We start from the raw sequence: 55910 nt of genomic DNA, 5'->3' as shown, positions 1-55910 counted from the left end.
GCGCGAGGCGCGAGACAGCGACCATCGCGCGGTGTTCATCGAGAGGGCTGCGTCCGTCGACCAGCGCGACGTCGCCGCCGGGCAGCGGGATCGGCACGAACTCGGCGAACCCGCCCGTCTCGGCCTGGATCTCGCGCAAGCGGCGCAGGTGCGCGATGCGCTCCTCGGCGGTCTCGACGTGCCCGTAGAAGAGCACCGACGTCGAACGGAACCCCGCGCGGTGAGCGACGGTGATGCCCTCGACCCACCGGTCGATCTCGAGGTCGCCGGGGGCGACGAGGGCGCGTACGCGCTCGCTGAGGATCTTCACGCCCGTTCCCGGGACGGTGTCGACGCCGGCGTCGCGCATCGCGGCGAGGGCGCCCTCGAGACCGAGGCCCCCGCGATCGGCGAGGTCGCGGACGTCGGCCGGCCGGTACGCGTGCACGTGGATGCCGGGAGCCCCCCGCTTCACCGCTCGCACGAGGTCGAGATAGGCCGAGGGGTCTTCCGTCGGCAGGAGAGAGCCCTGGATGCAGATCTCGGTCGCGCCCAGGTCGGCGGCGTCGGCGGCGATCGTGACCGCGTCGTCGAGGTCGAATTCGCCCGCGCCCGTGCGACCGCCGCGACGGAACCCCGTCGAGGTGAGGTTGCGGTTCCGCACCAGCGTGACGGGTTCGCCGACGGTGTACCGGCGGGCGTCGTCGGCGGCCGCGGCGAGGTCGTCGAGCTCGCCGCCGGTCGCCCGCAGGAGCCGGACCCAGTCGTCGTCGTCGAGGTCGAGGGGCGTGGATGCCGCCCGCTCGGCGAGCCGCTTCACGCCGGGGTCGCCCCCGCCAGGGGAGGAGAGAACGTGAACGGAGGACGCTTCTGCGTCGGCGGATCCTCCCTCCGCAGATTCTCCTCCCGGCTCCGGCGTCGGGGCGACCCGGCCCCGCGGGATCACGTCGGCCGCGAGCCCCGTGGCATCCGCCAACGCCCGAACCGGGGCGTGCAGCGCCGGGTCGATCCAGCGGTCGGCGGCGGCGACGTATTCGGGGTGCGCGGTCAGGCGCTCGCGCAACACGTAGCCCGAGGCCGCGGTCTGCGCGGCGAGGTCGTCGATCTGCGGCCAGGGACGTTCGGGGTTGACGTGGTCGGCGGTGAGGGGAGAGACCCCGCCCCAGTCGTCGATGCCCGCCTCGATCAGCAGGCCGAGCTCGCGCGGGTCGGAGAGGTTCGGCGGGACCTGGATGCGCATGTCGCTGCCGAACACGAGACGCGCGACGGCGACCGTCGCCAGATACTCGTGCATATCGGCATCCGGAGCGCCCTGCATGGCCGTGCGGGGCTTCGCGCGGAAGTTCTGCACGATCACCTCTTGCACGTGACCGTGCCGGTCGTCGCTGTCGCGCAGGGCGACGAGCGATTCGGCGCGGTCGCGCACGGTCTCGCCGATGCCGACGAGGATGCCGGTCGTGAACGGGATGCCGGCGGCCCCGGCGTCATCGATGACGCTCAGGCGCAGCGCGGGGTCTTTGTCGGGCGAGCCGAAGTGCACCTGCCCGGGCTCCTCGTACAGGCGTCGCGAAGTGGTCTCGAGCATCATGCCCATCGACGGCGACACCGGCCGTAGCGCGGCGAGCTCGTCGGGGTGCATCACGCCGGGGTTGGCGTGCACGAGCATGCCGGTCTCGGCGGTGATGAGCCGGGCGACGTGGGCGACGTAGTCGATGGTGGAGGCGAAGCCGTGCTCGTCGAGCCAGGCGCGCGCCTCGGGCCAGCGCTCTTCGGGGCGGTCGCCGAGGGTGAGCAGGGCCTCTTTGCACCCCAGCGCCTGCCCCTGTCGCACGACGGCGAGCACCTGCTCGGGGCTCATGTACGCCGGCTTGCGCAGCAGGGCGAGCTGACCGGGGGTGTCGACGAAGATGCAGTAGTGGCATCGGTCGCGGCAGAGCGTCGTGAGCGGAACGAACACCTTGCGCGAGTACGTGATGACCCGGGGGCGCCCGGCCCGGTCGAGGCCCTCGTCACGGAGCGCGGAGGCGACGCGGAACAGCGCCGGCAACGGGGCCGCCAGCAGCGCTTCGGTCTCGTCGACGTCGGGGCGATACCCCACCGAGATCGCCGCCAGCAGATCGTCGATCGACACGCCTCGGGCCGGTGCGACTCGCGGCGCAACGCTGCCCGTGCTCATCCATCCAGGCTATCCCCCGGCTCCGACATCCGGGCCGCGGGCGCGTGCGCCGATCGTTGCGTTCCTGTGAGGTGAGGGGCCGCTGCGAGACGGCGGACGCTGGCAGGATGGAGGACATGGTGACCCTGCTGCTCGATTCGACGCAGCTCGAGGTCGTGCTCTCGCCGACCGAGCGTGCGCTGTCCTTCCGCAAGAGCAACATCGTCGTCCCGCGCGAGCACATCGAACGCGTACAGCTCACCGACGACGCGTGGACGTGGATCCGCGGCGTGCCCAACCCCGGCGTCAACCTGCCGGTCGCAGTGGGTGCCGGCACATGGAAGTCGGCCGGTGGCAACGACTTCGTCGTCATCCGCGGGCGCAAGCCGAGCGTCGTCATCGATCTCACGGGGCACCAGGAGTTCGAGCGCCTCGTGCTGACGACGAAGCACGGTGTGGCGCTGCTGAAGGCGTTGCGGTTGGACGTGGCATCCGAGCCGGAGAACGTCGCCGACATCGTCGCCTGAGCGGCAGGGACGGCTCAGCCCGTGAACTGCACCACCGTGTCCCACGCGAGTTTCACGATGAGCAGCGACAGCGTCACGAGGAACACGACGCGCACGAACCCGCTGCCGCGGCGCGTGGCCATGTGCGCGCCGATGAACCCGCCCGTGATGTTGAGCGCGGCCATCGCCAAGCCGAGCACCAGGATGATCTCGCCGTGCACGCCGTAGACGGCGAGGGCGGCGAGGTTGGTCGTGAGGTTGGCGATCTTGGCGTTGACGCTCGCCTGCAGGAAGCCGTAGCCCAGCACGCCCACGATGAGGATGACGAAGAACGAGCCGGTGCCCGGACCCAGGATGCCGTCGTAGAAGCCGACCAGCAGACCGATCGCGCCCGCACGCCAGGCGATGGCCGCGGGGCGGTCGTGGCGGGGTTCGTGGTGGAGACCCATCTTGGGCTTGAGCAGGGTGTACAGGCCCACGGCGACCACCGCGACGAGCACGACGGGGGTCAGCACCTCGCGGGGGACGAAGCGGGAGAGCGCGGCGCCGACCGCCGAGCCGGCGAACGCGCCGACGACGAGCGGGGCGAGCAGGATGAGCTGCACCTTGATCTTGCGCAGGTACACCCAGCTCGCGGAGAGCGTGCCGAAGAACGACGACAGCTTGTTGGTGCCGAGGATGAACGGCGTCGCCACGTCTTTCGGAACGGCGATGACGAGGGCGGGCAGCTGGATGAGGCCGCCGCCGCCGACCACCGCGTCGACCCAGCCGGCGACGCCCGCGGCCACGAGGAGCAGGACCAGGGCTCCGACGGATACGGGGAGCCAGTCGGCGATCACCGGTCCATCGAGCACGGTTGATTCTCGCCGGTCGCCGCGGCGGCACCAAATGCGGTGCGCGTCACGGCCCGCCCGTGCGGGTCAGTCGACGTCGCGGCGCCAGGTGGTGAACAGGCCGATGACCAGGAAGACCACGGCGTAACCGAGCAGGACCAGGCCGCCCGCCCACCACTCGAGCTCTGCGCCCGCGCCGGTACCCATCGCGCCGAAGATGGTCTGGCCGACGAGCGCGTCGCTCGCGGCGCTCGGGAACCACTTCACGACATGGCCGAAGCCCTCGACGATGCCCCCGATCGTGCGCACGATCGGTTCGACGAAGAGGGTGACGGCCAGCACCATGACGATCGCGGCGACCTGATTGCGCACCACCGTCCCGACGCCGATCCCGACCAGCGCCCACAGCGCGAAGGCGACGAGCATGCGACCGACGAGCGTCCACGTGTCGGCGGAGCCGAGGGCGGGGTCGATGTCGAAGATCGAGAGCACCCCGGCGCCGGCGGCCACCGCGGCGGCGGAGCCGAGGATGCCGTACAGCACGCCGACCAGGATGCCGACGGCGAACTTGCCGACAAGCACCACGCCGCGGCGCGGGGTGGCGAGCAGGGTCGGGGTGAGTGTCTTGTGGCGGAACTCGGTCGTGACCATGAGCGTGCCGATGAGCAGCGGGAAGACGTAGCCCACCGCCGTCGCCGAGCTGTAGACGAGGGCGGGTACGCCGTCGGTGGACACGGCGGGTCCGTTCGCTCCGGTGAGGCGTCCGGATGCCACGCCGCCGAACACGAACGCGAGGGCACCGGCGGTGAAGGCGACATAGACCACGAGCACGATGCCGAGCACCCACCAGCCGGCGGTGCTGAACTGCTTCGTGTACTCCGAGCGCGTGGCGGCCAGAAGGGTCATCGCTGCGTCCCTTCTTCGGTCGTGTCGCCCTCGGAGCGCCCGTCCGAGGCGGTCGGGACGATGTCGATGACGCCCGTCGACGCGACGGCGTACGACGGGCGAGGGGCGGTGTCGTCGCGGGGTGTCGCCGCGGGGCGCGCGGCGCGCGCCGGCGCCACGACGGCGACGAGGGCGGTGGACGGACGCGGCTCGTCGGCGATGGCGGGCTCGGCGGGCTCGACGGGCGTCGGGGCGGGCGGGTCGGCGGGCGGGACCTCCGGCGCCGGGGGCTCGGCATCCGGTACCGGGGCGCCGCCCGCGCTGGCGTGCACGCGCACCCCGCTGACCAGCTCGAGGAAGATGTCCTCGAGGGTCGCGCCCTTGCTCTGCAGGTTCGAGAGGGCCACGCCGGCTCCCGCGGCGAGCGCGCCGATCTCGATCGGCTCGTGGTGGCGGATCGTGAACCCGTTGCGCAGCAGTTGATGGGCGATTCCGTTCGCATCGAGCAGCTGTGCGAGCGCGGCGCGGTCGGGGGAGTCGACGACGGTGGCGAACTCGTCGGGATCGGCGAGGTCCTCGATGCCGCCCTGGAAGACGAGGCGCCCGCGAGAGATGATCAGCAGCGCGTCGACCGTCTGCTGCACCTCGGCGAGCAGGTGCGAGGAGATGAGCACGGTGCGCCCCTCTTCGGCGAGGTGGCGCAGGAGCGAACGCATCCAGCGGATGCCCTCGGGGTCGAGGCCGTTGGAGGGCTCGTCGAGCACCAGCACGCCCGGGTCGCCCAGTAGGGCCGTCGCGAGGCCCAGGCGCTGGCGCATGCCGAGCGAGAAGCCGCCGACGCGGCGTCCGGCGACGTCGGCGAGGCCCACGAGTCCGAGCACGTGGTCGATGCGAGAGATGGGCAGGTTCGCGGCGCGCGCGTAGACCTTGAGATGGTTGGCCGCGGAGCGGCCGGGGTGGAAGCTCGAGGCCTCGAGCGCGGCGCCCACGGTCTGCAGCGGGGAGGAGAGGTCGTGGTAGCGCTTGCCGCCGATCGTCGCCGCACCCGAGGTGGGCCGCACAAGTCCCAGAAGCATGCGCAGCGACGTCGTCTTGCCGGCGCCGTTGGGTCCGAGGAAGCCCGTGACCTGTCCGGGCTCGATGCGCGCGGTCAGATCGTCGACCGCCGAGACCGCCCCGAAGCGTTTGGTGAGCCCGACGAGTTCGAGCACCTGTCCGTCGGGCATGCGGCACCTCTCGTTCGGCGGGCGTTCTCCCCATCTTCCCCGATCCGCGGCCGAAAACACATCTCGGGGCGTGTGTAACGTGGCACCGTGCACGCACAGCGAATCGATGACGACAGCGTCCTCGTCGGGGGTCGGCGCGGCCTCGGACATCTCACGCTGAACCGGCCGCGGGCGATCAACGCGCTCGACCTCGGCATGATCCGTGCCCTGCATCTCACCCTCGACCGGTGGGAGCACGACACCGACGTCGACGTGGTGCTGCTGGACGGCGCGGGGGAGCGGGGCTTCTGCGCCGGGGGCGACGTGCGGGCGCTGCACGACATGGTGCGCGACGGCCGCGTCGACGACGTGCACGCGTTCTTCCGCGAGGAGTATGCGCTCGATCACCGCATCGCGACGTTCCGCAAGCCCGTCATCGCTATCGCCGACGGCGTGTGCATGGGCGGGGGGATCGGCTTGGCCGGTCACGCCGCGATCCGCATCGTGACCGAGACCTCGCGTCTGGCTATGCCCGAGACGCGCATCGGCTTCACGCCCGACGTCGGCGGGTCGTGGTTGCTGGCGCGCGCCCCGGGCCGCATCGGCGAATACCTCGCCCTGACGGGCGGGACCATGGATGCCGCCGACGCGCTGTACGCGGGATTCGCCGACCACATGGTGCCGAGCGCCCACCTCGAGGCGCTGTACGAGGCGCTGGAGAATCGGGCCGATCCGTCGAGCCCGACCGAGCTCGTCCTGCTGTTCGACGAGACGCCCGAGCCGTCGCGGTTGGAGACGGCTCGGGTGTGGATCGACGACGCCTTCGCCGCCGACGACGTGGACGGCATCATCGCCCGCCTGCGCGAGCGCGAGGAGCCCGAGGCGCGCGAGACGGCCGACCTGCTGGACTCCTCGGCGCCGACCGCCCTGGCCGTGACGCTCGAGGCGGTGCGTCGCGCGCGCGGGCTGCCGTCGCTGCGGGCCGCGCTCGCGCAGGAGTACGGACTCGTGCTCTGGTTCGCGTCCACGCAACCCGACCTCGTCGAGGGCATCCGCGCGCAGGTGGTCGACAAGGACCGATCGCCGTCGTGGTCGCCCGTGCGGCGCGCGGACCTGCCGCCCGAGCGCGTCGCCGAGGCGTTCGCGTACGAGCCTGAGCCGGCGCTGTGGTGACCGCGCCATGACCGCACCGCGGCGCCGCTGGTCGATCGGTCGGGCCCTCGACGGGTTCTTCTTCGTGTTCGCCGGTCTCGCCGCGATCTGGCTCGCCTACCTGAGCTTCACCGAGTCGTTCTCGCTCGGGTGGGGCGGGGTGATCATGGCGGTGCTGTTCTGGGTGCTGCTCGCGTATCTCGTCCTGCCGCGGCTGCACCGCATCCTCACCGCGATCTACGTCCCCGACTACTTCATGGGTCGCACCCGCACGTCCGACGGGCTTCTGGGCGACCCGGTCAATCTCGCTCTCGACGGCGAGCGCGCTGAGGTGGAGGCGGCGATGGCCGCGGCGGGGTGGATTGCGGCCGACCCGGTGAGCCTGCGCTCGTCGTGGCGGATCGTCTCGTCCACGGTGCGACGGCGTAGCTACCCTCGGGCGCCGGTCAGCCCTCTGTTCTTGTTCGGCCGGATGCAGGATCTCGCGTACCAGCAGGAGGTCGCCGGGTCGCCCGCGCAGCGGCACCACGTGCGGCTCTGGAAGTGTCCCGATGGCTGGCTGCTGCCGGGAGGGCGCCGCGTCGACTGGCTCGCCGCGGGGACGTTCGACCGGGCGGTGGGGCTGTCGTTGTTCACCCTGCAGGTGACGCACCGCATCGACGCCGACACCGACATCGAGCGCGACCACATCGTCGAGAGCCTTCGCGCGGTCCCCGGGGTCGGCGTCGATGTGATCCGCGACTTCGCGACCGGGTACCACTCGCGCAACGGGGGCGGCGACAGCATCAGCACCGACGGCGACCTCCCCATCGTCGACGTGCGCGGCGTGCGCGTGGGGGCGGCGTGAGCACGACTCGGCATCCGCGCAAGCGCCCGGCCTTCGAGCCGCCGCGCGACCCGGCCGTCGACGCACCGCGGCGTCGACCGGGCGCGATCGTCGCGGGCGCCGTGCTGGTGCTGCTGCGCGCGCTCGCGGGCGCGCTGTGGGCGGTGAGCGTGGCGTTCTCGCTGCCGCCGTGGCTGCGGCAGCTCGCCGGTGCCGCGAGCGGCGACGCGAGCGAGCCCGTCGACCTGTCGGTGTCGGACCTCGGCGTGGGGACGGCGGTGTTCCTCGGCGTGCTCGGCCTCGTGTTCGCGGTGCAGGTGGTGCTCGGCATCCGGATCCTGTTCGGCGGCAACCTCGCGCGCGTGATGGTCATGCTGATCTCGGTGGTGTCGATCTCGGCGAGCTTCGTCGGTTGGTGGCAGTTCGGGCAGGAGATCACGGTGCGCACGACGCTGGTGACGCTGAGCCTGGACATCCTCGTGCTGCTGGCGCTGTCGAGTCGGGATGCCGCGAGCTGGGCGCGCACGGCTCGTTCCCAGCGGCGTGCGGGTCCGCGTCCGGGTGCGGCGGGTTAGCCTGAGAGGCGCCGCGCCCCGCGGCAGAACGGAAGACGCACGTGTTCGACAGTCCCATGTCGTCCTCGGCATACGAGGTGCTCCGTGTCGCGGCCGACGTCGACGACGAGGGGCTGCGCCGCGCCTACCGGGTGCGGTTGCGCGAGACGCACCCCGACACCGGCGGCGACGCGGCGCTGTTCGTGCAGGTGCAACGCGCGTGGGAGCTCATCGGAACCCCCGAGGCGCGCAGCGCCTACGATCGCGGCCGCGGAACGTCCGGCGGCGAATGGGGCGGCGGGCCGGCGGCATCCCCTCCTCCCCGTCCGACCGACACGCGTCCGCGCGCACGCTCGCACGGCCAACCGGGCGGGTGGCGTCGTGAGCGCTACCTCGGGCTCATCCGCGAATGGGTGGGTCGCGGGGTCGACATCCCCGACCCCTACGCTCCGGCGCTCGTGCGCTCCGCTCCGCCGGAGATTCGCCATATCCTCGCCGACGCGCTCGCCGAGGAGGAGACGGCGCGGCTCGTGTCCGAGCTGGGGATGGGCTACACGGTGTGGCATGACGTGTTCGCCGATCGCGACGGCGTCGACCCGGAGCAGAAGATCGACCACCTGGTGCTGGGGCCGAGCGGGCTGTACGCGCTGCTGAGCGAGGACTTCGGCGGTCCCGTCGGGGTGCGTCGCGGCGAGATCACGGGACCGAACGTCATCGGGTCGCCGGTGACGCAGCTCGTGTCGCGCGCGCGGGTGATCGCGCGGTCCGCGGGGGTGCGCTTCAGCGGTGCGATGGTGGTGCTGCCCGACGACGACGTGCTCGACGCGATCAGCGAACTCGGCAAGGTGCGCGGGACGCCCGTGGCGCTCGTGACGCGCAGCGCGCTCACGACGCTGCTGCGTCGCGGCATCACGGGGGCGCGCGAGGTCGGCGGCACCGAGTTGTTCGACATCCGCACTCGCCTGCAGCAGCGCGTGCGCCACGTCTAGGTCGCGTCGAGGGTGCGTGTCTAGGGTGGGGGCATGAGTACCGACGAGACCTCGGGTGCCTCGGCATCCGACGACATGAAGCGCAAGTTCAAGGAAGCGCTCGAGAAGAAGAACGGTCGGCAGCGTTCCGGTGAGGCGCACCTCGACGGCCACTCGGCCGTGCAGGGCACGCACTCCGCCGTGACCAAGCGGGAGTTCCGTCGCAAGAGCGGCTGAGCCGAGCCCCCGGCGCCTCAGGCACGGTGCAGAGGCGCCTCGAAGAACGCCAGCTCGAGCGCCATCGATCGCTCGTACGCCGCCGCCATCTCGTGTCGGAGGGTCGCGGATGCCGATCGTGCCGCGGCATCCGTGATGCCCGCCGCTTCGGCGGACGACGCCGCGAACGTCTCGTCGCCGTACGCGGTGAGCCAATCGGCGTAGGGATGGGTCGGGGCGAAGGTGCCCCGCCAGCGGGCGCCGATGTCGGTGTACAGGACGAAGCACGGCAGGATCGCGGCGACCAGCACGGCGTACGACCCGGTCGCGGACGTCGCGTGCAGATGGTCGGTGTACGCCCTCGTCGAGGTGGCGGGTTCGAGACCCGCGGGGTCGACGTGCGACCGGTGCAGCGCCGCCTCCTCCGCCAGGCACGACACCGAGGCGGCGGCCCAGAACCGCTGCTCGTCGACGGTCGGGGCGAGGGCTGCGGCGCGGGCGAGGACGCGCGCGTATTCGCGCAGGTAGAGCAGATCCTGACCGAGGTACCAGGCGAAGGCGTCGCGGTCCAGGTCTCCGGATGCCAGTCCCCGCACGAATGCGCACGCGTCGACGTCGGCGCGGGTCACGGCGACGGCGTCCCATTGCTCGGTGCTCCACGACCCGCCGAGGTCGATGTGGGGTCGGAGTTCGTGCTGATGGTCGATCGGGCCGTTGCCCCGGCCGACGTTCAGCGCCGCGGCGTGCTCGAGGGCGCCGGTGAGCCAGCGCTTGGCGCGGGCGAGGGCGTCGGTCCACGACAGGCCGTGGGCGGCGAGGGTCGCCATCGCCGACGACAGCGAGCAGCCGGTGCCGTGGGTGTGCGGGGTGTCGACGCGTCGGCCGGGGACCGGGTGGACACCGGTGAGGTCGACGATGGCGTCCGGGCATTCCCGGCCGTCGAGGTGTCCGCCCTTCAGCAGGACGACCGTCTCTGCGGATGCGGCGAGGCGTCGCGCCTGCGTCACCGCCGCTTCCCATGTCGTCGCGCGCGGTTCGCGCACGAGCACCGCGAGCTCGGGAAGGTTCGGGGTCACGAGATTCGCACGTCGGCAGAGGGCGCGCACCGCGTCTTCGGCGTCGGTGTCGAGCAGTCGGTCACCGCTGGTGGCGACCATGACCGGGTCGAGGACGACGATCGGCGGTTCCGCGGCGTGCAGCCAGCGCTCGACGGTGGCGATGACGTCGGTCGAGCCGAGCATGCCGATCTTCACCGCATCAATGGTCACGTCGTCGCTCACGGCGCGCAGCTGCGCGTCGAGGAAGGTCGTGGGCGGAACGTGGACGGAGCGGACGCCGAGGGTGTTCTGTGCGACGAGCGCGGTGACCGCCGCCATGCCGTATCCGCCGAACGCGGCGATCGACTTCAGGTCGGCCTGGATGCCCGCTCCACCGGTGGGGTCGGTACCGGCGATGCTGAGGACGCGAGGGATCACTCGTCGGCCCTCCACGCTGAGAGCAAGTCCTGCACGACCGCTCCCGGGTCGTCGGCCTCGCTCAGCAGCGAGACGACCGCGATGCCTGCGGCGCCGGCCCGGCGGAGGGCGGCGACGTCGTCGACGCCGATCCCGCCGATCGCCACGCAGGGGAGGGGAGTGGATGCCGCGAGCTCGCCGAACCCCCCGATGCCGAGCGGCCGTGGGTGGTCGGGCTTCGTCGTCGTGGCGCGGATGACGCCGACGCCGAGGTAGTCGACGGTTCCGTCGGGAAGGGCGGCGGCCGCCGCGAGGTGCGCCGGAGTGTTCGCCGTCCAGCCGATGAGGGCGTCGGGGCCGAGCAGAGCGCGAGCCGCGTCGACGGGCACGTCGCTCTGGCCGAGGTGGATGCCGTCGACGCGCGCGCCCTCTCGCCCAGAACGGTCTTCTCCGCGCAGGCGGTCGCGGGCGGCGAGGACGACGTCGAGCCGGTCGTCGACGACGAACGTGCAGCGTCCCGCGATGACGTCGGCGAGGTCGAGGGTTCGGGCGAAGAGCTCGCCGCCGGTCGCGACCTTATCGCGGAGCTGCACCACGCTCGCCCCCGCGGCGACGACCTCGTCGACGAGGTCGCGCAGGCGCGCGAACGGGACGCGGTGGTCGGTGACGACGTGCAGGGACAGGTCGCCGGTCATCGGGCGGCCTCGGGATTGAACCGGTCCTCGAGGTCAGCGGGCTGTACGGCGGAGAGTTCGTCGAGGAACGCCACGGCGAACGACCCCGGACCGTTCGTCCGGGATGCCGCCCGTTCCGACGCGACGGCCCAGGTCGCGCTCGCGGCGACCGCCGCGTCGAAGGGCGAGGTGACGGCGAGAAAGCTCGCCATCGCGGCGCCGAGGGCGCAGCCACCGCCGGTGACCTTGGTCAGCAGGACGCTTCCCCCGCTCACGCGCGCCGTGCGTGCGGCATCCACGATCAGGTCTGTCTCGCCCGAGACGGCGACGGTGCCGCCGATGCGGATCGCGAGGGAGCGTGCGGCGTTGAGGGCGTCTTCGGCGGAGTCGGTGGCGTCGACGCCCCGTCCGCCGGCGCCGGCGCCCGCGAGGGCGAGGATCTCCGAGGCGTTGCCGCGGATGATTGCCGGTCGCGCGTCGAGCAGCTCGTGCGCGAGGGCGGTGCGGACGGGCAGGGCGCCGACGGCGACGGGGTCGAGGACCCAGGGCGTTCCCGCGGCGACGGCCTGGCGGGCGGCATCCCGCTGCTCGCTCGTGGGGGTGCCCAGGTTGACGAGGACTCCGCCCGAGATGCCGGCGAACACGCCGGCTTCGCCCGGGATGTCGCACATCGCCGGTGCGGCGCCGAGGGCCAGGAGGGCGTTGGCGGTGAAATTGGTCACCACCGCGTTCGTGATGCACTGCGTGAGCGGTGCGGCCTCGCGGAGAGCTTCGAGGGCCGCCGCGGCGGCACGGTGGGTGGGGGTGGACGGAGACGACGACGTGCGAACGACCATTCGCGACATCCCTTCGCTAGTACGAACTAGATCAGGTTCGACGGGTGTGTTCTCAGCCCTGGCGGGCACCCCGTGTCACTGCCTGGCACGCTAGCAGGTCGTCGGCCCGGTCAGCCGTCGCGCGAGCCCGCGGCGGCGTTCTCGGAGCGCGGTGCGGCTTCTTCGTCGTCGTCGACGCGCGGTGCGATGGGACCGCCGAGGCCGCGTCGTTCGGTGCGGCGGTCGGAGCGGGAAGCACCGCCCATCCCTCCGGCGCCGTGCGCGCCCGCCGCACCGGAGGTGCCGCCGGCGCCGGCGTGCGCGGTAGCTGCGCGGCTTCCGGCGGCGGCAGCGTTCGGGCCGGGCGCGCTCGTTCCGGCCGGGGCTGTCGCCGTGCGACTCCCGGCGGCGGCGCTCGTCCCGTTGCCCGATGTCCCGGTTGCGCCCGCGGTGCCGCCAGCGCCCGGGAAGCCGATGGCCGGGCGTGCGCTCAGTCCTACGCGCGTGGCTGCGGATCCGCTCCTACCGAGGAGTCCGCCGGTGCCGCGGATGGTGCGTCCCGTAGCTGCGGTGGGCGGGCCCATTCCCGAGCTCAAGCGGCGCAGGGCGGCTGCGCCGCCGCCACCCGCGATCAGCCCTGCGGACAGGCCTGAGCCGAGGCCCGTGCCGGCACCGGAGATCCCGCTGGGAACGGAACCTCCGATCGTGCCGGGGACGTGCCCGGGGGAGATGCCGGAGACGGAGCCGTCCGGCGTGGGCGGGGCGTGGTGCGGCGGGACGAGGGCGAGGTCGATGCCGGGGCCACTTGGATCGTCGGGAGAGGGAAGAAGGTGGGGCGGCGGCGAGGCGGGGACCGGAACCCCTTCGACGAGCGCCGGGGTTCGAGGGGTGGGCGAGCTCTGATTTGCATTTTGATCGTCAGCGAGATCGTCGATCAGCGCAGCCGCGGTTCGAGCCTCACCGGCGCTGTGTCGATCCCGCTCGCGGATCGTTCCGACCATGTCCGAGTTCCTCTCGCGTGGCGCGAACGGGGACCACGGCGACGCTAAAGCCTCGTCCCACGGTTTCGCTTTGGAACTCGATGATGGTGCATGTGCCGAGAGGGACGTTTCGGTTATCCACAGCCGTCGTTGATCGCGCGCGAAGCGACGGCTCCGTCGTGAGAGCCGCATCCGGGTGGCGGGGGTTCGACGCGATCAGAACCGGGCGGAGAAGCCGCCGTCGGTGTGCAGCAGTTGCCCGCTGACCCAGCGACCCTCCGCGGAGAGCAGGAACGCCGTGATCGCGGCGATGTCGCGGGGAGTGCCTGCCCGGCCGAGCGGATGGGCGGCGGTGAGGGATTCGCGGGTGTCGTCGTCCATCCATCCCGTGTCGATCGGGCCGGGGTTGACGACGTTGGCGGAGATGTTGAGCGGGCCGAGTTCGCGCGCGGCCGAGATGACGATTCTGTCGAGCGCGCCCTTCGAGGCGCCATAGGGGAGGTTGCCGGTCGTGTGGTCGCTCGTGAAGGCAACGATGGCACCGCCCGTGGCATCGACCTGACGGGCGAAAGCGGCGATGAGGAGCAAAGACGCGCGCGCGTTGACGGCGATGTGAGCGTCGAAACTCTCAGCGGTGGTGTCGAGGATGCCGGATTCGACGCCGTGCGCGTGGCTGAGCACGAGCGCACCGATCGGCCCCCGCTCGCGCGCGACGCGCTCGATCAGATCGGTCGGGGCGGTTGCGTTCGCGAGGTCGCACGGATAATCGCCGGTTTCGAGATCGCTCGTCACGACGTCCCACCCGTCGGACGCGAGCCGCGGGACGATGCCGGCAGCGATGCTGTTCGCGCGCGCGGCACCGGTGATGAGGACAAGGGTCATGAACTCGAGACTAAGCGGCCGTGCGGAGTCACGGCCACGTGCGTGGGACGGTGCGGACGGCGCCGTGCAAAGCCGTGAGTATGCGCAGTGTGGAACGGCGGATCCGCACGGGGTACGACGGTGAATCTGCGCGGCGCGTAATCGCGGATCTGTGGGGGCGCGGCAGTGGATCTGCGCAGCGGGTGACCATGGACCGGCGAGGGGAGCGAAGTGGATTCGCGCAGCGCGTAGCCGTGAATCTGGCGGGAGGGGGCGTCTATCTGCGCAGCGCGGACCATGGGTCTGTGGAGGATGCGACTGTGAATCTGTGCAGCGCGTGACCATCGGTTTGCGGAGGATGCGACTGTGAATCTGTGCAGCGCGTGACCATGGACCTGCGGGGGACGCGACGTGAATCTGGGCAGCGTGCAACCGCGGGATCGGTGTAGCGCGAAGGTGGGGATCCGCGCGGGCGCGCCCGAGCTCTGCGCGGCCCGCAACGATCAATCGGCGCGGTGTGAGGCGGCACGTACGCTCGTAACCGGTAAGGGGCCATCGATGCCTTCCGCAGGTCTGAACCGAGCGGTGCCCCTCTCGGGGCAGCTAGAACGGTGCCTGTTCTCGTGCGAAATCCTGGGGCGGTGGCGGTGCATCGGGACTGAACCGCACGGCCGGTGAGTAGGCGAGCGGCTCATCGGTATAGATGCGTCCGGTGGGTGAGGTGAACTCGATGACCCCGCCGGGGAGTTGTCTGACCTGCCATCGGGTGAATTGCTTCTGGGTGTGGTGTCTCTGGCAGAAGTGGCAGAGGTTGCAGACGTGGGTTTTGCCGCCGAGGGCGTAGTCGGGGTTGTGGTCGACCTCGCAGCGGATGGCGGGGGCGGTGCAGCCGGGCCACCGGCAGTGTCGGTCGCGGGCGCGGAGGTACCGGTCGATCGCTGCGGTCCGCTGGTACGTGTCGGTGCACAAGACCGCGCCGGTGACGGGGTTCGTGATCAACCGATCCCACGGCACCCTCGTCGCTTCCGCCAGCTGTCGGGCGGTGTCGATGTCGATGGGGCCATGTCCGACGAGTTCGGCCGGGTCGATGTTCTCCCGTCCCGGATCGAACACCGACAGCGCGGGAACGACGACCTGCACGCGGGCTCGGATGGCGCCCAGGCTGCCGGGTCCGTCGTCGATGCGGGTGGGATCGGCATCGGGTGCCGCGGTGAGGAGCAGGTCAGCGAGGATGTCAGCGCGCACCTGGTCGGTGCTGCGAGTATCCCGTTCGGCGTCGCCGCTCTCACGCCCGCTTGGGGTCGGGTTGCCCGCATACGCCTCGTCCCTGCTCGACTCAGAGGCAGAGGCAGAGGCAGAGGCAGAGGCAGAGGCAGAGGCAGAGGCAGAGGCAGAGGCAGAGGCAGAGGCAGAGGCAGAGGCAGAGGCAGAGGCAGAGGCAGAGGCAGAGGCAGAGGCAGAGGCTGAGGCTGAGTCGCCGGATCGGAAAGGCGGCGCCGCAGCGTTCTCGATCGCCGGCGCCAGGCCGAATGCCGAGCCCGTCTCGTCTCGCGTCACCGCTGTCGACGATGGCGCGACGATGTCCCGCCGCGCGTCGATCAGCGCTCGCGACTGCTGCGTCAACCGGTCATAGATCCCCACCGCCAACACCGTCGGAAGCGTCGCGATCAGATCGGACATCCCGTTCTCGCCCCGCACCACCCGCACGCACCGTTGCTCACGGCCGCGCTGATGCCGTTCCGTGATCGTCGTCGGTTGCAACCGCTCCGCCAGAGTTGCCAGCCTTGCCCGCAGGCGCCCGGGACTCAACCCCTCCGCGGTCGCGACCGCGAGCACGTCGAACTCTCCACGCTTGTCCACCGGCACCGGGGTACCGGCATCCACGATCGCCTGGACATGCGCGCGGGACAGGGCTCCCGCCTTCCACGCGTCGACCGTCGCCGGGAAGTGATCGACGAGCGTCATTGCTCGCCCGATCTGCGCCTGCACCGACCGATCAGACAAGCACCCGGCAGCCGCGATCTCCGACGCCACCTCCCGCAGCGCCATCTCCGCCGCGCGGGACGACGCCCGCTGCCCCGCCATGACATCGAGCGCAAGGCGCCCCGCCCGGGCCAGCGCCCGGGTCCTGCGGGCCTCGGCGGCCGAGAGCGCGGCATCCGCGTCGAGGACCTCGCGCAGCACGACCGCGAGCTGGTCGGCCCCGCCGGGTGGTGGGGGTGAAGGTGTCGGAAAGCTCATGCAGGCATGCTAGCTCGAACCTCCGACATTAATCTCCTGATCAGGACTTTCTGTGAATGGATTGGCCTGTCTCATCCCTGGGGAGGAGGGGTGCGACGTCGGCGCGCGATGGTGTCCGATTGCGCCCGGATGCGGCACGTCTCGGTCCGCTGCGCCCGGATGGAAGCGCCGTACGCGCGCGGCGCGGGGCGCACACGTGCGCGAGGAAGGCTGGGCAGGAAGGTGCGTCCCGGTCCGCCGTGTTTGGGGGTGAGGGCGATGGCCGGGCAGGAGAGTGCGTCCCGGTCCGCCGGGCACGGGTGTGCGCGCGTCGTCCACGCTCCGGCGCCCAAGCGCGGCGGCTGGGTAGGAGAACAGATTGCGGTCCGCCACGCCGAGCGCGCGCCGAGTGTCCCGGGCAGGCCTCGCACGCCGCATGCCGCGGCGTCACCCGTGCAGGAAGCGCCCCCGGCGGCACCCGCGCCGATCGCCCCCGCCGCACGTGCGCAGGCCGAGCGCCCCGGCGTCGTTCGCGCCGACCGCCCCTGCGTCCCTTGCACGCCGAGCGCCCCTGCCGCAGCGCGCGCCGAGCGCCCCGCCGGGCGTGCGCGGGCCGAGCGCCCCGCGTCGCCCGCCGCGCCGAGCGCCCCCAACACCCGCGCGCCACTCACCCCGGCATCACCCGCGCGCCGACCGCCCGTCCTCGAGCGCGGCGCGCACCAGCGCCACCGCGTCCTCCGGCGCGACGCCGAGCTGCCGCACGGTGCGGGCGTAGGCGCGTGCGGCCTCGACGGCCCGGGATGCGGCGGCGTCGCCTCCGCGCACGAAGGAGCCGGCGCGGCCGCGGGTCTCGAGGTAGCCCGCTTCCTCCAGTTCCTTGTAGGCCCGGGCGACGGTGTTGGCGGCGAGACTCAGCTCTGCGGCGAGAGCCCGCACGGGGGGCAGTCGGGTGCCGGCGACGAGCTCGCCGGCCTCGATCTGCGCGATGACCTGCGCCCGCACCTGCTCGTAGGGCGGGGTGGGGGAGGCGGCATCCACGGACAGGCGCATGATCAGTCGTTCAGGCCGAACAGGTCGAGCGGATGGGTCAGCCGCCACCAGGGGCTCGGCGGTTCGATCTCTTGGGCGAGGTCGACGTCGACGGTGGCGGCGTCGACCGGACCGGTCGCGGTAAGTGTTCCGACCGTCTCGCCCGCGTCGGTGCGCTCACCCAGGGTGAAATCGACGGAGGTCCGCGCGGTGCCGCCGTTCCACAGCACGACCGTGGCGTCGGACGCGGTGACGAGGTCGATGTCGTCTCCCCAGAGGGTCTCGACCTTGCCGACGACGGTGCCCGCGGTGACCGACGGGCTCGGCTGCAGCTCCTGCTCGATGCGGGTGAACAGATCGCGCGTGGCCTGGTTGCGGGTGTCGGGGCCGGGCTGTCCCAGCACCGCGGCGTACGCGCGGATCGTGGTGCCGCCGACGGCGATGTCCTTCGCGGTCAGAAGGTTCCACGCGTCGAGCGTGCCCGTCTTCACCCCGATGACGCCGGGGTCGGACAGCAGGGCGTTGCCGTTCTTGAACGTCCCGGCACCGGGGAGGGTGAGCTCGGGAGTGCGGACGATCTCGGCGATGACCGGGTTCGCCAGAGCGCGCTCCGCGAGCCCGATGAGTGCGGCGGGAGTGGCGGTGTTCCCCGCCTCGATCCCGGTCGGGTTGACGATCGTGATGCCGTCGATGCCCCGTTCGGCGAGGTACGCGTTCGCGGCGGCGGAGAAGGCGGCATCCGAACCGAAGAGATCGGATGCCAAGCGCTGGGCGTAGTTGTTCGCGGAGGCGATCAGCATGCCCTGCAACATCTGCAGCTCGGTGAGACTGCCGTCGACCGGCACGTCGAGCGACGACTCTCCCCGGGCGCGGTACTGCCAGTAGTCGGCGCTGTCGGCCTGTGTGAAGGAGTACGAGGGGCCCTGCTCGCCGGGGGCGAGCGGCAGACGGTCGAGCACCACGAGAGCGGTGACGACCTTCGTGATGCTGGCGATCGACTCGGGGGCGCTCGCCGACGACGACAGCGTCTCGGCGATGCCGTCGACGGCGATCGCGGCCTCGCCCTGTGCGGGCCACGCGGGATCGGCGGCCGGAGCGGCCGCGGGCTGCAATGACACCGCGCGAGCCGTCGGCTCGACGGCGTTCAAGGGCCACAGCAGAGTCGTGGCCGCGTATGCGGCGAGCAGGAGCACCAGCAGAACGGGCGGGACCACCGTCGCCGGACGGAAGAAACGCTTGCGCGCCCCGGACAACAGGTCGGCGGAACGCGTGGTCGCCCCCGAGACGACGAACTCCGGTGCCGGGCGCGGAGCGACCGCGTCGGCCGGGTCGACCCAGGCGAGAGCGCCGATGACCACCGCCGCTTCGGGCCCCGCACCCGCGGAGGCGTCTCGCGTGACGGCGGGGGCGGATGCCGCTGCCTCGCCGCTCGCGGCGGCGGCTGCCGCGGTGCTGGGCGCGGCGCCCACGGCGGATGCCGCTGCCTCGCCGCTCGCGCCGGCGGCTGCCGCGCCGCCCGACGCCCCGCTCGCCGCGTTGGTTCCTGCCGCGCCGCCCGACGCCCCGCTCGCCGCGGCGGTTCCGTCCGCGCCGTTGGACGCGGCACCCGCAGAAGACGCGCGCACCGCGGCACCCGCAGAGGAACCACCCACCGCATCGCCACCGTCGCGGTCGCCGGACGGGTCGCTCACCGCGGGCCACGTGGCATCCGGCTGCCGGAGGGCGGGACCGAGGTCGCCCGTCGTCGACAGTGCGGGGCCGAGGCCGTCGGGGGTCGGAGCGTCCCGGTGACGTCGGGCGCGACGCGTGGCCGGGGTCTGCTCGTGCACCCGCCCACGCTACCCCGCCCCGCCTCCTATACTCATGAGCACGACCACGGGAGTCCGGTGAACCGGGCTGAGAGGAAGCGATCCACGCTTCGACCGTCGAACCTGATCCGGATCATGCCGGCGCAGGGAGGAGAGAAATGCACACGACTACGTCTGCCCCCGCGAACCGCACGTTCGCCCCCACAGCCGACCGCTTCCGCTGGCGCGTCGTCGACATCGTCGTCGCCGCTGTCCTGGGCGTCGCGATCGGTCTCGTCTTCTGGGGCTGGAACACCGTCGGCGGCCTCTGGTTCGCGGCGATGGACGGTCTGACGCCCGGCCTGGGCGGCATCGCCGTGGGCATCTGGCTGCTCGGCGGCGTCGTCGGCGGCCTCATCATCCGCAAGCCCGGTGCAGCCCTGCTGGTCGAGCTGATCGCCGCGATCGTCTCGGCGCTGATCGGCAACGTATGGGGCATCACGACGATCTTCTCGGGCCTGGCCCAGGGCCTCGGCGCCGAGCTGATCTTCCTCGCCTTCCTCTACCTGCGCTTCACCCTGCCCGTCGCGATGCTCGCGGGCGTGGGCGCCGGCGTCGGTGCGTGGGTGCTCGAGCTCTTCCTCACGCCCAACCTCGCCAAGACGCTCGAGTTCAACCTGCTGTACCTCGGCACCCTCGCGATCTCCGGCGCTCTGCTGGCGGGACTCGTGGGCTGGCTCCTCGTGCGCGCGCTGGCCGCGACGGGTGCGCTGAGCCGCTTCGCCGCCGGGCGGGAAGCACGCCGCGACGTCTGATGCCGGGCCCCGCGCGCGTCGACGTCGAGGGGTGGGGCTGGCGGTACGCCGGCCGCAAGCTCCCCGCCACGCGTGACGTCGACCTGATCATCGAGCCCGGCGAGCGGGTGCTCCTGCTCGGCGCCTCCGGGGCCGGAAAATCCACCCTGCTGGCCGGGCTGGCGGGGCTGCTCGGCGGCAGTGACGAGGGCGAGGCCACCGGCCGCATCCGTGTCGACGGACAGGCGCCCGAAGCGCAGCGCGGCCGGATCGGCCTCGTCCTGCAGGACCCCGAGTCCGGGGTCGTCCTGTCGAAGGTGGGCGACGACGTGGCGTTCGGGTGCGAGAACCTCGGGGTTCCCGCGGCCGAGATCCCCGGGCGGGTCGCCGAGGCCGTGGCATCCGTGGGTCTGGACGTTCCGCTCTCGCGACCGACGAAGGAGCTGTCGGGCGGGCAGAAGCAACGCTTGGCGCTCGCCGGGGTGCTCGCGATGCGGCCGGGACTGCTGCTGCTCGACGAGCCGACCGCCAACCTCGACCCGGAGGGCGTCGTCGAGGTGCGCGCGGCGGTCGAGTCGGTGACCGCGCGCGAGGGCACCACCCTCGTGCTCATCGAGCATCGGACGTCCACCTGGGTCGACCTCATGACCCGCGTCGTCGTTCTCGCGCCGGGCGGCGGCCTCCTCGCCGACGGCCCGCCCGACCGCGTCTTCGCGGAGCACGGGGCGGCGCTGGCAGCGGCGGGCGTGTGGGTTCCCGGGCACCCCGTCGACCTCCCCGTCCCGGCCGAGGCGCGGGGGCGGGATGCCGTGCTCTCGACCCGTCGACTCGCGATCGGACGCGAGCGGCGCGAGGTGGTGGCATCCGGGCTCGACCTCTCGGTGCCGCAGGGTGCGGGCACCGTCATCACCGGTCCGAACGGTGCGGGGAAGTCCACGCTCGCACTCACCCTCGCGGGCCTGCTCCCCGAGCTGTCGGGAGAGGTCTCCGCGGCGGCGTCCCTCGCCGCGCGCGGGGGGACGCGGCCGTCACGCTGGCGCTCGACCGAGCTGCTGACGCGCATCGGCACCGTCTTCCAGGAGCCGGAGCACCAGTTCCTCGCGCCGACGCTGCGAGACGAGCTCGCCGTCGGACCCCGTGCCCTGCGGATGCCGTCCGCCGAGGTCGACGCGATCGTCGACGAGCTGCTGGACCGGCTCGACCTGGCACCCCTGGCCCTCGCCAACCCATTCACCCTGTCGGGCGGGCAGAAGAGGAGGCTGTCGGTGGCGACCGTGCTGGCGTCCTCTCCCGCGGTCATCGTGCTCGACGAGCCGACCTTCGGTCAGGACCGTCGCGGATGGAGCGAGCTCGTCGCGATGCTGCAGCGCGAGATCGCGCGGGGACGCACCGTGGTCGCCGTGACGCACGACGCCGACGTGATCCGCCATCTCGGGCAGCACCGGATCCGTCTGGGCGGTACGACGTGAGCGCGGGGGCTTGGCTCGACCGCGTGAACCCCGTGACCAAGGTGGCGATCGTGCTCGTGCTCGCGGTTCCCCTGCTGCTCACGATCGACGCGGTGAGCGCCGCGACCGCTCTCGTGCTGGAGCTGCTGTGCGTGCCGTTGACGGGGTTGACCTACGCCACCGTCGCGAAGCGGATGCTGCCTGTCGTCGTGTTCGCCCCGATCGCGGCGGTGAGCATGCTGCTGTACGCGCGCCCGGGCGGAACCGTATACGGGTCGTTCCTGTTCGCGACCGTCAGCGACAACTCCCTCGGCCTCGCGGGTGCGGTGCTGCTGCGCGTGCTGGCGCTGGCGCTTCCGATGATCCTGCTCTTCGGCCGCACCGATCCGACGGAGCTCGCCGACGCCCTCGCTCAGGTGGCGAAGCTGCCGAGCCGTTTCGTGCTGGGTGTGCTGGCCGGCGCGCGCACCGTGGGGCTATTCGTCGACGACTGGCGCACCATGACGCTCGCCCGCCGCGCGCGCGGCCTCGGCGATCGCGGCGCCGTCCGCCGCTTCTTCTCGATGGCGTTCGTCCTCCTCGTCTTCGCGGTGCGCCGCGGCACGAAGCTCGCCACCGCGATGGAGGCGCGCGGCTTCGGGTCCGACATCGAACGCACGTGGGCGCGACCGTCGACGCTGTCGGGCCGGGATGCCGTCGCCGTCGGCGGAGCGATCCTGCTCGTGGCCGCAGCGCTCACCGCGGCGGTGGTGACGGGGGCGTTCCGCGTGGTGGGGTCGTAGCGCTCGCGGGCCGCCCTCTCGGCTGCTCAGAACACGTACTCGAAGCACAGCGAGCGCGGCATCGTCTCGACGTACGGCTCGTACACGGGGATCGGCGTGAAGCCGGAGGCGGCGTACATCCGCAGCGACTCGGGCTGCATCCGACCGCTCTGCAGGATCACGCGGCGAGCGCCCGCCCGCCGGGCGAGGTCGACCACTTCGGCGGTGAGCGCGCGCCCGACGCCCCGCCGACGGGCGGCGGCGACCACGATCAGGCGCTTCAGCTCCCACTCGTCGCCGAGGCGACGCAGCATCACGTGTCCGAGCGGGGAGTCGTCGGCATCCACCGCCACGAGGGTCGCGACGACCTGCTCGGGATGCACCGCCAGAGCCGCTTCGCGCTTGGCGGCGAACTCGGGGGTGTCGTCGGCGTCGGCGTCGCGGTAGCGCTCGCCGAGGTCGTCGTCCAAAATGCCGCGCAGCGCGACGGCGCGCGGATCGGTGACGTCGACGGACTCGATGCGGAACACGGGCTCGCTCACTGTTCGAGCCTACGGTCGCGTCCCGATGCCCGAGACAGTTCCGCGGGGGCCAGCCCCCGCGACGATCCTCAGTCTCGGCTAGGGTGGGACCCGGTTTCAGGTTCGAAGGAGAGCGCATGGACATCACCGGAGCATCGGCCCTCGTCACCGGAGGGGCGTCGGGACTCGGCTTGGCCACTGCCCGCCGGCTCGCCGCCGCCGGGGCGCGCGTCACGATCGTCGACCTGCCCTCGTCGGACGGTGCCGCGATCGCCGAGGAACTCGGCGGCTCCTTCGCCGCCGCCGACGTGACGGATGCCGAGCAGATCGCGGCCGCCGCCGCGCTCGCCGCCGAAGCGGGGCCCCTGCGCGTCGTCGTGAACTGCGCCGGGATCGCCCCTCCCGCGAAGGTGCTCGATCGCGACGGGACGCCCTCGTCGCTCGCCGACTTCGAGCGCGTGATCCGGGTCAACCTCATCGGCACGTACAACGTCATCGCGCAGGCCTCGGCCCTCATGGCGACCACCGACCCGGCCGAGGGCGGCGACCGCGGCGTCATCGTGAACACCGCGAGCGTCGCAGCCTTCGACGGCCAGATCGGTCAGCCCGCGTACTCGGCGAGCAAAGGCGGCGTCCACGCGATGACTCTTCCCATCGCCCGCGAGCTCGCGCGCCACGGCATCCGGGTGGTCACGATCGCCCCCGGCATCATGGAGACGCCCATGCTCAAGGGCCTCCCGCAGGCCGCGCAGGACTCCCTCGGACAGCAGGTGCCCTACCCCTCGCGGCTCGGCGCCCCCGACGAATACGCTCGCCTCGTGCTCTCGATCGTCGACAACGGCTACCTCAACGGCGAGACGATCCGCCTCGACGGCGCGATCCGGATGGCACCGAAATGACCGACGGCATCCTGCTCCACGTCGAAGACGGTCTGGCCCGCGTCACCTTCGACCGTCCCGCCTCGCTCAACGCGATGGATTTCCCCATGGCCCGCCGGTGGCGCGAGGTCGCCCACGAGGTCACGACCGACTCCACAGTGGGGGCGGTGATCCTGGATGCCAACGGCCCCGCGTTCTGCGCGGGCGGCGACGTGGTGGCCATGGCGACCACCGGGTCGTCGGGCGCCGAGGTGACCGAGACGGCCGAGGCGATCCATGACGGCATCCGCACCTTCGCCGAGGCGCCGCTGCCGATGGTCGCGGCCGTGCAGGGCGCGGTCGCGGGCGGCGGCCTCGGGCTGATGCTCACCGCCGACTACGTCGTCGCGAGCGAGGGCGCGCGTTTCGTCAGCCGGTACGCCAACATCGGCCTGACCCCCGACCTGGGCGTCTCGACCCTCCTCCCCGCCGCGATCGGGCAGCGACGCGCCCTGCAACTGCTGCTCCAGGACCGGATGCTGGATGCCGCGGAGGCGCTCGAGTGGGGTCTCGTCGCCGAGGTCGTGGCATCCGCGGATCTCGTGTCGCGCGTCGAGGAGATCGCGCGGTTCTGGCTCGAGGGCGCGACCGCCGCGTTCGGGCAGGCGACTCGGCTGGTGCGCGTCGGCGCGGGACGCGCGTTCGCCGAGAACCTCGCCGACGAGGCCGCCACGATCGGCGCCGCGTTCGACACCCCCGAGGCGAAAGCCCGCGTGGCCGCCTTCGCCGCCGCCTCCGCGAAAGGACGCTCGTGACGCTTTCCGGGAAGACCATCCTCATGTCCGGCGGGAGCCGCGGCATCGGTCTCGCGATCGCGCTGCGCGCCGCGCGCGACGGCGCGAACATCGCGATGCTCGCCAAGACGGACACCCCGCACCCGAAACTCCCCGGCACCGTGCACACCGCCGCCGAGGAGATCCGCGCCGCGGGCGGGCAGGCGCTGCCGATCGTCGGCGACGTGCGCGACGAGGCATCCATCACCGAGGCCGTCATGCGGACGGTGGGCGAGTTCGGCGGGATCGACATCGTCGTCAACAACGCGAGCGTCATCGACCTGTCGGGTTCGCTCGAGCTCGCGACGAAGAAGTACGACCTCATGCAGGACGTAAACGTCCGCGGGACATTCCTGCTCTCGCGTGCCGCGGTGCCCCAGCTCCGGGATGCCGTGAACCCGCACATCCTGTCGTTGTCGCCGCCGCTGAACGTCACGCCGAAGTGGCTCGGCGCGCACACCGGGTACAGCCTCGCGAAGTTCGGCATGACGATGGCGACGCTCGGCCTCGCGGCGGAGTTCGCCGACGCCGGCATCGCCGCCAACACCCTGTGGCCGCGCACGACGATCGCGACCGCGGCCGTGCAGAACGTGATCGGCGGCGACCGTCTCATGGCCGTGTCGCGCACGCCCGAGATCTACGCGGACGCCGCGTACGAGGTGCTGACCGCCCCGTCGCGCGAGCGGACCGGGCAGACGCTGATCGTCGAGGACGTGCTCGAGGCCGCCGGGGTGACCGACTTCTCGGGCTATGCCGCGGTGCCGGGCACGCCCGACGAGGCGATGTATCCGGACATCTTCCTGGACTGAGGCCGGGCCGGTCCCTTCGACGGGCTCAGGGACCTCGGTGCGGAGGAGGCTGAGCTTGTCGAAGTCTCCGGGGCGGGTCGCGGGGGCCGGTCCCTTCGACGGGCTCAGGGACCTCGACGCGGGCGGGTCGCGGGGGCCGGTCCCCTCGGCAGGCTCAGGGACCTCGATCCGGAGCGGGCGGGCGTCAGATCAGACCGAGCTCCGCGAAGGCGTTGTGCACGCCGTCGTCGAGCACGGCGCTCGTCACGCGGCCGGCGAGCTTCTGCAGTTCCGGCGCCGCGTTGCCCATGGCGACGGGCGTGCCGACGACCTCGAACATCTCGACGTCGTTCCAGCTGTCGCCGATGCCGATGGCATCCGTCGCCGCGAGACCCAGCTGCGCGAGCACCTCGGTGATCGCGGACCCCTTGGTGACGCCGGCCTGACCGATCTCGCCGTTCGAGCCGCCCGGCAGGGGGATCGAGCCGGGGATCACGTGGAAGCCGTCGCCGAGCTCGGCCGCGGCATGGGCGACCGTGTCGGTCGAGGGGCTGACGAACACGGCTTTCGCGACGGCGTCGCGGTCGACCTCCGCCACGGGCCGCGGCTCGCGCCACAGCGGCTGCTCCGCCGGCAGGCCCTGGGCCTCGAGATCGGCGGCGCGTTCCGCGTGGCGCGCTCGCCGGTACTCGCTCATCACCGGACCCATGCCGGGGCTCGCGAAGACGCCCCCGTGCGTCTGCAGGAAGTAGTGGATGCCGTGTGCCTCGAAGTACCGCTCGAGCAGCTCGACATCGGCGCGGGGCATGGGGTGCTCGACGAGGGTCTCGTCGTCGCGCGTCGCGTACGCCCCGCCGTTGGTGATCGCGCCGTCGAAGCCGATGGCGAGCACATCGGGGTGGATGTCGCCGGCGGAGCGGCCGGTGCACAGCCACACCCGGTGCCCGTTCTCCCGTGCCCGTCGGATGGCGGTCACAGTCGAGGGGGCGATCACCGAACCGTGCTCGAGGATCGTGCCGTCGACGTCGAGGAAGGCGATGCGGGTCATGTGCACTCCAAAAGGGATCGACCCCGGGCCGTGGGGACCCGGGGCCGATCCGGTCTCAGGGGATCAGCGGGTCAGGGACGCGCCGTTGGTCCGGATGACGTCGGCGTACCAGCCGAACGACTTCTTCCGGTAGCGCTCCAGCGTCCCGGTTCCGTCGTCGTTTCGGTCGACGTAGATGAAACCGTATCGCTTGCTCAGCTGCGCGGTGCTGGCGCTGACGATGTCGATGCAGCCCCACGAGGTGTAGCCGAGCACGTCGACGCCGTCCTCGAGCGCCTCACCGACCTGCACGAGGTGGTCGTTGAGGTACTGGATGCGGTAGTCGTCGACGACCGTCTTCTCGCCGTCGACCTCGGCGAGCCGGTCGCGAGCGCCCAGGCCGTTCTCGACGATGAACAGCGGCTTCTGCCACCGGTCCCAGAACTGGTTGAGCACCAGACGCAGGCCCACCGGGTCGATCTGCCAGCCCCACTCGCTCGCTTCCAGGGTGGGGTTGGAGACGCCGCCCATGATGTTGCCCTCACCGGCGATCTTCTTCGACGGGTCGGCGGTCTCGGCGATCGACATGTAGTAGCTGAACGAGACGAAGTCGACCGTGTTGGTCAGGTCGTCGCGGTCCTGGTCGGTGATGTCGAGCTCGATGCCCTTCTCGCGCAGCGTCCGCAGGAAGTACCCGGGGTACGCGCCGCGGGTGTGGACGTCGCCGTAGACGAGGTTGCCGTGGTCGGCATCCATCACCGCGAGGGCGTCGTCGGGCGACGGCGTCAGAGGGTAGACGGGCATCGACAGCACCATGCATCCGACCTTCGCCTCGGGGGCGACCTCACGGGCGATGCGGGTGGCGCGGGCGGATGCCACGAGCTCGTGGTGCATCGCCTGATACAGCTGCTCCTCGGGGACGCCGCCCTCGGGGATCGGGATGCCGCCGCTCATGAAGGGGGCGTGGAGCAGCGAGTTGATCTCGTTGAACGTCAGCCAGTACTTCACCCGGGCGCCGAAGCGCTCGAAGAGCGTCCGCGCGTAGCGCTCGTAGAACCCGATGAGCTCACGGTTCGTCCAGCCGCCGTACTGCTCGGCGAGGTGCAGCGGCGTCTCGTAGTGCGAGATCGTCACGAGCGGCTCGATGCCGTGCTTCTCGAGCTCGTCGAGGATGCGGTCGTAGAACGCCAGCCCGGCCTCGTTCGGCTCGGCCTCATCGCCCTTCGGGAAGATGCGGCTCCACGCGATCGAGAAGCGGTAGACACTGAATCCCATCTCGGCGAAGAGCGCGATGTCCTCCGCGTAGCGGTGGTAGTGGTCGATGCCGACGAGCTTGAGGTTGTCGGGAGTGGGCTCCGCGCTGCGGGGTCCCGAGATGCCCTTCGGCATCACGTCCTGCACCGAGAGGCCCTTGCCGTCCTCGTCGTACGCGCCCTCGATCTGATTCGCCGCGGTCGCACCGCCCCAGAGGAAGCCGTCGGGGAAGGGGGTGGTCGTCATGTTCTCTGCCTCCAGGGGTCAGCGGGCGGTGGTCAGGGAGTCGACCGAGACGGCGCGGAACAGCGTCTCGCCGTGCGAGAGGGGTCCGGATGCCGCGTCGGCCACGTCGGGATAGAGGTCGCCGTTGGTGACGACGATCGGCGTGATGAGGTCGTAGCCGGCCGCCGCGATGGCGTCGCCGTCGAACTCGAGCAGCAGGTCGCCCGCCTTCACGACGGCGCCGGACTGCACCTTCAACGTGAAGTGCTGACCGCCGAGCTTGACGGTGTCGAGACCGACGTGGATCAGCAGTTCCACGCCGTCGACCCCGCGCAGGCCGATCGCGTGACCGGTGGGGAACGCCGCGACGACGGTGCCGTCGAAGGGCGCGTACACGGCGCCCGACGTCGGTCGGATCGCGACGCCCTTCCCGAGCGAGCCGTCGGCGAAGGCGGCATCCGGAACGTCGCTCAGCGCGACGACGGTGCCGTCGACGGGGCTCAGCACCATGGTGTCGGTGGCTGCGGGAGCCGCGGGCGCGGTGTCGTCGACGGGGTCCGTGAAACCGACGACGACGGTGAGGGCGAACGGCACGATGATCGCGACGGCGAGACCGATGCCGAGCATGACCATGTTGCCGTTGCCGAGGAGCGCCGGGAGGGCGAGACCCGAAGGGACGACGAAGGCCTTCGAGAAGACCCCGCCCATCGCGATGAGCGCACCGCCCAGCGCGCCGCCGACGACGCCGAAGGCGAAGGGCCGCTTCAGGGGCAGGTTGATCCCGTAGATGGCGGGCTCGGTGATGCCGGCGAGGAAGCCCGACAGGGTCGCGGGGGCGGCGAGCGAGCGGAGGTTCTTGTTGCGCGAGCGCACGAGCACGCCGGCGACGGCGGCCGCCTGCGCGAGGACCGCGGCGAAGACCGGTCCGAGCAGGAAGATCTGTCCGGTGGTCTGGTACTCGAGCTGGAACAGCGGAACGAGGCCCCAGTGCAGACCGAAGATCACGAAGACCTGCCAGAGGCCGCCCATGATCGCACCGCCGAGCCAGGGGAGGGTCTGGAAGACCCAGCCGATGCCGGCCGCGAGGCCGCCGCCGATCAGACTCGACAGCGGGCCGATCGCGAGGAACACGAGCGGCACGGCGATGGCCACGACGATCATCGGGGTGAGGAATCGCTTGACGGCGCCAGGGAGCACCTTCAACAAGAAGCGCTCGGCGTGGCTCTGCAGCCACACGATCACGATGATCGGGATGACGCTCGAGACGTAGCTGACCATCGTCACCGGGATGCCGAAGAAGGTGATGTCGGGCTGACCGTTCAGCGCCGTGATCGAGGGGTAGATGAGGGCGCCGGCGATCGCGAAGGAGGTGAACTCCGACGCCTTGAAGTAGCGGGCGGCGGTGATCGCGAGCGCCATCGGGAGGAAGTTGATCAGCGCGTCCGAGAGGGCGTTGAGGATCGTGTAGGTGGTGGTCGTGGCATCCAGCCAGCCGAAGGTGACGGCCGCGGCGACGAACGCCTTCAGCAGGCCGGTGCCGGCCAGCGCCCAGAGGATCGGCGTGAAGATCGACGAGATCATCTTGATGAAGCGGTTGAAGAGGTTGCCCTTCGGGCCGCTGTCGCCGCCCTCGGCGGCGCCGCCGCCCAGGCTCGTCTGCGCCTGGATCGCCGCGTAGACGTCGGGGACGTCGTTGCCGATCACGACCTGGTACTGCCCGCCGGCCTGCGCCGTGGTGATGACGCCGGGGGTGGCGCGAAGGGCGGCGGCATCCGCCTTGCCCTCGTCTTTCAGCACGAACCGGAGTCTGGTCGCGCAGTGCACCATCGAGGTGATGTTGCTCTCTCCGCCGACGCCGGTGAGTACCGCCGCTGCTGTCTTCGCGTGATCCGCCATCGGAATCCGCCTGCCTTTCGCCGCCTCGATGCGGCCCGTTCGAATGTTCTATGGCGACGGTTCCGGGCTCTTTCGGGCAATAAAAAAGACCCGAATCCGTTCATCGCTCGTCAGCGATGTGGATTCAGGTCTTGCCCGCTCGCGCGGTAACAATCCGGAAATCGTCGGCAGGTTTCGACGCCTGCGTCGGTGATTATAGCACCGGCGCGTCGGGTGCGCCACTGACGTCGGCGCGGCCCATGCTCGTCGCCAGACGCTCCACGTGCACGATCAGATACAACACCTCTTCGTCGGTGAGGGTGGAGCCCGTGGCGGCGAGCACATACGCCTTCACCGCCTCGGCGATCCCGAACGCGCGAGGGTAGCGGTGCTTCGCGAACTCGAAGAACGACGAGTCGCCGCTCGCGAGCATCGTGCGATCGACGAGACGCTGCAGCAGGAACCGCACGTGCAGGATGAACCGGGCGTAGTCGGGGCTCGCGGTGTCGAGCGTGACGCCGAGCCCCGTCTCGACCGTGCGCACCACGTGCTGCACCCGGCGGAACAGCAGAGCGGCGGTGCCGTTGGGTTCGTCGCGCGTCGCGTTCAGCAGGTGCATCGTGAGGAACACGCCCTCTTCGGGTGGAAGTTCCCGGTCGAGGGATGCCGCGATCGAGGCGGCCATGTGCTCGGCGGCGCGCGACTCGTCGGGGTGCAGGATGCGCAGCTCCGGCATCGAGGTGCCGGGGATGCGGATGCCCTGGTCGAGGCGCTCGACGACGTAGTTGACGTGATCGATCACGGCGAGGGGCAGGCGCCGGCCGAGATCGCGACCGAGCTCGCGTTCGGCCTCGTCGACCGCGCGCAGCACCGCCTGCACGAGCGCGTACGGGGCGTCGGTGAGGAGCTTCTGCGCGTGCGCGGTGTCGGTGGCCTGGTCGAGCACGAACGTCTTCTCGACCTTGGCCGGGTCGACGCGGCCCTCGTGCTTGAGCTGGAACCCGATGCCCCGACCCATCAGGACGCGCTCGCGGCCGTCGGCGTCGATCGCGACGACGACGTTGTTGTTCAGCAGCCTCTGCACGCCGCCGGGCGGGAGGGAGACGTCACCGGCACCGGGCATGGGATGCAGTTTAGGGCGGCGCCGTCTCGCGTGAGTCGCCAGAAAGTGTCGCTTCGCACGGTGCGGAAGCGACAATTCCTGGCGACTCACGCGGGGGAGACGCGCCCAGCCGCGGCGCAGGTGCGCCCCGGTACCCTGGAAACCATGACTGATCAGCCCCCCGTGCGCTCCACCACGCCCCGGCAGGCGCGCCCCGCGGGGGCGCCGGCCGACACCGGCATCCGCGAGACCCGCCCCAAGGCCGGACGCCAGGTACGTCCGGCAACCGAGGGTTGGCAGCAGGCGAAAGACGAGACCGGTCGTCCGCTCCTGCAGTTCGCGAGCCCCAAGCGCGGCAAGCCCCCCGTGCACCTCGCCGACATGACCGCCGCCGAGCGCGTCGAGAAGGTCAAGGAGCTGGGGCTTCCCGGCTTCCGCGCGAAGCAGCTCGAGAAGCACTACTTCACGCACTACACCTCGGATGCCGCCGACATGACCGACCTCCCGGCATCCGGTCGCGAAGAACTCGTCGCGGGGATGCTGCCCCCGCTGCTCACCGAGGTGCGGCGGCTCGAGACCGACCGCGGCGACACGATCAAGTTCCTCTGGAAGCTGCACGACGGCGCGCTCGTGGAGTCGGTGCTCATGCGCTACCCCGGCCGCATCACGCTGTGCGTGTCTTCGCAAGCCGGGTGCGGAATGAACTGTCCGTTCTGCGCCACCGGCCAGGCGGGGCTCACCCGCAACATGTCGGCGGCCGAGATCATCGAACAGATCGTGCGCGCCAACGCCCTCATCGCCGCCGGCGGACTCGGCGGCAAGAAGCGCGACGACCACTCTCTCGACCGCGTCAGCAACATCGTCTTCATGGGCATGGGCGAGCCGCTCGCGAACTACGCGCGCGTCATGCAGGCCGTGCGGGTCATGGTCGACAAGGAGCACGGCCTCGGCATGAGCGCCCGCGGCATCACGGTCTCGACCGTGGGACTCGTGCCCGCCATCAAGAAGCTCGCCGACGAGGACATCCCGGTGACCTTCGCCCTGTCGCTGCACGCGCCCGACGACGGCCTCCGCGACGAGCTCATCCCGGTCAACTCGCGCTGGAAGGTCGACGAGGCACTGGATGCCGCTCGCGCCTACTTCGACAAGACCGGACGCCGCGTCTCGATCGAATACGCCCTGATCAAGGACATGAACGACCACGCCTGGCGCGCCGACCTGCTGGCCGAGAAGCTCAACGCCCGCGGTCGCGGCTGGGTGCATGTGAACCCCATCCCGTTGAACCCGACGCCGGGCTCGATCTGGACGGCATCCGAGGTGCCGGTGCAGAACGAGTTCGTGCGACGGTTGAACGACGCCGGCATCCCGACGACGCTGCGCGACACCCGCGGCAAAGAGATCGACGGAGCGTGCGGCCAGCTCGTCGCGACCGAGGAGGACGAAGCCGCCGCGGCGGTCACGCCGGTCGGCTGAGTCTCTGCGCGGACGCCCCCACCCGACGAGGGTGGGGGCGTTTTGCTTGCGCGCCGCCGCTCCGTCCTGCATACTCCAACAGGTGAACATTTAGTTCACTAGATGAACTTGACTCAATGGAGAGCACTATGGGCTTGGCTGTCTGGGCGTTGATCGCCTACATCGGCGTGATCGTCGTCTGGAGCGTCGTCGTCAAGCGCGGCATCGGTGAGGCGATGGTCGTGGGCTTCCTCGTCGTCTGCGCGTTCGGTGGTGCGGACTTCCTCCGGCTGCTCGCGGTGGGCCTCGAAGCGGCGTTCACGCAGGAGATCGTGTTCGCGGCCCTGGCGTTCACGTTCATCGGGTTCCTCTTGGCATCCACCGGGGTCATCGACAAGCAGGTCGACATCCTCAACTCGATGCTCGGTCGCCTCCGCGGCGGCGCCGGATACGTCGCCACCGTCGGCTCCGCGCTGTTCGGCTCCGTCGCTCACTCGGGGTCGGCGAACGCCGCGACCATGGGCTCGGTCGCGATCCCGTGGATGAAGCGCTCGAACTGGCCTCCGCACGTGGCCGCGACCGTCATCGCCGGAAACGCGGGCAACGGCACGGTCATCCCGCCGAGCGCGTCGTTCTTCATCCTCATCGGCACCGCGACCGTCGCACCCTACGTCACGATCGACAAACTGCTGCTGGCGATGTTCGCCGCGGCCGGCTGGTGCGTGCTGTGGCGCCTCGTCGTGATCTTCATCTTCGTGCGCCGCCACAAGATCGACCGGGTCGCCGCCGCCGACATCCTGCCGTTCGGTCGCTCCTTCCGGCAGGGCTGGACCTCGCTGTTGGTGTTCCTCGGCATCGTCATCCCGGTCGCCGTGACCCTCGGGCCCACGGGCGACGCCTTGGCCGTGTCGCTGGGCGAAGACACGATGGATGCCGTCAGCGTCATCGTGTGGATCCCCGTGCTGCTGATGCTCTTCGCCCTCATCCTCGGGTTCAAGGGCCTGCCCCGCGGCGGCCGCGCCTGGTACGACTTCATCGCCAAGACGGCGCCCCGCTACCGCGACATCGGCGCGACCCTCGTGTTCGCCTTCGCCGGCGGCGCGGTGCTCACCGAGCTCGGACTCGCCGACCAGCTCTCGTCGGTGCTGAACGGGCTGAACGCCTCGCCCGTGATCATGTCGATCATCGTCGCGGTGATGGTCGTGCTCGTCGCCGGTCCCCTCAGCTCCACCGCCACGATCGCCACGATCGGCGGTATCGGCTTCAGCGTGCTGATGGTGTCGGGGGTCGACCCGATCCTCGCCGCGTGCGTCGTCCTGGTCGCTGCCTCGACCGAGGGGGCCTCGCCTCCCGGGGCCTCGGCGATCTACATCGCGACCGGTATCGCTCAGGTCAACCCGGTGAAGACGTTCGTGCCGCTCATCGTCTGGTACGTGCTCCCCATTCTCGCCATCGCCGCCCTCATCGGTCCCGGCTGGCTGCCGGTGTCGTTCTAGCCCGCGTCCTTCATCGGAGAAGAACATGTCTGAAGAGAAGACCCCCGCCGAGAACCCGCACGGCCCCGTCCGTCAGCGCGCCATCGCCCTCATGACCCCCGTCTTCGTCGTGCTGCTCGCCTCGATGCTCCTCGTCGGCACAGTGCTCGTGCTCCTGCAGATCGCCGGGCTCCTCACCGGCAACGGCGCGTTCATCGTCGGCGTGGCCGACGCCCTGAACCCCTGGGCGTTCGGCATCGGCGGCGCGCTCGGCATCTGGACCCTGCTGCTGTCGTACGCCCACGGATGGAAGCCCGCCGACTGACCGGCGGAGTCCTCGAGAGAACGGATACGCGAATGACCCCCACCCCTGTCGCCCGCGAGGTCGTCGACGGCCTCGCCGCCCTGCCCGTCGCGAACATCGGCGACTCGATGGACCGCCTGAACGTGGTGGATGCCGGCATCCAGGCCGTCTGGAACGGCGCCGCCGTCGCCGGTCCCGCCTTCACCGTCGAGGTCGCCGGTGGCGACAACGCCGGGATCCACGCGGCCCTCGCCGAGATCCCCGCCGGCGCCGTGCTGGTCGTCAACGGCCACGGCGTCACCGATCGCGCCCTGATCGGCGAGCTGATCGCCGAGCGTCTGCGCAAGATCGGGTGCATCGGCTTCATCGTCGACGGAGCCGTGCGCGACATCGGCGATCTCGAGGAGCTCGGCTTCCCCGTCTTCGCGCGGGCCAGCAGCCCCGCGGGTCCGTATAAGAACGGCCCGTTCCGCATCGGCACGCCCATCGCGCTCGGCGGCGTCGTCATCAGCCCCGGCGACATCGTGGTCGGCGACCGGGACGGCCTCGCCGTCGTACCGGCCGCTGAGGCCGCGGCGGTGCTGGAGCGCGCTCGCCGCAAGAACGCGGACGAAGCCGAGACGCGCCGCAGCATCCTGGCATCCTGACCGATCCGACACACTAGGTGAATGAGTTCGGCTCGTGAGGACACGTCAGGTCAACCCACCGTGCGCAGCGTCGAGCGCGCGCTCGATCTGCTCGAACTCCTCGAGCGGTCGGACCGCCCGATGCGTCTCGTCGACCTCGGTCGCGGGACCGGGCTGTCGTCGGCGACGCTGTTGCGTCTGCTCGGCGTGCTCCAGCGCCGCGATCTCGTCACGGCCGTGGCGGGCGAGTACCGCCTCGGGGTCGCGACCCTCGGCATGGCCCACGGGTACATCTCGACCGACCCGCTCAGCAATCGCGCCCGTCCGCACCTGCAGCAGCTCGCCGACACGACCAAGCTCACGACGTCGCTCTACGTCCGCAGCGGGGACGAGCGCATCCTCGCCGTCCGCGTCGACGGGGCCGAGCCGTTCCGCTACCAACTGCCCCTCGGTCGGCGGCTCACGCTGCACCTGGGCGCGGGCAAGCCGATCCTGGCAAACCTCCCCGCCGCCGAGACGGCCCGCATCCTCGACGCGCTGGGCGAGACGCAGCGCGCAGATGGACGCACCGTCTCCGTCGAGGGGCTGGATGCCGACCTGGCGACCGTGCGCCGAAACGGCTTCCACGTCTCGGTCGCCGAGCGCGACACCGCCGTGGCCTCCCTCAGCGTGCCGGTGTTCGCACCGACCGGCGAGGTCATCGCCTCGCTCTCCGCATCGGGTCCGATCGAATCGACCGACCCCGAACGACTGCCCGACTGGGCACCCGAACTCCGACGGGCGGCAGCGGCCGTCGGCCGTTAGCGCGAGGCTCCTCTCGCGCTCATCGAGAGGAACGACATGCGCGTGATCGGAATCATCGGACTCGGCGAGGCGGGCTCGCTTTACGCGACCGGAGCCGTCGGGGCAGGCTTCGAGGTGCACGGATTCGATCCGGCGTCCACCCCGACGCCCGAGGGAGTGCACCGCGCCGAGACGCTGGCCGACCTGGTGGCCGCGAGTGACCTCGTCATCGTGCTCACCGGGGCGGCGCTCAGCCCGCGCATCGCGGCGGACGCGGCCCCGCACCTGCGGGCGGACGCCGTCTACGCCGACTTCACCACCGCCTCGCCCGAGGTCATGGTCGACGTCGCCGAGCTCGTCGAGGGCGCGGGCGCCCGTTTCGCCGATGTCGCCATCCTCGGGCCGGTGCCCACGAAGGGCGCCGCGACCGAGACCATCGTCAGCGGCGCGGCCGCAGCCGACGTCGCCGGGGTGCTGCGCCGCTTCGGGGCCGACGTCGAGCTGATCGACGGGCCCGCGGGTGCGGCCACCTCGCACAAGCTCCTGCGCAGCGTCCTGATGAAGAGCCTCGCCGCGATCGTCATCGAAGCGCTCGAGGCCGGACGTGCGGCCGGATGCGAGCCGTGGGTGCGAGCGCAGATCGCCGCGCAGCTCTCGGGAGATGCCGAGGCGAAGATGGACCGCTACGAGACCGGCAGCCGCAAGCATGCCGTGCGGCGTGCGCACGAGATGGAGTCGGTGGTCGACTACTTGGGGTCGCTGGGCGTGGCATCCGAGATGTCGGATGCGGCGCGGCAGGTGCTTGAGCGACTGGGGACCGAGAAGGGCTGACGCGGATAGTCAGCGCACGGCGGGCGCGTGCAGCACGTGCGCGCGGATCGTCGAGTGTCTGCTGCATGTCGGGTCGGCATGAGTACCCGCGCGCGAGTGGCGAACCACCCGCACCCGCCCGCCGTCGTCACGCGGCGACGGCCGTCACGACGAGATTGTCGACGTAATGCCCGCTGGCCGGATCCCACGCGCCGGCGCACGTGACCAGCCGCAGCTGCGGCGTCGGCGTCGGCGCGTAGACCGATTCGGTCGGGAAGCTGTTCTTCTCGACGGTCTGCAGGCCGGTCACCACGAAGTCGGCGGTCGACCCGTCCGCGCGGCGGACCGACACCGTGTCGCCCGGCGTCAGTCGAGGCAGGTCGAAGAACACCGCCGGCCCGGTGGGCGAGTCGACGTGGCCCGCGATGACCGCGGGCCCGATCTCTCCGGGAAGGACGCCCTTCTCGTACCAGCCCACCGCGTCGTAGTCGCGGGGGGACTGGATCCACCCGTCGGCCCCGCGGTCGAGGCCGATGAGGTCCGAGTCCACCCCGATCGCCGGAATCGAGATGTGCACGGGCGCGGCCGTGTTGGCCGCCGCGGGGGCGACCGGGTCCTGGAACCCGCTCGCCGCGCCGACGCCCGGCGCCGTCGCCGCCTCGGCACCCGCCGCGCCCGCCGCGGCCCCGTCGCCCGCGAGAGCGGGGCATCCGTCGAGCACGTCGTCGGTGAGCATCGCCGTCGCGAGCGCCGTCCAGGCCGCACCGTAATAGGTGGGGGTGGATGCCGCCGTGTCCGCCATGCGCTGCAGATCGGCCCGCGCATCGTCGTCGCGTCCGCTCGCGGCGAGCGCGGCCGCCCGCGCGGCGTACGCGACCGGATGCCGATCCGAGGTGAGGGCCCCCGCACCCGCGTCGAGCTCGGCGGGCAGCTCCTCGCCGCCGGGGAGCACCGCCGCCACGCGCGCGGCGAGGGCGCGGTCGTCCTCCCGGCACGACTCTGCGAACCGGATGGTCGTGCGCGCGGCGTCGTAGCCGTACGCCGGCTCGCCCCCGCCGCCCGCGGAGCCCGCGAGCGCGACGGCGCCGTCGTCGGCGACCGTGGCCCAGTTGGTCGGCAGGGTGTTGGCATCCATCAGCGCGCTCGTCACCGCCGCACTGCCCGCGGCCAGCTCCTCCCATCGGGGATCGCCCGACGCGCGCGAGAGCACATCGAACGCGGCCGGCGACGCGTACGACGGGTTGTAGGCGTGCGGGGATGCCGTCGCCCACGGTCCCGGCAGCAGGATGCGGCCGAGCGCGGTTTCGGCCGTCATCTCGTCGAGGACGGCCGCGCCCAGGGCCACGCCCTGATCGCGGAGGTCGTCACGGGCGAAGGCGTCGCCCGCGAGCACCAGGGCGCGAGCCGCGTCGAGGTCGGCGTCCGAGGCGGGCTGCTCGTCGACGACCGCGCCGTCCTTCCACTGCCACGCCAGGAGGCCGTCGTCGCGCTGCAGGTTCGTGGTGGTCCAGTCCCAGATGCTGTCGAAGCGCGACTGGTCGTCCGCGGCCACGGCGAGGAGCAGGCCGTAGGCCTGCCCCTCGCTGACGGTGTCGCCGCCCTGGTCCGTTCGTACCACGCGGCCCCCGTCGACGTACGTGTCGAGGAAGGCCTCGGCCGTTGCGGTGGTGCGGTCGGCGGTGTCGGAATCGGGCCCGGTGCTGCACGCCGCCATCGTCAGGGCGACGACGGTTGCGACCGCGCCGGCCGTCAGCGTGCGGCGCGCGGACGTCACGCGCCCGCCTCGCCCCGTCGGCGCCGGCGTACCGCGATCAGCGCGAATGCGCCCAGAGCCACCGCCGCTGTACCGGCACCCGCCGCAGCGGCACCCGCCGACGCGGCCGAGGAGATGGCGGTGCCGCCCCCACCGGTGTGGATGCCGCCGACGGGCATGTCGGCGAGGGTCGCCGAGTCGGTGATGGTCTGCGCCGTCAGCGCACCCCGGGCGTCATCGAGCACGAAGAGGGTCGAGACCGACCCCGCCGGAAGATCGACGGCCGAGGTCGCGGACTCGTCTGCACCCGTCAGCTCGAGATCCCAGGAACCGGCCGGCACTGCGGCGTAGTCGGTCGCCGAGCCCGCCGGCACGTCGCGTGCGATCGGGCGCCCCTGGGCGGTGTCGACGTCCACCGTCGGCTCAACAGTCGAGGCTTGCACGACGCGCACCCGCGCCTGCCCGGCGGCGGGAGCGGAGAGGTCGTCCTCGAAGACCGTGGTCTTCAGATCGGCGTTGCGGCCGTATGCGGCGACCGTGAGCGGCTCGCCCTCGGCGATGTCGATCGACTGCTGCACGACCGGCTGCGTGCCGTCGGCCGCATCCGAGGGCACCATCGACACGACGTACGTGCCGTCGGCGAGGGGGATGTAGGGGCTCACCGCGCCGTAGGCGACGTCGTCGAGTTCGTAGACGACGGCCCCGCCGGCGAGCGCCGTCAGCTGGACGTCGACCGACTTGGTGTCCGGGGAGAGGTGCGCGACGCGCGCCCACCCGCCGGGCGCGGTGGGGGCCGCCGAGGCGGCCGGTGCCGTGGCGACGCCGATCCCCGCGGTGAGCAGGGCGGCGGCTCCGATCGCGGCGAGTCTGGCGCGACGACGGGAGGTGGTTGCACGGAACATGGCGGTCCTTTCGTTGGGGGGGAAGGAGAGGATCAGGAGGTGGGACGCGGGAGCAGGTCGACGGGTTCGTCGGGCGAGAACGTGATGATCACGCCTGCATCGCCGCGTTCGACGGAGACCGGGCGCAGCGGGCCGGTGAGCGACTCGTAGAAGCGCAGCAGGGCGTCGGCCCCGGCGGCATCCCCCCGGGCGTCCTGACCCGCGAATGAGCTGACGATGAGCTGACGGTGCACGCCCGAAGGGTCGCCCTCGAGCTGTGCGATGTCGGCCACGTCGATCCGGCCCTGCGACGACAGTTGGCCGAGGGTCAGCAGGATGCGTCCGTCGACGACGCCTGAGGTGAGCAGATCCTGTTCCTCGCCGGGGATGCCGACGTCGGGGTTCTGCAGCACCTGCTGCCCGGCGACCGATCGGGCGGCGTAGAGATCGTCGTCGGCGGCCTGTGCGAGCGCCGCCTGGGCCGTGTCGACCAGACGCACGTCGACCTTCTGTGCGCCCTCGCCGAACGACGCCACCACGGCGCTGTTCTCGATCGCCTGGCGCACGGTCGGGAACTCGGTCGGGAAGGTGCGCATCGAGTCGGTCGTGATGACGTAGTCGTAGTCGCGCCACCCGTCGGGGGCGAGCCGCTGCACGTCGGTGTCGGTGTCGGCCTTGTAGTACCAGACGACGTTCTCGCGCTCGAAACCGGCGCGCACCAGGTCCACCCACATCGCGTCGTCCACGAGCATGCGCGAGTCGGCGGGGGCGTTCTGCGTCATCCACGCCTCGGCGTCGCGGAGCGGTCGGTCGAGGTCGGCGAGCAGGAACCCGCGCAGCTGCGCGGCCCACAACGGACCCGCTGCCAGGACCGCGACGATGAGCCCGACGGCGATTCCGACACCGCCGATGCGCCGCAGGGCGCCGTGGGAGCGCAGCGCCTCGACGGCCACCTGACCCATCCCGGCGACCACCACGGCCGCGAACGGCAGCAGCATGATCACGTACGGCACGGGCAGGTATCCGCCGCGGAACATGAAGGCCGTCAGGGCCAGCAGGGTGATCGCCCAGGGGCGGAGGCGACGCACGAACAGGGCCGCCACGGCGGCCGCGAGCGCGGTGACGATGAGCACGGCGTCGAGCTGCCACCACAGGCCGACGGTGCGCGACATGAGGCTCTCGGGGTCGAACAGCGATCCGCTTCCCTCGCGCGAGGCCAGCTGGAACGCGAGCCCGTCCCACAGGCTCACGCGCCCGGGAGCGGGCGCCACCTCGCCCTTGACGAGGGCGAAGGCGACGTAGGCGAGGCCGATGAGCCCCAGCACGGCTGCGGCGACCGACAGGGTGTATCGACGCGTGGTGCGGTCCGCGCCGCGCCACATGAACCACGCCACCAGCGGCAGTGCGAGCAGGTACGTCTCCTTCGTGAGGACGGCGACGCCGAATGCGGCCGCGGCGCCGATGTACCCGGCGAGCTGGGCGCGTCGGCTCATCGCCAGCAGCAGGGCGGCGAGCAGCCAGGCGGTGGCGATGTTGTCGAGGTACACCTGCCGGTGGAACTGCACCGCGAGCGGCGACAGCAGGAACAGGGCGACCGACGCGGATGCCGTGAACCGGGCGAAGCCGATGCGGCGCACGACGAACCACAGCAGGACGGCGGCCACGGCGGTGGCGGCGAGCATCGCCTCGCGGGCGGCGATGACGGCGACGTCGTACCGGTCCCAGCCATCGGTCAGGCCGACCCAGGCCGCGATCTGCATCCACCCGAGGGGCGGGTGGTCGTACCAGTACGTGTAGTGCGTGAGCTCGCCGAGGTTGCCGATGCTCCATGCCTGCGCGGTGTAGGTGCCCTCGTCGTCGATGCGCTGCGGCGAGCCTCCGAGATTCAGGGCGTTGACCACCAAGCCGAGGACGAGGGGAGGAAGCAGCCACAGCGCGTCGCCCAGCCGGGCGCGCCACGGCGAGACCCGGCGGCGCAGGCCCGCCGACGCACGGTCGGAGGGGATCGTGCCGGTGGGGATGCGGTCGATCGTCGAGGTCATCGGGTCACCTCCGAGCCGGCGCCGACGAGGTCGGGCGCGGCGGACGGGGTCGCAGGCGCGGCGTCGCGGTGGGCGCCGGTGTGCTCGGTCTTCTCCCAGCTGCCGTCACCGCGCAGCTGACGCACGACGCTGCGCACGGCGGCGGCGGCGAGGAACACCTGGTAGGGAACGAGGCCCAGCACGAGGCGGACGTAGTCGCGCACGCGCACCTTCTTGTCGTAGACGCGTCCGAACTCGGTCAGTCCCGCCGCTTCGGCGACGAGCGTGATGATCGTGGGCACGAGGGGCAGGAACGTCAGCAGCGCCACCGGGGTCGGCACCTTCACGAGGAGGATGAACACGAGCGAGATGGGGATGAGCAGTCCGGTCGCCGCCTGCAGGAACGGCATGTTCAGCAGATAACGGGCGTACATGCGCTGGCGCAGCGTCGGCAGGGCTTTCCACTCGCCCTTGCCGAGGACCTGCAGGAACCCCTGGTTCCAGCGCGTGCGCTGCTTGTAGAGCGACTTCAGGGTCGGCGGGGTCTCTTCGCGCGTGACGTATTCGGGGTTGTAGGCGACGACGACCTTCGCGCCGTCGCTCGACAGACGCACGCCGAGCTCGCAGTCCTCGGCGAGGCACTGGTCGTCCCATCCCTTCGACCACGTGAGGCGGTCGCGGGTGACGAACACGGTGTTGCCGCCGAGCGGGATGAACTTGGAGCGGGCGTGGAAGTGCAGGCGCGAGCGGAACCAGAAGTAGTACTCCAGGACGTTGCGCAGCGACCACCAGCTGGTCTCGAAGTTCATCAACTGCACGCCGCCCTGCACGACGTCGGCGCCGGTCTCCTGGAACTTGGAGTCGACGACGGTCAGCAGGCCGGGGTGCACCTCGTCCTCGGCGTCGAAGACGCCGACGATGTCACCGGTCGCGATCTGCAGGGCGCGGTTGAGGGCCTTCGGCTTATTCTTGGGGACGCTGTCGTCCACGACGACCTTGATCAGATCGGGATGCCGCGCGGCGGCCTGCCGCACGACCAGCTCGGTGCCGGGGTCGTCGTGGCCGACGATGGCGATGATCTCGAAGTCCGGGTGGTCCTGCTGCGCGAGGCGGTCGAGCGTCTGACCCATCACCTCCTCCTCGTGCCGGCCGGGCACGAGGAGCGTGAAGCGGTGTCGCGCGGGGCGCGGGGACGAGCTGAACTGCGTGGCGCGCAGGTCGTCGGCGGAACGCCAGGCGTGCAGCATCCACCACAGCGTCGTCGTCGCGACGACGGTCAGCGCGAGCGCCAGGACGATGACGCCGCTGTAGCCGAGCCACTCGCCGATCGACCAGTCGGGAAGGAAGCCGCCCGACACCGTCATTCCGGGCTGGGCGGGGACGGGGACATCCGTCACCCCGGTCGATCCCTGACCGGGCGCGGGCGCGACGGGCGTGAGGAGCGGTTCGGGCGTCGGGTCGGGGGCCGTGACGGACAGGCGGACGTGCGGGAACGACAAAACTACCTCCAGCGTCCACATGGACGGTTCGAGGGCGGTAAGGGGGAGGTGCGACGAGAGGGCGGGGGGTCAGCGCACGAGGGTCATCCGGGGCGAGGTGGGGGGATGGTTTGGATCAGTCAGGGTTTTGCCAGGGAGCTCAACGCTCCCTCGCCGGGTCGCGGAGGCATCCGGGCGCCGCCGCGGAGAGCCGTTCCGGTTCGCACGCGACGGCGATCCGCGCCTTCGCTGACCGGCGCCCGCGACGGTGCGTCGCGTCCTCCACCGATCGGTGGATGCCGACTCCACCACCCCGTCGTTCCCGTCGCCGTCGCGGCCGGTCAGACTGGGCTCATGAGCGAGAGCGTCGTACGCGTCGACAACCTGCGGAAGACCTACCGGGGCGGCTTCGAGGCACTTCGGGGAGTGAGCTTCGACATCCGCCGCGGCGAGACCTTCGCTCTGCTCGGGCCAAATGGTGCCGGTAAGAGCACGGTCATCGAGATCCTCGAGGGGTACCGCGATCGCACCGACGGAGAGGTACGCGTGCTCGGCGTCGACCCGCACCGCGGCGGCCTGGACTGGAAGGCGCGCCTGGGCATCGTGCTGCAGAACACCGGGGAGGCGCCGACCGCGAGCGTGCGTGAGCTGCTCGCCCACTTCGCCTCGTTCTATCCGCGCCCGCGGGACGTCGACGAGGTCATCGCCGCGGTCGGGCTGAGCGAGAAGGCGAAGGTCTCCGTCCGCAAGCTGTCGGGTGGGCAGCGCCGTCGCGTCGACGTCGCACTCGGCATCATCGGCCGCCCCGAGCTGCTGTTCCTCGACGAGCCCACCACCGGCTTCGATCCGGAGGTCCGGCGGCAGTTTTGGGATCTCATCCGCGACCTGCAGCGCGAGGGCACAACGATCCTGCTGACCACCCACTATCTCGACGAGGCCGCCGAACTGGCGGAGCGCGCGGCGATCCTCGTCGGCGGGGAGGTGGCATCCGTCGGACGCATCGATGAGCTCGGGGGACCGGACGCCCGCGTGCCCCTCGTGCGGTGGCGCGAGGGCGATGCAGTGCGCGAGCGGCGCACCGAGAATCCCGGGTCGGTGGTGGCGGAGCTGTACGGACGGCTCGGCGAACCGGCACGGCTCGAGGTGGTGCGACCGAGTCTCGAGGACGTCTACTTATCGTTCCTCGGCGACGAAGCGCGCCGCACCGCCGCGGCGGGAGGCCTCGCGTGAGCCGCGTGCTGCGGCTGGGTGCCGCGCGCATCGCGTTCGAGGTGCGCTCGTACTTCCGCCAGGGCGATTCGGTGTTCTTCACGTTCCTGTTCCCCGTGATGATCCTGCTGATCTTCGCCGTCGCCTTCGACGCGCAGACCTTCGGCCCGCCCGGAGAACAAGTGGATGCCGCGCAGTTCTACCTCCCCGCGATGCTCGCCGCCGGCGTGCTGCTGTCGGGCCTGCAGAACATGTCGATCGACATCGCGATGGAGCGCAGCGACGGCACCCTGAAACGTCTCGGCGGGACGCCGCTCAGCCCGGTGTCCTACTTCATCGGCAAGCTCGGCCAGGTGCTGGTGACCGGCTTCCTGCAGTCGGTGCTGCTGATCGTGGTGGCCGCGGTGTTCTTCGGCGTGCCGCTGCCGACCGACCCGGAGCGCTGGCTGACCTTCGCGTGGGTGTTCCTGCTCGGCGTCACCACGTGCGCGATCCTCGGCATCGGCCTGTCGGCGCTGCCGCGGACCGGGCGGAGCGCCACCGGCGTCGTCATCCCGATCGTGCTGCTGCTGCAGTTCATCTCGGGCGTCTACATCAACTTCGCGGCCCTGCCGGACTGGCTGCAGAACGTCGCGAGCGTGTTCCCGCTGAAGTGGCTCGCGCAGGGCTTCCGGTCCGTGTTCCTGCCGGAGGGCTTCGCGGCGGGGGAGCCGTCGGGGTCGTGGGACCACCCGCTGATCCTGCTCGTGACGGGACTCTGGCTGGTGCTCGGGCTCGCGCTCGTGCGGCTGACGTTCCGCTGGATTCGAAAGGACGCATGATGTCGCAACTCATCGCCACCCCGGTCGCCGCCTCGGACGGGGCGGATGTCGGACTCCCCACGACGCGAGGGTGGATCGTCGCCTTCCTCGCGGCGGGAATCCTGGGTGCGGGTATCGCCGTGGCATCCGCGGTCGTCGCCGGCATCCTGTGGGCCTCGGCTGTCGCGGCCCTGACGCTTCTCGGGGCCTACACCGTGTTCATTCTGCTCGTGCTGCCCCGTCTGCTGCGGCGCGAGGCGGGGACGATGGGCGCGCTCGACGTGGTCACCATGGTGGTCACGGTGCTCGCGGTCGCGCTGTTGACCTTCCTCGTGCCGTGGCTCGCGATGCTGCAGTTCTGGGTCTTCCCGCTGCTGTGGACGCTGGCCGCGTCGACCCGCGTCGCGGTGGGTGCGTGCTTCGTCTCGGCCGCGTCGATCTTCGCTGCGCTGCTGCCCTGGACCGGTGGAGGATCGTGGGCGGTCATGGCCTTCGTGCAGGGCGCGTCATTCGTCTCCGCCGTCGTGCTGGGGCTCTGGATCAGCGGAATCTCGCGGTACGGCTCCGAACGCGATGTCCTCGTCGCCGAGTTGACGGCAGCGCAGAGCGAACTCGCCTCTCTGCATCACGACGCCGGCGCGATGGCCGAGCGCGAGCGCCTCACCGCCGAGATGCACGACACGATCGCGCAGAGCCTCGCGGGGACGGTCATGCTCGCCCAGCGCGCCCGGCGCGAGCTGGTCGAGGGAGCTCTGTTGCCGTCGACCCTCGAGCTCGTCGAGGAGGCCGCACGGGCAGCACTCGCCGAGACCCGAGAGCTGGTCGCCGGGGGAGTACCCGCCTCGGTCGGGGCCGGCGGACTGACCGAAGCGTTGCGTACGGTGGTCGCACGGGCCGTCCGTGAAACGGGTCTCGACGTCGAGCTCGTGACCTGGGAGGTACCGCCGCTCGATCGCGAGGCCGAGGTGGCGCTCCTGCGGTGCGCGCAGGAGGGCCTGTCGAACGCGAGACGGCACTCCGGCGCCCGTCGCGTCGAGGTGACTCTCGCCGAGCGGCACGGCGTCGTGGAGGTCACCGTGCGCGACGACGGCGTCGGTTTCGACGCCACCGCCAGCGCGCACGGCTACGGCATCGAGGGGCTGCGGGCACGCCTGGGCGCCCTCGGCGGGTCGCTCGAGGTCGACGGCACCCCCGGGGCTGCGACGGTGCGCGCCGGCGTTCCGGTGACGGCGGGGCGCTCGTGATCCGCGTCGCCGTCGCGGACGACCACCCGATCGTGCGCGCGGGGCTCGTCGGCCTGCTGGACGCCGCCGACGGGATCGACGTCGTCGGAGCGGCCTCCGACGGGGTGGAGGTCGTGGACCTCGTCGAGAAGGAACGTCCCGATGTGGTGCTGATGGACATGCGGATGCCGCGCCGCGACGGTGACGAGGCGACCGCGATGCTGCGCGAGAGCGTGCCCGCGACGCGTGTCATCGTCTTGACGACCTACGAGAGCGACGACGTCATCATGCGAGCGATCGCCGCGGGGGCGAGCGGGTACCTGTTGAAGGCCGCCCCCGAAGCGGAGCTGATCGCGGGCATCCGCGCGGTCGCAGCCGGCGAGGTGGCTCTCGCGCCGAGCGTCGCCCGGGTGCTGGTGGGGCAGGCGGGGCGGGCGCCCGAGGTGCCGACGCTGACCCCTCGAGAGATCGAGGTGCTCTCGCACGTCGCTCAGGGGCTGAGCAACCGCGAAATCGGCGTTCGCCTTCACCTCGGCGAGGCGACGGTCAAGACGCATCTGCTCAAGGCGTTCGCGAAACTCGACGTGGCGGATCGCACGCGCGCCGTCACGCGGGCGATGGAGCTCGGCATCCTCCGGTCGCCCTCGTGAGAGGTCGGAACCGGTCGCTTCGAGCTCTCACGGGTGACACATCCTGACCGTCACGCAGACATTCGGATGCCGCGGCCCCGGTGTCGGTGGCCGGGTCTAGCGTGGAGGAATGGTCGCTTATCGCTATCTCGGCAACAGTGGATTCAAGATCTCGGAGATCACCCTCGGCAACTGGGTGACCCACGGCTCGCAGGTCGGTGACGACGCGGCGATCGCCACGGTGCATGCCGCCCTCGACGCCGGCATCACGACGTTCGACACCGCAGACGCCTACGCCAACACGGCCGCCGAAACGGTTCTCGGCAAGGCCCTCGAGGGGCAGCGGCGCGAGTCGCTGGAGATCTTCACCAAGGTCTACTTCCCCACCGGCCCCGCGGGCCCCAACGACACCGGCCTCAGCCGCAAGCACATCATGGACTCCATCAACGGGTCGCTGAAGCGCCTGGGCACCGACTACGTCGACCTCTACCAGGCGCACCGCTTCGACTACGAGACCCCGCTCGAAGAGACGTTCCAGGCCTTCGCCGACATCGTGCGCCAAGGCAAGGCGCTCTACATCGGCGTCTCGGAGTGGACAGCAGAGCAGCTGCGCGACGGGCACGCGCTCGCGAAGCAGCTCGGCATCCAGCTCATCTCGAACCAGCCGCAGTACTCCATGCTGTGGCGCGTGATCGAGGGCAAGGTCGTGCCCACCAGCGAAGAGCTCGGCATCTCGCAGATCGTCTGGTCGCCGATGGCCCAGGGCGTGCTGAGCGGCAAGTACCTGCCGGGTCAGCCCGTGCCCGAGGGCTCGCGCGCCACCGACGAGAAGAGCGGCGCCACCTTCATCAAGCGCTTCTTGAACGACGACACCCTCGAAGCCGTTCAGCGCCTCAAGCCCATCGCCGACGAGGCCGGGCTCTCGATGCCCCAGCTCGCGATCGCGTGGGTGCTGCAGAACCCGAACATCGCGGCAGCCCTGGTGGGTGCATCGCGACCCGAACAGCTCGCGGACACCGTGAAGGCGTCGGGAGTCACCCTGGATGCCGACACCCTCGCCGCGATCGACTCGGCCCTCGGCGACGCGGTGTACTCCGACCCCGAGAACACCTACGAGGTGTCGCCGAAGCAGCGCGTGGCCTGATAGTCGCGTGACCGGTGGGGCGGGGCTTCGGCTCCGCTCCGCCGCGCCGCGGGGCGCGCTACGGCGCGAAGAAGGGCGCTCGGCTGCGCCTCAGGCGCCGCTCAGGAGAGGGCAGGGTGGGCGTCGTACTCTGTGCGAATGTCCTTTTCCGCTCACCGGCCGGGCCGCTTCGGCTCCGATGGCCGCATCGAGTTCACGACGGACGAGGAACGCGAGCAGTATCTCGACGACATCCTCGCCGAGCAGAACGCGGCCCACCGCCCCGCCGAGGCCCAGGACCACACGTCCGAGCCGTGGGGCGCGCCGCCCGCAGACGACGAGCCCGTCGACCCGTTCGTCGTCGACGCGCGCGACGCGGAGCCGGTCGAGACGCCCCGCGACGACGCCCCCGCCGACGACCACGACACCGTGGTGATCGATCGCTCCGAGCGCTCCCGCTCCGACGACGAGACCGCGGTGATCCCCGACGACGCGCCCGAGCCCGTGGCATCCGCGCCCGTGGCATCCGAGCCCCGCCAGCCCCGTCTGCGGCGCTCCGATCCCCGCCGTCCGCGCCTGTCGCTGATCCGTCGCATGGCCGTGCTCGGCGGCGCCGACAACGACGTTCTCGACGAGGTGCCCGAGGAGGTGCCGCGTTTCGTGCAGATGTTCCTCGTGCTCGCGGGAACCGCTCTCGTCTCGGCCCTGTCGATGATGTTCGCGCTGCTCACCGGCGTGCGCGTCAGCATCCTGCTCGCGATCCCGCTCGCGATCGTGTGGGGTCTGATCATCTTCAACCTCGACCGCTTCCTCACCTCGACGATGCGTTCGACCAAGAACGTCTTCCGGCTGCTCGGGCTCGCCTTCCCGCGCGTGATCATGGCGGCGCTCATCGGCATCGTGGTCGCCGAACCGCTCGTGCTGCAGGTCTTCCAGAACGACATCGCGCGCGAGGTGAACTCCACGAACGTCACGCAGGCCCTGACCGATCAGGATGCCGTGACCAACGGCCCCGAGAAGCAGGCGCTCGACGCCGCGAGCGCGCAGGTGTCGGCACTCGAGAATCAGGCGGCGACCGGCATCGTGACCGGGACCTCGTCGACCTCGGCCGAGTCCGCGGCCGCGCAGCAGACCGTCGACCAGCTCACGCAGCAGCTCGCCGCTCAGCAGACCGTCATCGACCAGGCGCGCGCGGTGTACCAGTGCGAGCTGACCGGTCAGGGCGCCGGAACTGTCCCCGGGTGCACCGGCGTCGCCGGTGACGGCGCGAGCTCCGACGCCGCCCAGGCGCAGCTCGCGCAGGCGCAGTCGGCGTACGACTCCCTCTCGACCCAGCTCGCGCAGGCGCAGTCGACGCTCGCCGCGGCGAACTCCGCGGGCGCCGAGGCGGCTGCCTCGTCGGCTGATGCGAACAAGCAGCAGGCCGAGGATCAGCTCCCCGCCGCCCGCGCGCAGTACGAGTCGGCGCTCGCGGCGTACAACGCAAGGGCGTCGTCGGTCGCCGACGGCAACGCGGGCGCGGTGGGTCTGCTCAGCCAGATCACCGCCCTCGAGCGCCTGTCGGACCGCGAGCCGGTGCTGCGCTGGGCGCACTACCTGATCGCCGCACTGTTCTTCATGATCGAGCTGCTGCCCGTGCTCGTGAAGGTGCTGACCGGCTTCGGCGGCCCCTCGCTGTACGAGAAGGCCGAGAAGATGCGCGGACAGATCGCCCTCGACCGGGTGTCGGCCCGCACCTTCCGCAAGCGCGCCGACATCATCGCCGACGAGGCGAACCGCGTTCCGGCGACCGTGTCCTGATGGTCGTCTGGAGCGCGGGGCTCCTGCTGTACCGGCTCTCGCCGGAACCGCAGGTGTTCCTCGCGCACATGGGCGGCCCGTTCTGGGCGAAGAAGGACGCCGGCGCCTGGTCGATCCCGAAGGGCGAGTACGACCCCGACACCGAGGGAGCTCTGGATGCCGCCCACCGCGAGTTCCGCGAGGAGCTCGGCGTCGAGCCGCCCGAGGTCGAATGGGCGGAAGTGGGCACGTTCGCGTCCTCCAGCGGCAAGAAGGTCGTCGTGTTCGCCGGTGACGGCGCCTCGTTCACGGCATCCGAGTTCACCTTCGGGACGTTTGAGATGGCGTGGCCGCCCCGCTCGGGCGAGACCGCGACGTTCCCCGAGGTCGACCGCGCCGAGTGGATGAGCCTGGATGCCGCGCGCGAGGCGCTCGTGAAGGGGCAGCGCCCCGCGATCGACGCGCTCGCCGCGGCCCTGGCGGAGCTGCCCGGCGGCTGACCCGCGAGCCCCGGGCGCCCACCCGAATGCACGAGTGTCCACGACTCCCGGACGTCTCGAAGACTCGTCCGGGTGTCGTGGACACTCGAGAAGGGGAGACCCCCGCGGCGCGGTGCGCTTAGGGGCGCAGGAGGATCTTGCCCACGCGGGGCGAGTCACTCGCCGTGACCGCGTCGACGATGTCATCGAGGCCGAAGGTTGCCGCGACGGGCAGGGTCAGCGTGCCATCTGCGAGGTAGCGCGACAGCTCGCCGAACAGGGCGCCGCGGGTCTCGGCATCCATCGTCTTGCTGACGACGCTGCCCCAGAAACCCTTCACGGTGGCCTGTCGGAAGATGAGGTCGCCGGCGCCGAGCTCGAGCTTGCCCGCGCCCATCGACCCGAAGATCACGAGCGTGCCGTTCTCGCTGAGGAGAGAGAGCACCTGACCCGCGGCCGGCCCGCCGACGGAGTCGACACCCGCCACGACCCGGCCGTCGCCCACGATCGCCAGGGCCTTCTCACGCCAGTCGTCGGAGTCGGTCGACACGATGTTGCCGATGCCCTGCTCCGCGAGTTCGTCGATCGCGCTCTGGCGGCGCACGAGGCCGACGACGTTGACGCCGCGGGCCTTGGCGATCTGCGCGACCATGCGGCCGACCGCTCCGTTGGCGGTGTTCTGCACGATCCAGTCGCCGGCCTTCAGGTCGAGCGAGTGCAGCAGGCTGATGGCGCTGAAGGGCATCGAGACGAGCTGCGAGGCGACCTCGTCGCTGAGTCCTTCTGCGACGGGGATCAGACCCGCGGCCTTCGCGACGACCTGCTCGGCCCACACACCGAAGGTGCCGCCGGTGGCGACGCGCTGACCGACGGTCAGGTTCTCGACGCCCTCACCGAGCTCCTCGATGACGCCCACGGCTTCGGTGCCGGCGCGGGCGGGCATCTCGGGCTTGAAGCCGTAGGTGCCGCGGACGGTCCACAGGTCGTGGTTGTGGATGGGCGACAGGAGCACGCGCAGGCGCACCTCGCCGGGGCCGGGGGTCGGGTTCTCGACCTCTTCGACGCCGAGGACGTCGGCCGGCTCTCCGAACTCGTGGTGGATGACTGCGCGCATGGATTCCTCCTGTGGTTATTTTGTAACGACCGGTCTAATATAGACCTCGAGCACGGGGACGCAACCGGGAGAACTGGATTCCGTCTCGCACGGTCGCGGTGGCTTCGACAGGCTCAGCCACCTCCGCCGGAGGACCCTGAGCCCGTCGAAGGGTCCGGGACGCAGACGACATCGGAGGGAAGCGCAGCATGGGCAGGATGCCGAGCTTCGACCGCTCCGCCGTCGTCGCCGCCGCACGCGACGTCTTCTGGCGCCGCGGATACGCCGAGACGGGCATCGCCGAGCTGGAGGAGGCCACGGGCCTGACCCGCTCGAGCATCTATAACGCCTTCGGGAGCAAGCGCGGATTGTTCGACGCGGTGCTCGCGGCCTATCTCGACGATGTGGTTCGCACGCGCCTGCGTCCGCTCGGCGGCGGAGACCCCGGCGCCCTCGAGGCCTACATCGACGACATGCGCTCGGCCATCGAGGCCGACACCCCGCGCGCGCGGCTCGGCTGTCTGCTGCTGAACGCGGGATGCTCCCCGCTCGCGAGCGACGACGCCGAGGTGCGCACGCTCGTCTCGGACTACGCCGCCGAGATGCGCGCCGCGATCCGCTCAGCCGTCGCCGATCGCCGTCCGGATCTCACCCCGGATGCCGTGGACGCCCTCGCCGCGGTCTGCGCCTCGCTCGTGGTGGCCGGCCTCACTCTCGCCCGCGCCGACCGCGACGCGGCGCTGGCGACGCTGGCATCCGTTCCGACGACGCTGGAGTCGTGGGGTCGGCAGCCCATCGGCTTCACCACGGCATAATCGCGCTTTCTCGCTGCCGTCATTGGCTCGTCAGCGAGTTGAATAACAGGCTCGTCCGTGTATCCGTGACCCCGGGTATGGCGCGTATGCGCTCGAGCGCGACGTCGAACTCGGAGAGGTTCGATGACCGGATGTGAACAACGAGATCCCATTCGCCGATGGTCGAATGCAATTCGTCGACATCAGGAAAACCTCGGATTGCTCGGACGACCGCCTTGCCCTGGTTGGGGGCGATCGACACCATCGATACGCCCCGAATGGCGTTTCGGTCCACATCGTTGCCGAGCCTGACCGTGAACGCCTCGATTATGCCGTCCGAGACCATGCGATCTATGCGCGCCGTCACAGTCGAACGGTTCACGCCCACCTGGCGTGCCAGTTCAGCCACAGGGGTGCGGGCGTCGGCGCGAAGCAAGGAGAGTAGCTTGTGATCGATCTCATCTGGCATGGCAATCAGACTAATTTCACCCGGCACGTTGCTCAAGTTCCGTGCAAAATGTGGTTCAAATGTCCGTTGATGGACCACAGTGCTCACTTCTACCGTTGGACCTGCTCCGACGACCGCAGCTGCTGTCCACGTCAGTCCTGATGCCGTGGCGCAGCCTGGCGTCCCTCACTGTGTAGAGAGTTGAACGATGAATCCTGTCCTGTGGGCCCTGCTTTCGAGTGGGGCCTTCGGCCTGAGCGATTTCGTTGGTGGTGCCGCCTCGCGTCGCGCCCCCGCATTGCAGATCGTCCTCATCTCGTACCCCGTGTCCGCGGTAGTGACAACGCTGCTCGCGTGTGTCGCGGGTGGGCAGCCCACGATGGAGGCGCTGATGTGGGGCGCCGCCTCGGGGGCGGTGATGGCGGCGGCAATGTGGTCGTTCTACTGGGCACTGGCGCACGGTCCGATGAGCGTCGTCTCTCCTCTGACCGCTGTGATCGTGACCATCCTCCCCGTCTCAGTGGGCCTCCTCCAGGGCGAGCACAACTCGGTGGCGGCGATGGCAGGAGTCGCCGTCGCGATCGTGGCGGTTCTTCTCGTGAGCAAGGAGCCTCGGCGCCCCGGATTTGACGGACGTCGGATGACGATGCGCATCCTGTTGGTGACGGCAGCAGCGGGCTTCGCCTTCGGATTGAGTTTCATCTTCACGGGTCAGATCGCTTCGGGCACCGGCCTATGGCCCCTCGTTGCCGCGCGCTCGACTGCGACGGTCGTGATCGTGGCAGCGGCTGCTGTGTCGCGTCAGGTACGCGCGCCCTGCGGGGTGGCGCTGGCGGGGGCCGTCGCGGTGGGCGCCCTCGACGTGGTCGCGAACACCGCGATGCTCTTCGCATTTCAAGAGGGCACTCTCTCGCTCGGAAGCGCCGTGATCGCGCTCTACCCGGCGGTGACAGTGATCCTCGCCATCTGCATACTCCGCGAACGCGTCACCTGGTGGCAGACCCTGGGACTCCTGCTCGCGGCTGCCTCCGTCTTCGTCATCAGTCTCAACTCGTAAGGATCTTTGTTGTTGCCCGAAAAATATCCTGTACAGAAGCGCGCGGAACCCGTCGAGGACGGGTCAGTGATAGTTCATCGACATCTCGATTACGAAGAAGCGGAGCTTGTCGTTGAATTAATCAGAAACGAGACGACCATCACGGGCTACTCCATAGGGGAGTGGATGTCGAAACGTGATGTCGTCGTCTGTGCTGACGCGATGACCGGGGCGCTATTGGGGGTCGCCCTCGTTCATCACCTTCTGCCGGGGTGGTCTGAGATTGCCGTCGTGCTGGTCCTGCCGAAATGGCGGGGTCACGGAATCGGTGCCCGCCTCGTAAAGCATGCCGCGGAATATATCGAGAGCCTGCGCCGCAAGGCCATTCTGTTCTACTGCCAGGACTCCATGGAGCGCATCGTTCTGCGCTTAGGATTCGACACGTACGCGGATGATGTTGCCTTCGCGAGAAAATCGTGGCCTCGCCTGCTTTTTCTCAAGGTGATCTATCCGCTGCAGTGGAGGGCGGAAAGCTACAGGCGGCAGGAGATTCGGAGAAAGATGGAAACGCTCCACTGCCACTTCCAATTCAAGATTGCCGTACCGGCCCATATTCAACGACTTGAGAGCTGAGATGGCCGCTACTCTGAACACACCCGATGAGAATGTGTGGGGCACGCTCTTCGGGGAGGGGTCGTCGGATCTTCTGACGGAGATCAATTCTTCCGTTCGATTCGACTATCGACTAATCGAGGAAGACATCGAGGGATCGATCGCCCACGTCAGCATGCTGGGCCACGTCGGTGCGCTGCCTGCGCAAGACATGGCCGAGATCCTCGCTGGTCTGCGTGTCCTTCAGGCGCAGGCGCGGGCCGGCGAGCTTACCCTGGACCCATCGCTCGAGGACGTCCATATGAACGTCGAGCATTGTCTTCGTCAACTGATCGGTCCCGTCGCAGGGCGACTGCATACGGCCCGTTCGCGCAACGATCAAGTCGCCCTGGACGCCAAGATGTGGGTGCGCAGGGCCGAAGCGAGGCTCGACCGCCACCTGGCGTTGCTCATCGACGTGATCTCGACGCGAGCGGTGGAGTTCGCGGAGGTCGCCATGCCGGGGTTCACGCATCTCCAAGCGGCTCAGCCGGTCAGCTTCGGCCACCACCTGCTCGCGTACGTCGAGATGTTCCTGCGCGACCGAGATCGAATCCGCTCAGCGCACACGCGAGCCGATGAGTCTCCGCTCGGGGCGGCGGCCCTTGCGGGCACGAGCCATCCGATCGACCCCTTCTTCACCGCACGGGCACTGGGCTTCTCCTCCCCCATGCGCAACTCCATGGATGCCGTCTCGGATCGCGACTTCATGCTTGATCTGCTGGCGATCGGATCCATCCTGGCGACGCATATCTCGCGACTCGGCGAAGAGCTCGTGCTGTGGTCGACAGCGCAATTCGGATACGTCCAATTGCCCGCAGAACTGGCGGCCGGGTCGTCGATCATGCCGCAAAAGAGGAATCCGGATGTCGCCGAGCTCATTCGCGGGAAGAGCGGTCGCGTCATCGGTAACCTCGTCGCCCTCCTCACGGTCCTCAAGGGCCTTCCGCTGTCGTACAGTCGTGACCTCCAAGAAGACAAGGAAGCGCTGTTCGACACGTTCGACACGCTGGACGTCAGCTTGCGCAGTGCCATCGCGTTGATGAGTGGCCTCACGGTCGACACCGCTCGGATGGCGGCTGATGCAACGGTGGGGAACACTCTGGCCACGGATGTCGCTGATTGGCTGGTCGTTCGACACGGGTTGCCGTTCCGTGAGGCGCATCTGTCAGTCGCTCAACTCGTGCGGTCGTTAGGTGAGCGCGGCCAGCAGCTCCACGGGGCCGATCCGGCGTGGATCCGAGCCTTCGCGCCCGTCTTCAAAGATCTGCCAGACGAGGTGCTGACGCTGCAACACTCGCTGGCAAGTCGCACGTCGCCGGGTGGGACGGCGCCCGCATCGGTCCGGGCTGCCGCGGCAGCGGCGCGTGTGCGTAATCACTCTCGGTCCCCCTTGCCTGGACCGCCGGACGAAGGACCCGATACGAAGGAGACGGACCAATGAGAGACAAGAAGCGCGTAGTCCTGGCATATTCGGGCGGTGTCGACACGACCGCGTGCATTCCGTACCTGCGCCACGAGATGGGATGTGACTACATCGTCGCCATGGCCGCGGACCTCGGGCAAGGGGAGGAGCTTTCCGTCTTGCAGAGGAAGGCGATCTCGGCCGGCGCCGACGAGTCCGTCGTCTTGGACGTACGCGAGAGATTTGTTGTCGACTTCGGCTTCACCGCGCTGAAGGCGAACGCGATGTACGACCGCCACTACCCGTTGTCGTCGGCACTGGGGAGACCTTTAATCGGGGAGCTTCTGGTCGAAACTGCGCAGGCCTACGATTGTGGCTCGGTCGCTCATGGTGCAACCGGAAAGGGAAACGACCAGATCCGTATGGATATGGCGGTACAACTCCTCGATCCGAGCCTTCAGATACTCGCTCCAGCGCGCGAGTGGCCCTATTCCCGTTCGGAGACCATTGCTTTCTCGGAAGCGCACGGCATCGCTGCGCACGTGACGAAGGAGCGTCCGTGGGCAATCGACGTGAACGTGCTGGGGCGCAATATCGAAGCGGGCCCGATCGAGGATCTGCTCTGGGAGCCCACCGAAGAAGTGTGGGCGATGACGGCCGGTCCGGAAGACACTCCGGACCAGGCCGAGTACGTTTCGGTCGGCTTCACTCATGGCATCCCGGACAGCATCGATGGGCGAGCATACGCACCGGTCGATCTGGTGCAGGAGTTGAATCGAATCGCCGGCCGCCATGGTGTCGGGCGCATCGACATGATCGAGAACCGTGTTGTAGGAGTGAAGTCCCGTGAACTTTACGAAGCGCCGGGCATCTCCGTCCTTCTCATGGCCCACGCCGAGCTTGAGAACCTCACACTCCCGCCCGATGTGCTGTCTCAGAAGCACATGATCGATGTCGCATATGCGCACCTGATCTACCAAGGCTTCTGGCATGGTCCGCTTCGAGAGGCTTTCTCCGCGTTCGTCGAGGCGACACAGCGCAACGTTACCGGGGTGATTGGAGTACGCCTTCAGC

At 70.6% G+C, this 55910-nt stretch carries 53 protein-coding genes and 2 riboswitches (2 of these 55 cut by a window edge); of the genes, 30 read left to right on the top strand and 23 right to left on the bottom strand.

Features of this window, described 5'->3' with window-relative positions:
* Positions 1-2155 carry the 5' portion of a 7,8-didemethyl-8-hydroxy-5-deazariboflavin synthase CofG gene (cofG, locus tag Q9R20_RS04250; protein ID WP_311248146.1) on the bottom strand. 263 nt of this gene lie to the left of the window's left edge, so only the first 2155 of its 2418 coding nucleotides appear in the window; the start codon lies at positions 2153-2155; the stop codon falls past the left edge of the window.
* Between the two features lie 116 nt (positions 2156-2271).
* On the opposite strand from cofG, the gene Q9R20_RS04245 reads away from it, so the two are divergent.
* A complete protein-coding gene (locus tag Q9R20_RS04245) occupies positions 2272-2661 on the top strand; it encodes a hypothetical protein (protein ID WP_311248145.1) in 390 nt (129 codons plus the stop codon).
* Positions 2662-2675: 14 nt separating this feature from the next.
* On the opposite strand, the gene Q9R20_RS04240 is transcribed toward Q9R20_RS04245, so the two are convergent.
* From Q9R20_RS04240 to Q9R20_RS04230, 3 genes are all read right to left on the bottom strand, one after another.
* Complete coding sequence (locus Q9R20_RS04240) at positions 2676-3494, bottom strand: TSUP family transporter (RefSeq protein WP_311248144.1); 819 nt, start codon at positions 3492-3494, stop codon at positions 2676-2678.
* 66 nt (positions 3495-3560) lie between these two features.
* Complete coding sequence (locus Q9R20_RS04235) at positions 3561-4379, bottom strand: ABC transporter permease (RefSeq protein WP_311248143.1); 819 nt, start codon at positions 4377-4379, stop codon at positions 3561-3563.
* Positions 4376-5584 carry an ATP-binding cassette domain-containing protein gene (locus Q9R20_RS04230; RefSeq protein WP_311248142.1) on the bottom strand — a complete coding sequence of 403 codons (1209 nt, stop codon included), beginning with the start codon at positions 5582-5584 and terminating at the stop codon, positions 4376-4378. Before Q9R20_RS04230 ends, Q9R20_RS04235 begins: the two co-directional genes overlap by 4 nt.
* Positions 5585-5671: 87 nt before the next feature.
* On the opposite strand from Q9R20_RS04230, the gene Q9R20_RS04225 reads away from it, so the two are divergent.
* The 5 genes from Q9R20_RS04225 to Q9R20_RS04205 are packed head-to-tail and all read left to right on the top strand — an operon-like array spanning position 5672 to position 9300.
* On the top strand, positions 5672-6736 hold the full coding sequence (locus Q9R20_RS04225; RefSeq protein ID WP_311248141.1) for an enoyl-CoA hydratase/isomerase family protein: 1065 nt from the start codon (positions 5672-5674) through the stop codon (positions 6734-6736).
* Between the two features lie 7 nt (positions 6737-6743).
* Complete coding sequence (locus tag Q9R20_RS04220) at positions 6744-7562, top strand: LssY C-terminal domain-containing protein (RefSeq protein WP_311248140.1); 819 nt, start codon at positions 6744-6746, stop codon at positions 7560-7562.
* Positions 7559-8116, top strand: a complete 558-nt coding sequence (locus Q9R20_RS04215) for a hypothetical protein (RefSeq protein WP_311248139.1) — start codon at positions 7559-7561, stop codon at positions 8114-8116. Before Q9R20_RS04220 ends, Q9R20_RS04215 begins: the two co-directional genes overlap by 4 nt.
* Positions 8117-8157: 41 nt before the next feature.
* Positions 8158-9084, top strand: a complete 927-nt coding sequence (locus tag Q9R20_RS04210) for a DnaJ domain-containing protein (protein WP_311248138.1) — start codon at positions 8158-8160, stop codon at positions 9082-9084.
* 33 nt (positions 9085-9117) lie between these two features.
* Positions 9118-9300, top strand: a complete 183-nt coding sequence (locus Q9R20_RS04205; protein WP_295840099.1) for a DUF5302 domain-containing protein — start codon at positions 9118-9120, stop codon at positions 9298-9300.
* A 17-nt stretch (positions 9301-9317) separates the two neighbouring features.
* On the opposite strand, the gene thiD is transcribed toward Q9R20_RS04205, so the two are convergent.
* From thiD to Q9R20_RS04165, 8 genes are all read right to left on the bottom strand, one after another.
* Positions 9318-10754, bottom strand: coding sequence for a bifunctional hydroxymethylpyrimidine kinase/phosphomethylpyrimidine kinase (thiD, locus tag Q9R20_RS04200; RefSeq protein ID WP_311248137.1), 1437 nt, complete (start codon positions 10752-10754; stop codon positions 9318-9320).
* Positions 10751-11428: a thiamine phosphate synthase gene (locus Q9R20_RS04195; protein WP_311248136.1), complete on the bottom strand. Its 678-nt coding sequence runs from the start codon at positions 11426-11428 to the stop codon at positions 10751-10753. Before Q9R20_RS04195 ends, thiD begins: the two co-directional genes overlap by 4 nt.
* Entirely contained in the window at positions 11425-12243 is an 819-nt protein-coding gene (thiM, locus tag Q9R20_RS04190; protein WP_311248135.1) for a hydroxyethylthiazole kinase, read from the bottom strand. The genes Q9R20_RS04195 and thiM overlap by 4 nt, the downstream gene beginning before the upstream one ends.
* Positions 12235-12326, bottom strand: a riboswitch (TPP riboswitch). Its footprint overlaps the gene before it by 9 nt.
* A gap of 27 nt (positions 12327-12353) precedes the next feature.
* A complete protein-coding gene (locus Q9R20_RS04185) occupies positions 12354-13223 on the bottom strand; it encodes a hypothetical protein (protein ID WP_311248134.1) in 870 nt (289 codons plus the stop codon).
* A 195-nt stretch (positions 13224-13418) separates the two neighbouring features.
* Positions 13419-14084, bottom strand: a complete 666-nt coding sequence (locus Q9R20_RS04180) for an SDR family oxidoreductase (protein ID WP_311248133.1) — start codon at positions 14082-14084, stop codon at positions 13419-13421.
* 582 nt (positions 14085-14666) lie between these two features.
* Positions 14667-16304 carry a DUF222 domain-containing protein gene (locus tag Q9R20_RS04175; protein ID WP_311248132.1) on the bottom strand — a complete coding sequence of 546 codons (1638 nt, stop codon included), beginning with the start codon at positions 16302-16304 and terminating at the stop codon, positions 14667-14669.
* Between the two features lie 657 nt (positions 16305-16961).
* The gene (locus tag Q9R20_RS04170) at positions 16962-17333 is read right to left on the bottom strand and encodes a GntR family transcriptional regulator (RefSeq protein ID WP_311248131.1); all 372 of its coding nucleotides are present in this window, start codon (positions 17331-17333) and stop codon (positions 16962-16964) included.
* 2 nt (positions 17334-17335) lie between these two features.
* The gene (locus Q9R20_RS04165) at positions 17336-19141 is read right to left on the bottom strand and encodes a D-alanyl-D-alanine carboxypeptidase (RefSeq protein WP_311248130.1); all 1806 of its coding nucleotides are present in this window, start codon (positions 19139-19141) and stop codon (positions 17336-17338) included.
* Positions 19142-19177: 36 nt separating this feature from the next.
* Positions 19178-19287, top strand: a riboswitch (TPP riboswitch).
* On the opposite strand from Q9R20_RS04165, the gene Q9R20_RS04160 reads away from it, so the two are divergent.
* The 3 genes from Q9R20_RS04160 (at position 19279) to Q9R20_RS04150 (ending at position 22123) form a co-directional block, all read left to right on the top strand.
* The gene (locus tag Q9R20_RS04160) at positions 19279-19914 is read left to right on the top strand and encodes an ECF transporter S component (protein WP_311248129.1); all 636 of its coding nucleotides are present in this window, start codon (positions 19279-19281) and stop codon (positions 19912-19914) included. Its footprint overlaps the riboswitch before it by 9 nt.
* Positions 19914-21362 carry an ABC transporter ATP-binding protein gene (locus Q9R20_RS04155; protein ID WP_311248128.1) on the top strand — a complete coding sequence of 483 codons (1449 nt, stop codon included), beginning with the start codon at positions 19914-19916 and terminating at the stop codon, positions 21360-21362. Before Q9R20_RS04160 ends, Q9R20_RS04155 begins: the two co-directional genes overlap by 1 nt.
* The gene (locus Q9R20_RS04150) at positions 21359-22123 is read left to right on the top strand and encodes an energy-coupling factor transporter transmembrane component T (protein ID WP_311248127.1); all 765 of its coding nucleotides are present in this window, start codon (positions 21359-21361) and stop codon (positions 22121-22123) included. Before Q9R20_RS04155 ends, Q9R20_RS04150 begins: the two co-directional genes overlap by 4 nt.
* Positions 22124-22149: 26 nt before the next feature.
* On the opposite strand, the gene Q9R20_RS04145 is transcribed toward Q9R20_RS04150, so the two are convergent.
* Entirely contained in the window at positions 22150-22644 is a 495-nt protein-coding gene (locus tag Q9R20_RS04145) for a GNAT family N-acetyltransferase (RefSeq protein WP_311248126.1), read from the bottom strand.
* A 116-nt stretch (positions 22645-22760) separates the two neighbouring features.
* Between Q9R20_RS04145 and Q9R20_RS04140 the strand changes: the two genes are divergently transcribed.
* Genes Q9R20_RS04140 through Q9R20_RS04130 form a run of 3 tightly spaced genes read left to right on the top strand, consistent with a single transcriptional unit; the run spans position 22761 to position 25122 of the window.
* The gene (locus Q9R20_RS04140) at positions 22761-23522 is read left to right on the top strand and encodes an SDR family NAD(P)-dependent oxidoreductase (protein WP_311248125.1); all 762 of its coding nucleotides are present in this window, start codon (positions 22761-22763) and stop codon (positions 23520-23522) included.
* The gene (locus Q9R20_RS04135; RefSeq protein ID WP_311248124.1) at positions 23519-24295 is read left to right on the top strand and encodes an enoyl-CoA hydratase/isomerase family protein; all 777 of its coding nucleotides are present in this window, start codon (positions 23519-23521) and stop codon (positions 24293-24295) included. Before Q9R20_RS04140 ends, Q9R20_RS04135 begins: the two co-directional genes overlap by 4 nt.
* Positions 24292-25122 carry an NAD(P)-dependent oxidoreductase gene (locus tag Q9R20_RS04130; protein WP_311248123.1) on the top strand — a complete coding sequence of 277 codons (831 nt, stop codon included), beginning with the start codon at positions 24292-24294 and terminating at the stop codon, positions 25120-25122. Before Q9R20_RS04135 ends, Q9R20_RS04130 begins: the two co-directional genes overlap by 4 nt.
* 184 nt (positions 25123-25306) lie before the next feature.
* On the opposite strand, the gene Q9R20_RS04125 is transcribed toward Q9R20_RS04130, so the two are convergent.
* The 4 genes from Q9R20_RS04125 to Q9R20_RS04110 all read right to left on the bottom strand — a co-directional run bounded on the left by Q9R20_RS04125 (position 25307) and on the right by Q9R20_RS04110 (position 30605).
* The gene (locus Q9R20_RS04125; RefSeq protein WP_311248122.1) at positions 25307-26149 is read right to left on the bottom strand and encodes a Cof-type HAD-IIB family hydrolase; all 843 of its coding nucleotides are present in this window, start codon (positions 26147-26149) and stop codon (positions 25307-25309) included.
* A gap of 63 nt (positions 26150-26212) precedes the next feature.
* A complete protein-coding gene (locus Q9R20_RS04120) occupies positions 26213-27628 on the bottom strand; it encodes a glycoside hydrolase family 1 protein (RefSeq protein WP_311248121.1) in 1416 nt (471 codons plus the stop codon).
* An 18-nt stretch (positions 27629-27646) separates the two neighbouring features.
* Positions 27647-29503, bottom strand: coding sequence for a beta-glucoside-specific PTS transporter subunit IIABC (locus Q9R20_RS04115; RefSeq protein WP_311248120.1), 1857 nt, complete (start codon positions 29501-29503; stop codon positions 27647-27649).
* Between the two features lie 193 nt (positions 29504-29696).
* Positions 29697-30605 carry a PRD domain-containing protein gene (locus tag Q9R20_RS04110; RefSeq protein ID WP_311248119.1) on the bottom strand — a complete coding sequence of 303 codons (909 nt, stop codon included), beginning with the start codon at positions 30603-30605 and terminating at the stop codon, positions 29697-29699.
* A 144-nt stretch (positions 30606-30749) separates the two neighbouring features.
* On the opposite strand from Q9R20_RS04110, the gene rlmN reads away from it, so the two are divergent.
* The 6 genes from rlmN (at position 30750) to Q9R20_RS04080 (ending at position 36055) form a co-directional block, all read left to right on the top strand.
* On the top strand, positions 30750-32057 hold the full coding sequence (gene rlmN / locus Q9R20_RS04105; RefSeq protein WP_295838594.1) for a 23S rRNA (adenine(2503)-C(2))-methyltransferase RlmN: 1308 nt from the start codon (positions 30750-30752) through the stop codon (positions 32055-32057).
* 128 nt (positions 32058-32185) lie between these two features.
* Positions 32186-33532 (top strand): TRAP transporter large permease subunit, encoded by a 1347-nt coding sequence (locus Q9R20_RS04100; protein ID WP_311248118.1) that lies wholly within the window; start codon positions 32186-32188, stop codon positions 33530-33532.
* A 25-nt stretch (positions 33533-33557) separates the two neighbouring features.
* Complete coding sequence (locus tag Q9R20_RS04095) at positions 33558-33836, top strand: hypothetical protein (protein ID WP_311248117.1); 279 nt, start codon at positions 33558-33560, stop codon at positions 33834-33836.
* A 32-nt stretch (positions 33837-33868) separates the two neighbouring features.
* Complete coding sequence (locus Q9R20_RS04090; protein WP_311248116.1) at positions 33869-34462, top strand: methyltransferase; 594 nt, start codon at positions 33869-33871, stop codon at positions 34460-34462.
* Between the two features lie 21 nt (positions 34463-34483).
* On the top strand, positions 34484-35245 hold the full coding sequence (locus Q9R20_RS04085) for an IclR family transcriptional regulator (protein WP_311248115.1): 762 nt from the start codon (positions 34484-34486) through the stop codon (positions 35243-35245).
* A 36-nt stretch (positions 35246-35281) separates the two neighbouring features.
* The gene (locus tag Q9R20_RS04080) at positions 35282-36055 is read left to right on the top strand and encodes a DUF1932 domain-containing protein (protein WP_311248114.1); all 774 of its coding nucleotides are present in this window, start codon (positions 35282-35284) and stop codon (positions 36053-36055) included.
* Positions 36056-36182: 127 nt separating this feature from the next.
* Here the strand turns inward: Q9R20_RS04080 and Q9R20_RS04075 are convergent, their stop codons facing one another.
* The 4 genes from Q9R20_RS04075 to Q9R20_RS04060 are packed head-to-tail and all read right to left on the bottom strand — an operon-like array spanning position 36183 to position 42209.
* Positions 36183-37808 carry a class F sortase gene (locus Q9R20_RS04075; RefSeq protein ID WP_311248113.1) on the bottom strand — a complete coding sequence of 542 codons (1626 nt, stop codon included), beginning with the start codon at positions 37806-37808 and terminating at the stop codon, positions 36183-36185.
* A complete protein-coding gene (locus tag Q9R20_RS04070) occupies positions 37805-38689 on the bottom strand; it encodes a DUF4397 domain-containing protein (protein WP_311248112.1) in 885 nt (294 codons plus the stop codon). Before Q9R20_RS04070 ends, Q9R20_RS04075 begins: the two co-directional genes overlap by 4 nt.
* Before the next feature lie 32 nt (positions 38690-38721).
* Entirely contained in the window at positions 38722-40710 is a 1989-nt protein-coding gene (locus Q9R20_RS04065) for a glycosyltransferase family 39 protein (protein WP_311248111.1), read from the bottom strand.
* The gene (locus Q9R20_RS04060; RefSeq protein ID WP_311248110.1) at positions 40707-42209 is read right to left on the bottom strand and encodes a glycosyltransferase family 2 protein; all 1503 of its coding nucleotides are present in this window, start codon (positions 42207-42209) and stop codon (positions 40707-40709) included. Before Q9R20_RS04060 ends, Q9R20_RS04065 begins: the two co-directional genes overlap by 4 nt.
* A 312-nt stretch (positions 42210-42521) precedes the next feature.
* Between Q9R20_RS04060 and Q9R20_RS04055 the strand changes: the two genes are divergently transcribed.
* The 7 genes from Q9R20_RS04055 (at position 42522) to Q9R20_RS04025 (ending at position 49430) form a co-directional block, all read left to right on the top strand.
* On the top strand, positions 42522-43397 hold the full coding sequence (locus Q9R20_RS04055) for an ABC transporter ATP-binding protein (RefSeq protein ID WP_311248109.1): 876 nt from the start codon (positions 42522-42524) through the stop codon (positions 43395-43397).
* Positions 43394-44197, top strand: a complete 804-nt coding sequence (locus Q9R20_RS04050; RefSeq protein WP_311248108.1) for an ABC transporter permease — start codon at positions 43394-43396, stop codon at positions 44195-44197. Before Q9R20_RS04055 ends, Q9R20_RS04050 begins: the two co-directional genes overlap by 4 nt.
* Entirely contained in the window at positions 44197-45420 is a 1224-nt protein-coding gene (locus Q9R20_RS04045; protein ID WP_311248107.1) for a histidine kinase, read from the top strand. The genes Q9R20_RS04050 and Q9R20_RS04045 overlap by 1 nt, the downstream gene beginning before the upstream one ends.
* Positions 45417-46049 carry a response regulator transcription factor gene (locus Q9R20_RS04040; protein ID WP_311248106.1) on the top strand — a complete coding sequence of 211 codons (633 nt, stop codon included), beginning with the start codon at positions 45417-45419 and terminating at the stop codon, positions 46047-46049. Before Q9R20_RS04045 ends, Q9R20_RS04040 begins: the two co-directional genes overlap by 4 nt.
* 109 nt (positions 46050-46158) lie before the next feature.
* Positions 46159-47172 carry an aldo/keto reductase family protein gene (locus Q9R20_RS04035; protein WP_074694703.1) on the top strand — a complete coding sequence of 338 codons (1014 nt, stop codon included), beginning with the start codon at positions 46159-46161 and terminating at the stop codon, positions 47170-47172.
* Between the two features lie 138 nt (positions 47173-47310).
* Positions 47311-48951 (top strand): DUF4407 domain-containing protein, encoded by a 1641-nt coding sequence (locus Q9R20_RS04030; RefSeq protein WP_311248105.1) that lies wholly within the window; start codon positions 47311-47313, stop codon positions 48949-48951.
* Positions 48951-49430, top strand: a complete 480-nt coding sequence (locus Q9R20_RS04025; RefSeq protein ID WP_311248104.1) for an NUDIX domain-containing protein — start codon at positions 48951-48953, stop codon at positions 49428-49430. Before Q9R20_RS04030 ends, Q9R20_RS04025 begins: the two co-directional genes overlap by 1 nt.
* Before the next feature lie 118 nt (positions 49431-49548).
* Here the strand turns inward: Q9R20_RS04025 and Q9R20_RS04020 are convergent, their stop codons facing one another.
* A complete protein-coding gene (locus Q9R20_RS04020) occupies positions 49549-50523 on the bottom strand; it encodes a zinc-binding dehydrogenase (protein ID WP_311248103.1) in 975 nt (324 codons plus the stop codon).
* 197 nt (positions 50524-50720) lie between these two features.
* Between Q9R20_RS04020 and Q9R20_RS04015 the strand changes: the two genes are divergently transcribed.
* A complete protein-coding gene (locus Q9R20_RS04015; RefSeq protein ID WP_311248102.1) occupies positions 50721-51317 on the top strand; it encodes a TetR/AcrR family transcriptional regulator in 597 nt (198 codons plus the stop codon).
* A 19-nt stretch (positions 51318-51336) separates the two neighbouring features.
* Here the strand turns inward: Q9R20_RS04015 and Q9R20_RS04010 are convergent, their stop codons facing one another.
* Positions 51337-51765, bottom strand: coding sequence for an Lrp/AsnC family transcriptional regulator (locus Q9R20_RS04010; protein ID WP_311248101.1), 429 nt, complete (start codon positions 51763-51765; stop codon positions 51337-51339).
* A gap of 187 nt (positions 51766-51952) precedes the next feature.
* On the opposite strand from Q9R20_RS04010, the gene Q9R20_RS04005 reads away from it, so the two are divergent.
* The 4 genes in view from Q9R20_RS04005 to Q9R20_RS03990 are tightly spaced (at most 12 nt apart) and all read left to right on the top strand, a layout consistent with a single transcriptional unit that may run on beyond the window.
* On the top strand, positions 51953-52801 hold the full coding sequence (locus Q9R20_RS04005; RefSeq protein ID WP_311248100.1) for an EamA family transporter: 849 nt from the start codon (positions 51953-51955) through the stop codon (positions 52799-52801).
* Between the two features lie 12 nt (positions 52802-52813).
* Positions 52814-53413 carry a GNAT family N-acetyltransferase gene (locus Q9R20_RS04000; RefSeq protein WP_311248099.1) on the top strand — a complete coding sequence of 200 codons (600 nt, stop codon included), beginning with the start codon at positions 52814-52816 and terminating at the stop codon, positions 53411-53413.
* A 1-nt stretch (position 53414) separates the two neighbouring features.
* The gene (argH, locus tag Q9R20_RS03995; RefSeq protein ID WP_311248098.1) at positions 53415-54875 is read left to right on the top strand and encodes an argininosuccinate lyase; all 1461 of its coding nucleotides are present in this window, start codon (positions 53415-53417) and stop codon (positions 54873-54875) included.
* On the top strand, positions 54872-55910 hold the 5' portion of the coding sequence (locus Q9R20_RS03990; protein ID WP_311248097.1) for an argininosuccinate synthase. The gene runs 167 nt beyond the window's last position; 1039 of the gene's 1206 nt are visible here — the first part of the coding sequence; the start codon lies at positions 54872-54874; its stop codon lies beyond the right edge, outside the window. The genes argH and Q9R20_RS03990 overlap by 4 nt, the downstream gene beginning before the upstream one ends.

Origin of the sequence: Microbacterium sp. PRF11 (genome assembly GCF_031844085.1) — a bacterium.
GTDB lineage: Bacteria > Actinomycetota > Actinomycetes > Actinomycetales > Microbacteriaceae > Microbacterium.
The sequence above is the reverse complement of the archived record's forward strand: the minus strand, read 5'-3'. Positions and strand labels throughout refer to the sequence as shown.

Bases quoted from the DNA above. Each gene is read 5' to 3' on its own strand.
- Q9R20_RS04245 (WP_311248145.1), top strand. From the start codon at position 2,272: ATGGTGACCCTGCTGCTCGATTCGACGCAGCTCGAGGTCGTGCTCTCG.
- Q9R20_RS04235 (WP_311248143.1), bottom strand. From the start codon at position 4,379: ATGACCCTTCTGGCCGCCACGCGCTCGGAGTACACGAAGCAGTTCAGC.
- Q9R20_RS04230 (WP_311248142.1), bottom strand. From the start codon at position 5,584: ATGCCCGACGGACAGGTGCTCGAACTCGTCGGGCTCACCAAACGCTTC.
- Q9R20_RS04220 (WP_311248140.1), top strand. From the start codon at position 6,744: ATGACCGCACCGCGGCGCCGCTGGTCGATCGGTCGGGCCCTCGACGGG.
- Q9R20_RS04205 (WP_295840099.1), top strand. From the start codon at position 9,118: ATGAGTACCGACGAGACCTCGGGTGCCTCGGCATCCGACGACATGAAG.
- Q9R20_RS04195 (WP_311248136.1), bottom strand. From the start codon at position 11,428: ATGACCGGCGACCTGTCCCTGCACGTCGTCACCGACCACCGCGTCCCG.
- thiM (WP_311248135.1), bottom strand. From the start codon at position 12,243: ATGGTCGTTCGCACGTCGTCGTCTCCGTCCACCCCCACCCACCGTGCC.
- Q9R20_RS04185 (WP_311248134.1), bottom strand. From the start codon at position 13,223: ATGGTCGGAACGATCCGCGAGCGGGATCGACACAGCGCCGGTGAGGCT.
- Q9R20_RS04180 (WP_311248133.1), bottom strand. From the start codon at position 14,084: ATGACCCTTGTCCTCATCACCGGTGCCGCGCGCGCGAACAGCATCGCT.
- Q9R20_RS04175 (WP_311248132.1), bottom strand. From the start codon at position 16,304: ATGAGCTTTCCGACACCTTCACCCCCACCACCCGGCGGGGCCGACCAG.
- Q9R20_RS04170 (WP_311248131.1), bottom strand. From the start codon at position 17,333: ATGCGCCTGTCCGTGGATGCCGCCTCCCCCACCCCGCCCTACGAGCAG.
- Q9R20_RS04160 (WP_311248129.1), top strand. From the start codon at position 19,279: ATGCACACGACTACGTCTGCCCCCGCGAACCGCACGTTCGCCCCCACA.
- Q9R20_RS04155 (WP_311248128.1), top strand. From the start codon at position 19,914: ATGCCGGGCCCCGCGCGCGTCGACGTCGAGGGGTGGGGCTGGCGGTAC.
- Q9R20_RS04140 (WP_311248125.1), top strand. From the start codon at position 22,761: ATGGACATCACCGGAGCATCGGCCCTCGTCACCGGAGGGGCGTCGGGA.
- Q9R20_RS04135 (WP_311248124.1), top strand. From the start codon at position 23,519: ATGACCGACGGCATCCTGCTCCACGTCGAAGACGGTCTGGCCCGCGTC.
- Q9R20_RS04125 (WP_311248122.1), bottom strand. From the start codon at position 26,149: ATGACCCGCATCGCCTTCCTCGACGTCGACGGCACGATCCTCGAGCAC.
- Q9R20_RS04120 (WP_311248121.1), bottom strand. From the start codon at position 27,628: ATGACGACCACCCCCTTCCCCGACGGCTTCCTCTGGGGCGGTGCGACC.
- Q9R20_RS04115 (WP_311248120.1), bottom strand. From the start codon at position 29,503: ATGGCGGATCACGCGAAGACAGCAGCGGCGGTACTCACCGGCGTCGGC.
- Q9R20_RS04110 (WP_311248119.1), bottom strand. From the start codon at position 30,605: ATGCCCGGTGCCGGTGACGTCTCCCTCCCGCCCGGCGGCGTGCAGAGG.
- rlmN (WP_295838594.1), top strand. From the start codon at position 30,750: ATGACTGATCAGCCCCCCGTGCGCTCCACCACGCCCCGGCAGGCGCGC.
- Q9R20_RS04100 (WP_311248118.1), top strand. From the start codon at position 32,186: ATGGGCTTGGCTGTCTGGGCGTTGATCGCCTACATCGGCGTGATCGTC.
- Q9R20_RS04095 (WP_311248117.1), top strand. From the start codon at position 33,558: ATGTCTGAAGAGAAGACCCCCGCCGAGAACCCGCACGGCCCCGTCCGT.
- Q9R20_RS04090 (WP_311248116.1), top strand. From the start codon at position 33,869: ATGACCCCCACCCCTGTCGCCCGCGAGGTCGTCGACGGCCTCGCCGCC.
- Q9R20_RS04085 (WP_311248115.1), top strand. From the start codon at position 34,484: ATGAGTTCGGCTCGTGAGGACACGTCAGGTCAACCCACCGTGCGCAGC.
- Q9R20_RS04080 (WP_311248114.1), top strand. From the start codon at position 35,282: ATGCGCGTGATCGGAATCATCGGACTCGGCGAGGCGGGCTCGCTTTAC.
- Q9R20_RS04070 (WP_311248112.1), bottom strand. From the start codon at position 38,689: ATGTTCCGTGCAACCACCTCCCGTCGTCGCGCCAGACTCGCCGCGATC.
- Q9R20_RS04065 (WP_311248111.1), bottom strand. From the start codon at position 40,710: ATGACCTCGACGATCGACCGCATCCCCACCGGCACGATCCCCTCCGAC.
- Q9R20_RS04060 (WP_311248110.1), bottom strand. From the start codon at position 42,209: ATGTGGACGCTGGAGGTAGTTTTGTCGTTCCCGCACGTCCGCCTGTCC.
- Q9R20_RS04055 (WP_311248109.1), top strand. From the start codon at position 42,522: ATGAGCGAGAGCGTCGTACGCGTCGACAACCTGCGGAAGACCTACCGG.
- Q9R20_RS04045 (WP_311248107.1), top strand. From the start codon at position 44,197: ATGTCGCAACTCATCGCCACCCCGGTCGCCGCCTCGGACGGGGCGGAT.
- Q9R20_RS04035 (WP_074694703.1), top strand. From the start codon at position 46,159: ATGGTCGCTTATCGCTATCTCGGCAACAGTGGATTCAAGATCTCGGAG.
- Q9R20_RS04030 (WP_311248105.1), top strand. From the start codon at position 47,311: ATGTCCTTTTCCGCTCACCGGCCGGGCCGCTTCGGCTCCGATGGCCGC.
- Q9R20_RS04025 (WP_311248104.1), top strand. From the start codon at position 48,951: ATGGTCGTCTGGAGCGCGGGGCTCCTGCTGTACCGGCTCTCGCCGGAA.
- Q9R20_RS04020 (WP_311248103.1), bottom strand. From the start codon at position 50,523: ATGCGCGCAGTCATCCACCACGAGTTCGGAGAGCCGGCCGACGTCCTC.
- Q9R20_RS04015 (WP_311248102.1), top strand. From the start codon at position 50,721: ATGCCGAGCTTCGACCGCTCCGCCGTCGTCGCCGCCGCACGCGACGTC.
- Q9R20_RS04010 (WP_311248101.1), bottom strand. From the start codon at position 51,765: ATGCCAGATGAGATCGATCACAAGCTACTCTCCTTGCTTCGCGCCGAC.
- Q9R20_RS04005 (WP_311248100.1), top strand. From the start codon at position 51,953: ATGAATCCTGTCCTGTGGGCCCTGCTTTCGAGTGGGGCCTTCGGCCTG.
- argH (WP_311248098.1), top strand. From the start codon at position 53,415: ATGGCCGCTACTCTGAACACACCCGATGAGAATGTGTGGGGCACGCTC.